Below are 55,728 nucleotides of genomic sequence, written 5' to 3'. Positions count from 1 at the left end.
GTGCCGTGCTGGAGGCCACCGCCTGGCAGACGCGTGAGATCAGCGACGCCATGACCAAGGACTCCGGCGTCGAGCTGACCGCGCTGCGGGTCGACGGCGGAATGACCTCCAACAACCTGCTGATGCAGACCCTCTCGGACTTCCTGGACGCGCCGGTGGTGCGCCCGATGGTCGCCGAGACGACCTGCCTCGGCGCCGCCTACGCGGCCGGACTGGCCGTCGGCTTCTGGTCCAGCACCGACGAACTGCGCGCCAACTGGCGCCGGGCCGCCGAGTGGACCCCGCGGATGGATGCCACCACCCGTGACCGCGAATACAAGAGCTGGCTCAAGGCCGTGGAACGCTCCATGGGCTGGCTCGATGACAGCACTGTCGAGGAGTAATCATGAGCACCCTGCAGCGCGTCCCGGCACTCGGGACGCACCCGGCCGACGGTTCGACCGCGAGCCGCGCCGAGACCCGGGAGCAGCTTTCCAAGGCGACATACGACCTCCTGGTGATCGGTGGCGGAATCCTGGGCATCTCCACTGCCTGGCACGCCGCGCAGGCCGGACTGCGGGTGGCACTGGTGGACGCCGGTGACTTCGCCGGCGCCACCTCCTCCGCCTCCTCCAAGCTGCTGCACGGCGGTCTGCGCTACCTGCAGACCGGTGCGGTGAAGCTGGTGGCGGAGAACCACTTCGAGCGTCGTGCGGTGTCCCGCCAGGTGGCACCGCACCTCGCCAACCCCCTGACCTTCTACCTGCCCGTCTACAAGGGCGGGCCGCACGGCGCGGCCAAGCTCGGCGCGGGCGTCTTCGCCTACTCCGCGCTGTCCGCGTTCGGCGACGGCGTCGGCCATGTCATATCCGCGAACAAGGCCCAGCGCGATGTTCCGGAGCTGCGGACCGAGGGCCTCAAGGCCGTCGCCGTCTACGGCGACGACCAGATGAACGACTCCCGGATGGCCCTGATGACCGTCCGTGCCGCGGTCGCGGCCGGCGCCACGGTCCTCAATCACGCCGAGGTCACCGGACTGCGCTTCACCCAGGGCCGGGTCACCGGCGCCGAGCTCAAGGACCGGATGGACGGCCAGGAGTTCGGCGTCGACGCCCGTCTGGTGCTCAACGCCACCGGCCCCTGGGTCGACCACCTGCGCAAGATGGAGGACAAGGCCGCGGCCCCCTCCATCCGGCTGTCGAAGGGCGCGCACCTGGTCCTCAAGCGGACCGCCCCCTGGAAGGCCGCGCTGGCGACCCCGATCGACAAGTACCGCATCACCTTCGCCCTCCCCTGGGAGGACATGCTGCTGCTGGGCACCACGGACGAGGAGTTCGAGGGCGACCCGGCGGATGTCGCGGTCAACGAGAAGGACACCGCCCAGATCCTGGACGAGGCCGCCTACTCCATCCGCGACCAGCAGCTGTCCCGCGACCTGATCACGTACTCCTTCGCCGGTCTGCGGGTGCTGCCCGGCGGCCCCGGCGACACCTCCAAGGCGAAGCGCGAGACGGTCGTCACCGAGGGCAGCGGCGGCATGCTGTCCGTCGCCGGCGGCAAGTGGACGACCTTCCGCCACATCGGCCGTACGGTCATGAACAAGCTCGCCGCGCTGCCCGGCCACCCGCTGGCCGAGGACATGGAGCCGATCTCCAGCCTGCCGAAGAAGCTGCCGCTGCCCGGTATCGCCAACCCGAACGCGGTCGCGCACCGGCTGCTGATCGACGGGGGCACGCCCGGCCCGCGGATGGCCCCGGAGACCGCGCGGCACCTCGCCACCCACTACGGCTCGCTGTCCTTCGACATCGCGCGGCTGGCCAACGAGAACCCTGCACTGGCCGAGCGCATCCACCCGGACGCCCCGGAGATCTGGGCGCAGGTCGCCTACGCGCGCGACCACGAGTGGGCCGAGACGGTCGACGACGTGCTGCGCCGCCGCACGACCCTGATGATCCGCGGCCTGGACACCGAGGACGTCCGGACCAAGGTCAAGGGCATGCTGGAGGGCTGACGGTGCGTGGTCTCACCGCCGGGTGAGACCCTTGCCGGGATGATGGGGCGGTCCACGGGGGGTCGCCCCATCGTCATGTCCGGGCGCCGCTGGGGGCGTTGGGTCCGGACGCGGTCCGGAGGCGTCAGCCCCGTGGCGGTGCCATGCGGCTGACATACGGCGGCAATGTGCGGCGCGCAGAGTGGGAGGGCCCGCCACGCCGCCGGCGGACGTCTGGGCACCCGATGCCGGAAGGACGCCATGAAATTCTCCGTGCTCTCCCTGATAGGCCACGCACCGCACCCGCTGACCGGTGAACTTCCCTCCCCCGCCGACCGGTTCGACGAGGTGCTCGCCACCGGCGAGGCGGCCGAGCGGCTCGGCTTCGACGCCTACGCCATCGGGGAGCGGCACGCCGGACCGTTCCTGTCGTCCAGCCCGACGGTGGTGCTGGGCGCGCTGGCCGCCCGGACCTCCCGTATCAGGCTGATGACCGGCGTCACGGTCGTGGCGGTCCTCGATCCGGTGCGCGTCGCGGAGGACTACGCCACGCTCACCCAGCTCGCGCGCGGGCGGATCGAGCTGGTCATCGGCAAGGGCGCGGAGGCCGGGCACTTCGGTCTCTTCGGTCTCGACGAGGCGCGCCAGTGGGATCTGCAGGCCGAGAAGTACGCGCTGCTGCGCCGGCTGTGGAGCGAGGAACACCTCGACTGGGAGGGGGAGTTCCGGCCGCCGCTGAAGGATGTGACGACGGTGCCCCGGCCGTACGACGGGCTGCCGCGGATCTGGCACGGCTCGGCCACCAGCCGGCACTCCCCCGAACTGGCCGCCCGGCACGGCGATCCGCTGTTCACCGCGAACGCGATCCAGCCGCGCGCCGCGTATGCCGAGCTGGTCGCGTACTACCGCGAGAGGTACGCGGCCCACGGCCACGACCCGTCCGGGGCGCGCGTCGCCGCCGGTTCCGGCGGGCTGCTGATCGCGGACTCCGAACGGCAGGCGGTGGCCCGCTACAAGCATCTCTACGAGGCCCGGGTCGCGCAGACCTTCAAGCCGCATCTGGCGGGCAGGGCCGGCTACAACACCCCGTTCCGCACCCTGGAGGACGCCATCGCCCATGGTCCGCAGCTGATCGGCAGCCCGCAGCAGATCATCGACAAGATCCTCGGCTTCCACGAGGTCTACCGGCACGATCTGCAGTCGGTCAGCGTCGACGGGTTCGGCCTCGGACATGCCGAACAGCTGGAGACGCTGCAGCGGTTCGCCGAGGAGATCGCGCCGGTCGTGCGCCGCGAGGCGCCGAGCACGCTGTGGGATCCGCCGGGTACGTGACCCGCCGGACGGTCACTGTCAGTGGTCACTGCGATGATGCTCCGGACGGTGATCGAGGAGGGCCCCGGTCGCCGACGGGGGGTGTGTGATGGCGCGACCGAAGTGGCGGCGTGCGGGGAAGTGGGCGGCCTGGTCGATGGCGCTGCTGGTCGTTCTGCCGCTGACGGTGGCGGGGACGGCGCTGCGCGCCGGTTACGCGGGAGCCGCCGCGCCGGAGGCGACCACCCGCGGGCGGGACGCGCTCTGGCTGGGTCACGCATGGGTCGACGGGCGGCGGGACGCCTCCGATGTGGCGGCGCTGCGGCGGCGCGTCGAGGGCACCGGAATACGCGATCTGTACGTCCATGCCGGGCCGTTGGAGCACGACGGCAGCCTGCCGCCGGCCCGCACCGCCCATCCGCGCGCGCGGTGGCTGATCGGCGCGATGCACCGCGCGCTGCCCGGGGTCCGGGTGCACGCCTGGCTGGGCGACCGGCTGGTGTACGACCCGGGTGAGCGGGGCGGGCTGCGGCTGTCGGACGCCGCGGCCCGCGCGGCGATCGTGCGCAGCGCCCGTCAGGTGCTGGCGGAGGGGTTCGCCGGGGTCCATCTGGACGTGGAGCCGCTGCACTCCGGCAACGCCGACTATCTGCGGCTGCTGGACCGGCTCGGCCCGGCGGTCCACGGCCGGGGCGCGATCCTCTCCGTCGCCGTGCACCAGATCGACCCGCTGCCCGGCCTGCACACCGTCACCGGCACGCTGACGGGACATCCGAAGTGGCTGTCCCAACGCTTCTTCGGTCAGGTGGCGCGCCGGGTGGACCAGATAGCGCTGATGTCGTACGACACCGGGCTGCCGACCGAGGGCCTGTACGGCGGCTATGTGGCGCAGCAGACCCGGCTGGCCCTGGAGGCGACCGGCGGGCGCACCCAGCTGCTGATGGGGCTGCCGTTCTTCCACACCGACGACATGGGCCATCACGCCTCGGCGGAGACGGTCAGGGCCGCCGTTCGGGGTATACGTCTGGGGCTGAGCCGGGAGGACCGGGACCGGAAGCGGTTCGGTATGGCGCTGTATGTCGATTTCGCGGCCACGGATGAGGACTGGTCCGCGTACCGGCGCGGCTGGGGCGGGCGCAACGGGTCATGAACAGGCCATAATGGGCCCCAGACATCGGATGTCTGCGAGGATGTCCGGGCGGGTCCGAGCGGGGAGGTCGGCCATGGCGGTCACCGACGAGGCGATCGAGAAGATCAAGGGCATGATCGTCTCCGGCGCGCTGCGGCCGGGTGACCGGCTGCCCAAGGAGAGCGAGCTGGCGTCCGAGCTCGGGCTGTCCCGCAACTCGCTGCGCGAGGCGGTGCGCGCACTCTCCCTGATCCGCATCCTCGACGTGCGCCAGGGCGACGGCACCTACGTCACCAGCCTCGATCCGCAACTCCTGCTGGAGGCCATGAGCTTCGTGGTGGACTTCCACCGCGACGACACGGTGCTGGAGTTCCTCGCGGTCCGCCGCATCCTGGAGCCGGCCGCCACCGCGATGGCGGCCGGCTCGATCGCCCCGGAGGAACTGGACGCCCTGGAGGACCAGTTGAACGCGCTGGGCCCGGAGCCCGCGGTCGAGGGCCTGGTCGCCTGCGATCTGGAATTCCACCGCCGGATCGTCTCGGCGTCCGGCAACTCCGTGCTCTGCTCCCTGCTGGACGGACTGTCCGGACCGACCACCCGGGCCCGGATCTGGCGCGGTCTGACGCAGAAGGACGCGATCACCCGCACCCTCACCGAGCACCGCGCGATCATCGCCGCGCTGCGCGACCGGGACGCGGAGGCGGCACGGTCCTGGGCGACGGTGCACATCGCCAGCGTGGAGCAGTGGCTGCGCTCGACGCTGTGAGGCGCGGCGGTCGGGCGGCCGGTCGGCGGCCGCCCGGCCGGCCCGCTCAGATGGCGAAACCGCCGTCCACCGCGATCGAGGCACCGGTGATGTAGCGGCCGCCCTCGCCCGCCAGGTGGGCCACCGTCGCCGCGACGTCCGACGCCTGCCCGTACGCGCCGAGCGCGGTCAGTCCGGCCTGCATCGGGGCGCTCTCCCCGTCGGCCGGATTCATCTCGGTGTCGATGGGGCCGGGGTGGACGAGATTGGCGGTGATTGCGCGCGGCCCCAGCTCCTTGGCCAGGGTCTTCGTCAGCCCGGTGAGCGCTGCCTTGCTGGTGGCGTACAGCGTGCCGCCGGGGAAGGCGATGTGCTCGGCCATGCAGCTGCCGATGGAGATGATCCGGCCGCCCTCGGGCAGATGCGCGGACGCGGCCTGCGCCGCCAGGAACGGTCCCCGGACGTTGGTCGACAGGACCCTGTCGATGTCCTCCAGGGTGAGTCCCTCGAAGGGGCCGAGCACACCGGCCCCCGCGTTGTTCACCAGGATGTCGAGCCGCCCGAACCGCTCGACGGTGCCCGCCACCCCGGACCACACGTCTTCGGCGTCGGCGCTGTCGGCGCGTACCGCCCAGGCCTGCCCGCCGGCCTGCTCGATCTGCTTGACCACCTGGGCCGCCCGGTCCTCACGGCTCCGGTAGGTCAGCGCGACTGCCGCGCCGTCGGCCGCGAGCCGCAGGGCGATCGCCTCGCCGATGCCGCGGCTGCCACCGGTCACCAGGGCCACCTTGCCGTGCAGCGGCCGCGCACCGGCCTCCGTCACCGCGGTCGCCGCCGTGCCCGTGGAAGCGGTCGTCATGCCCGTTGTTGCTGTCGTCGCCATGGTCGTCACCTTCGTATCGAGTCCGTATCGCGCACCGCCTGTGCTCTGCGGTACGACTCGATCCTCGGGCAGTGCGGGAGCGGGAGCTGGCGGAATCCGGACGCCGTCGCGACGCCGTCAGCGGCCGCCGGATCCCGGCCTCCGCGCGGTTCCCGCTACCCCGGAATCCCGTACACCCGCCCCGCCGTCCCCCCGAACACCGCGGAGCGTTCCGCCGCGTCGAGAGAGCCGGTGGCGGACTCCGCGAGGGCGACGACCTCGTCATAGCCGGCCGCGAGGTGGCAGACCGGCCAGTCGGAGCCGAAGAGGACCCGGTCCGGCCCGAAGACGTCCAGCACATGGCGGGCGTAGGGCAGGATCCGCTCGGGACGCCGGTCGGACCGGCCGGCCTCGGTGACCAGGCCGGAGAGTTTGCAGCTGACGTTCGGCAGCCGGCCGATCGCGGCCACCGCGTCCGCCCAGGGCTGCCACTGCCCGCGCGCGATCGCGGGCTTCGCCGCGTGGTCCAGCACGAAGGCCAGCCCCGGCAGCGCGCGTACGGCGGCGTGTGCGGCGGGCAGTTCGCGCGGGGTGACGAGCAGGTCGTAGACGAGCCCGGCGCCCTCCAGGACGCCCAGGCCGCGCAGCACGTCGGGGCGGGTGAGCCAGTCGGGATCCGGCTCGTCCTGGACCTGGTGCCGGATGCCGACGAGGCCCGCCGGCAGCGCCGCCAGGACATCCGCGAGCCCGGGATCGGTGAGGTCGGCCCAGCCGACGACGCCCCGCACCGGCCCCTGACCCGCCGCGACGGCCAGCAGTTCGGCGGTCTCCTCGGAGGAGGCCGAGGACTGCACCAGGACGGTGCCCTCGACGCCGTGCGCGGCGAGATGCGGGGCGAGGTCGGGGAGGGCGTAGCTGCGCCGGATCGGGTCGGCCCACGCGCCGTCCATCCACGGCCGGTCGCGCCGGCTCAGGTCCCACAGGTGGTGATGGGCGTCGATACGCATCAGGGTCGGGCTCCCGGGCCGGAGGTGGGCAGCGGCAGGTCCGGGTCGAGCAGCCCCCGGGCGACGAGCGCGGACCACAGCTCGTCGGGGATGTCGCGCGCGAACAGTGCGGCGTTCTCCCGGACCTCCCCTGGGGTGGCGGCGCCGACGACGGCCGCCGCGACGGCGGGGTGGCCGAACGGGAAGCGCAGCGCGGCGGCCTTCAAGGGGACGTCGAACTCGGCGCACACGACGGCCAGTTGGCGGGCGCGCGCGAGGAGCGCCGGCGGTGCGGGCGCGTAGTCGTACGGCGCGCCGGGCGACGGATCGGCCAGCAGCCCGGAGTTGTAGACGCCGCCGACGACCACCGACGTGCCCCGGCGTGCGCACACCGGCAGCAGATCGTCGTGGGCGGTGCGCTCCAGCAGGGTCCAGCGGCCCGCACAGAGCACCACGTCCACATCGAGGTCGGCGACCAGCCCGGCCAGCAGATCGCTGTGGTTCATGCCGAAACCGATGGCGCGTACGGCCTTCTCGGCGCGCAGTTCGGCGAGGGCCGGGAAGCCGGTCTCGTGGACCTCGCGCAGATGGTGCTCGACGTCGTGCAGGTAGACGATGTCGACACTGTCCACGCCGAGCCGCTCCAGGGAGGCTTCGAGGGTGGCCCGGATGCCGTCACGGCTGAAGTCCCGTACGCGGGCGCGGGCGGGGGTGTCCACGAAGCCCTCGCCGTCCGCCTCCTCCCCCGGGGCGAGCGGCCGCAGCCGGCGGCCGACCTTGGTGGACACGGTGTACGAGCTCCGCTCGCGGCCGCGCAGCGCCCGGCCGAGCCGCTCCTCGGAAAGGCCCACCCCGTAGTGGGGGGCGGTGTCGAAGTAGCCGGCGCCGGTGGCGAAGGCGGCGTTCAGCACGTCCTGCGCCCGTTCCTCGGGCAGGGCGCGGTAGAGGTTGCCCAGGGGCGCGCAGCCGAGGCCGAGGGGCGGGACGGTGACGCCGCTGCGCCCCAGCTCCCGCGGCCCGCGCGGCGGATACGGTCCGTGCGGGGCCTCGGGCCCCGTCGTGGGATCCGGCATGCCCGGCCCTCAGTCCTGCTTCTCGCCGCTGGTGAAACGGGAGATGACCAGCGCGATGATGATGATCATGCCGTTGAGGAACTGCGTCCACAGCGGTGGCACCCCGCCCAGCGTCATGACGTTGATGACGAGCTGGAGGGTCAGCACACCGGTCAGCGCCCCGAAGAGGGTGCCGCGGCCGCCCTTGAGACTGATCCCGCCGATCACCGCCGCGGCGAAGACCTGGAAGATCCATCCGTTGCCCTGGCTCGCGGAGACCGCGCCGTAGTGGCCGGTGTAGAGGATGCCCGCGAAGGCGGCGAGCACCCCGCCGACGGCCAGCACGATCCAGGTGAGGCGGTCCACCCGGACACCGGCCGCGCGGGCCGCCTCCGGATTGCCGCCGATCGCGTACAGCGCCCGGCCGTGCCGCAGATAGCCGAGGGCCGCGCCGCCGAGGGCGAAGAGCGCCAGGCAGATCCAGACCGCTGCCGGGATGCCCAGCCAGTCGGCCTTGCCGAGGTAGGCGAAGGAGGCCGGGACGTTACCGATGGACTGGCCCTCGGAGATGCCGACCTGGAGCCCGCGCAGCATGGTGAGCATGCCGAGCGTGGCGATGAAGCCGTTGACGCGCAGTTTGAGGATGAGGAAGCCGTTGGCCGCGCCGACCGCGGCGCCGACGGCCAGCGCGAGCGGGATCGCCGTCCAGGCGGGGAAGAGTTCCAGGCCTTCGAAGCGGGCGCCGTGCGCCGGCATCACCAGCCACAGCGCGATCACCGGCGCCAGCCCGATGGTCGACTCCAGCGACAGGTCCATCCGCCCGCTGATCAGGATGAGCGCCTCGCCGAGCACCAGCAGGCCCAGTTCCGTGGACTGCTGGACGACGCCGATGAGGTTGTCCTGGGTGAGGAAGGCGGGCGACACGATGAAGCCGATGACGCCCAGTACGAAGATCACCGGAACCAGCGAGAAGTCCCGCCAGCGGGCGAAGTCGAGCCGGGGCCGGCCGGGTTCGGGGGCCTTGTCCACCGCGTCGGTGGCCGGCGGCGATGCGGTCTCGGTCATGGCGCGGTCCCTTCCGTTCCGTCCGATTGGTTCGTTGCCTCCGCGGTGCCGACGCGCTTGCGGACGGGCGCGGCACCCGTCGCGCCCCGGGCCGGGCCCGTGCCCGCCCCCGCCGGCCCGTCGCCGACCCCCTCCATCGCCGCGACCAGCTCGCGGTCGCTCCAGCCGCTGCCGAATTCGGCGATCACCCGGCCGTGGAAGACGGCGAGCACCCGGTCGCAGACCCGCAGATCGTCCAGCTCGTCGGAGACGATCAGCGCGCCGCTGCCGCCGTCGGCGACCTGCCGTACGACACCCAGCAGGGCGTCCTTGGACTTGACGTCCACGCCGTTCGTGGGCCGAACGGCGACCAGCACGGCGGGCTCGCGCGCCAGCGCGCGGGCGATGACGACCTTCTGCTGATTGCCTCCGGAGAGGCCGGACACCGGCTGCCCCGGGCCGGTCGTCTTGATGTCCAGCGACGCGATCATGCGGCCGGCGAACTCCCGGGTCCTTGCGGGCAGTACGGTCCCCATCGGGCCCAGCTGGTCGGCGACGGTCAGCGTCGCGTTCTCGGCGACGCTGCGGCCGGGGATGAGCCCCTCGCGGTGCCGGTCCTCGGGGACGTAGCCGATGCCCGCGTCGATGGCGTGCGGCACGCTGCCCGTACGGACCGGCCGGCCGCGCACGGTGATCCGCCCGCCGCCCGGTGCCCGCAGACCGGCCAGGGCCTCACCGATCGCCGTGTTCCCGCTGGCGGTAGCCCCGGCGAGCCCCACCACCTCCCCCGCCCGCACGGTCAGATCCAGCGGCGCGAACTGCCCCTCCAGCGCCAGTCCTTCCGTGCGCAGCACGGGCTCACCGGGCGTCCGGGCGCTCCCCCGCACCACCCGCGCCGCCCCCGGCTCCTCCCCCGTCATCGCCGCCACCAGCTCGTTCTTCGCCAGCCCGGTGACCGGGGCGGTCAGTACGTGCCGGGCGTCACGGAAGACGGTGACGGTGTCGCACAGCTCGTAGACCTCCTGGAGGTGGTGCGAGATGAACAGGAAGGCGACGCCCTGGGCGCGCAGCGCGCGGAGCTTGCCGAAGAGCCGGTCGATGCCGCCGGCGTCCAGCCGGGCGGTCGGCTCGTCGAGGATGATCAGCCGCGCCCCGAAGGACAGCGCACGGGCGATCTCCACGAACTGCCGCTGTTCGACGCCGAGATCCTTGATGCGGGCGGCCGGGTCGACATCGACGCCGTACTCGGCGAGCAGTCCGCGGGCCTGTGCGCGCAGCGCCCGCCAGCGGATGGTGCGCTCGCCCCGGAAGCGGTTGAGATAGAGGTTCTCCGCGACGGTCAGCTCGGGCACCGTCATCGACTTCTGGTAGACGCAGGCGACCCGGCGCTGCCAGGCCGCGGTGTCGCCCCAGCCGGGGGCCGGCTCGGCACCGAAGGTGACGGTGCCGGAGTCCGGCCGCTCCATCCCGGTCAGCACGGACACCAGGGTGGATTTTCCGGCGCCGTTGCGGCCGACCAGCGCGTGCGCCTCCCCGGCGCGCACGGTCAGCCGGGCGCCGTCCAGGGCGACGGTCGGGCCGTAGCGTTTGACGATGCCCTCGGCCGCCACTGCGGGCCGGTCCTCGGCCCCCATTACTTCTTCTTCTCCAGCTGGTTGGCCCACAGCTTCGTGTCGTCGACGTTGTCCTTGGTGACCAGGGGCGCCGGAAGCTGGTCCTCCAGACCGTTGTTGATCTTCACGATGGTGGAGTCGTGGTCGGTCGGGCCCGGGGAGAACGTCTTTCCCTCCAGGCCCGCCTTGGCGTAGAACAGCGCGTACTTGGCGTACAGATCCGCCGGCTGGGAGAGCGTCGCATCGATCGTGCCGGCCCGGATCGCGGTCAGTTCGTCCGGGATGCCGTCGTTGGAGATGATGGTGATGTGGCCGCGGGACCCGGCCGGTTCGAGGAGCTTCTTCTGCTCCAGCAGGGCCAGCGTCGGCTGCAGGAAGACGCCGCCGGCCTGCAGGTAGATGCCGTCGATGTCCTTGTGCTGGGCGAGCAGGCTCTGCAGCTTGGCGGAGGCCACCTCGCCCTTCCAGTCGGTGGCCAGCTCGTGCACGGCGATCTTCGGGAACTTCTTCTTCATGCAGGACGCGAACGCCGCCGACCGGTCGCGCCCGTTGATGGAGCTGAGGTCGCCCTGGAGTTCGGCGACCCGGCCCTTGCCGCCCAGCTTCTTGCCGAGGTATTCGCAGGACTTCTCGCCGTAGGCACGGTTGTCGGCGCGTACGACCATGTAGACCTTGCCCTCGTCGGGGCGGGTGTCCACGCTCACCACCGGGATCTTCTTCTCCTCCAGGCGCTGCAGTTCGGAGGCGATGGCGCCGGTGTCCTGCGGGGCCATCACGATCGCCTTGGCGCCCTGGTCGGTCAGCGCCTGCACATTGGAGACGACCTTGGAGATGTCGTTCTGCGAATTGGACAGCGGCAGCGCGGCCGGCCCGCCGTTCTCCAGGCCCTTCTCGACGTAACTCTGGTAGGAGTTCCAGAAGTCGGTGTCCGTACGCGGCATATCGAGGCCGATCTTGCCGCCCGCGGCGTCACTGCCCCGGTTGCAGCCGGCGAGCGCGGCGCTGGCGAGCAGGACGGCGCAGGCCGCCGCGCCGGTCGTACGCAGTCTCATGGGTGGTCCCTTGGTCGTGGTGTGCGGGAGGGGTGGGGAGGGGCGGACGGAGCCCCGCTCAGGGGGCGGGCCGCAGGCGCAGGCCCTGCATTCCGCCGTCGACGGCAAGTGCGGTTCCGGTGATGGCGGAGGCGCCCGGGGACGCCAGGTGGACGATGGCGGCGGCGACCTCCTCGGGGGCGACCATCCGGCCCAGGGGCTGGCGGGCGTTGAGGGCGGCGCGTTCGGCGGCGGGGTCGTCGGCCTGGTCGAGCAGCCGGCCGACCCACGGGGTGTCGGCGGTGCCGGGGTTGACGCAGTTGACGCGGATGCCCTCCCGGACGTGGTCGGCGGCCATCGCCAGGGTGAGGGAGAGCACGGCGCCCTTGCTGGCGCTGTAGAGGGCCCGCTGCGGCAGTCCCGCGGTGGCGGCGATGGAGCAGGTGTGGGTGATGGAGACCAGGCCGGGCCGCTCGGCCGCGGCACGCCGCAGCTGCGGGAGGGCTGCGCGGGCGCAACGCACCAGACCCAGGACGTTCACGTCCAGGACCCGGCCCCACTCCGCGTCGTCGTGGTCCTCGACGGTGCCGACGGCGCCGATCCCGGCGTTGCCGACGAGCGTGTGCAGCACGCCGCCCAGTGCCGCCACCGCTTCGCCGACGGCGGCGCGGACGGCGGCGTCCGAGGTGACATCGGCGGTGACGCGGACCGCTCCCGGGGGCGCGCCCGACGGGTCGCGGTCCAGCACCGCGACCCGGGCGCCGCGGGCCAGCAACAGGGCGGCGGTGGCCGCGCCGATGCCCGAGCCGCCGCCGGTGACGAGGGCGGCCATGCCGTCGAAGTCGGCCGGCTGCCCGCCCGCCCGCTGCCCCGTCGGTGGTGCTTCCCGCTGACCTGCCTGCTGTCCGGCGCTCATGCGGAGACCTCCTGTTCGCCGTGGTGGTCCGGCCCGCGCCGCTCCGGCGGCCGGCCGCTCGGCGCAGCCCCCTCGCTCCCCGGGGCCCGTCGTTGCCGGGTCTGCCACACCGGCCCGTCGGGGAAGCGGTGGGCGGCGACGGATGCGGGCTCCATCCGCGCGGAGAACCCGGGTGCCGTGGGGGCGCGGTAGCGGCCCTGTGCGACGACGGCAGGGTGGGTGAAGTGGTCGTGGAGGTGGTCGACGTATTCGATCACCCGGTCCTCCCAACTCCCGGACACCGCGACGTAGTCGAACATCGCGAGGTGCTGCACCAGCTCGCACAGCCCTACCCCGCCGGCGTGCGGGCAGACCGGGACGCCGTGTTTCGCGGCGAGCAGCAGGATCGCGAGGTTCTCGTTGACGCCGGCGACCCGTGCCGCGTCGATCTGGACGAAGTCGACGGCGCCGGACTGCAGCAGCTGTTTGAAGACGACCCGGTTGGCGACGTGTTCACCGGTGGCGACCTTCACCGGCTGCCCGGCGCGCACCGCCGCGTGCCCCAGGATGTCGTCGGGGCTGGTGGGCTCCTCGATCCAGTGCGGCGCGTACGGTGCCAGCTCGGTCATCCAGCGGACGGCCTCGGCCACGTCCCAGCGCTGGTTGGCGTCGACGGCGATCCGTACGCCGGGGCCGACGGCGTCCCGCGCCAGCCGCATCCGCCGTCTGTCGTCGTCGAGGTCGGCGCCCACCTTCAGCTTGATCTGCCCGAAGCCGTCGGCGACCGCCTCTTTGGCGAGCCGTACGAGCTTGGCGTCGTCGTAGCCCAGCCAGCCGGGCGAGGTGGTGTAGGCCGGGTAGCCCTCGGCCCGGAGGCGGGCGGTGCGGGCGGCGCGTCCGGGTTCGGCGGCGCGCAGGATGGCCAGCGCCTCCTGCGGGGTGAGGGCGTCGGAGAGATAGCGGAAGTCGACGAGGGAGACCAGTTCCTCGGGGGTCATGGTGGCCAGGAACTCCCAGACGGGCAGGCCGACGTGGGTGGCCGCGAGGTCCCAGGCGGCGTTGATCACCGCGCCGGCGGCCATGTGCAGTACGCCCTTCTCGGGGCCGAGCCAGCGCAGTTGGGAGTCGTGGGTGAGGTCGTGGTGCAGGGCGGCGAGGGCGGCGGGGGTGGTGGGCGCGGCCCGGCCGACGAGGTACGGAGCGAGCGAGCGGATCGCGGCGGCCATGACCTCGTTGCCGCGTCCTATGGTGAAGCAGAAGCCGTGGCCCCGCGGGCCGCCGTCGGTGTGCAGGACCACGTAGGCGGCGGAGTAGTCGGGGTCCGGGTTCATGGCGTCCGAGCCGTCGAGCTGCTCCGAGGTGGGGAACCGGACGTCGTGGACCTCCAGCTTGGTGACGGTGTCGGTTACGGCCATGCGCACGCCCCCTGAGATGTTGCGGAAGAACATCGGACCTTTCACGGTCATCCGATGTATAGCCCTGCACTCAAGGCAGCGTCCAGACCCTGTACGGAAGTGGATCGAACAATCCTCGAAACAGGTCGGATGAATGGGCACTCGTTCGTGCAGAGGGGCTGCGGGTGGGCCCCTCGGACGCCGTAGTCTGGGGAACGCACGTAATGGATCTGCAGCCGGCAGCCGCCCCGAGGCGGCCCGACCGGTCGGAAGGAGGCGCTGGGTGATCGAGCTCGAGGGGGTTCCCGAGCTGATCGACCCGGTCATGGTGGCCGCGTTCGAGGGCTGGAACGACGCCGGCGACGCCGCCTCCGCCGCGGTCGCACACCTGGACCGGGAATGGAAGGGCGAGGTCTTCGCCGCGCTGGACGCCGAGGACTACTACGACTTCCAGGTGAACCGCCCGACCGTCTTCCTGGACGGCGGCGTACGCAAGATCACCTGGCCGACGACCCGGCTCTCGGTCGTCCGCGTCGCCGACTCCGACGGCAAGGGCCGGCCGCGCGACCTGGTGCTGGTGCGCGGCATAGAGCCCAGCATGCGCTGGCGCTCGTTCTGCAACGAAATCCTGGGCTTCGCCCATGAGTTGGGCGTGGAGATGCTGGTGGTGCTGGGCGCCCTGCTCGGCGACACCCCGCACACCCGGCCGGTCCCGGTCAGCGGCGTCACCTCCGATGCGGACCTGGCCGGCCGGCTGGACCTGGAGGAGTCACGCTACGAAGGCCCCACCGGCATCGTCGGCATCCTCCAGGAGGCGTGCACACACGCCGGCGTGCCCGCGGTGAGCCTGTGGGCCGCCGTCCCGCACTACGTCTCGCAGCCGCCCAACCCGAAGGCCAGCCTCGCGCTGCTCAACCGCCTGGAGGACCTGCTCGACATCCGCATCCCGCTCGGTGAACTGAGCGAGGACGCGCGGGCCTGGCAGCTGGGCGTGGACCAACTGGCCGCCGAGGACAGCGAGGTCGCCGAATACGTCCAGTCGCTGGAGGAGGCGCGGGACACCGCGGAGCTGCCGGAGGCGTCCGGCGAGGCCATCGCCCGCGAGTTCGAGCGCTATCTGCGGCGCCGTGACCCCCAGGCGGGCCCCGGCGTGGCGACCGAGGGCGGGCTCGCGGACGGCCGTGACGGCTCCTATCTGCGCGACACCACGAGCGGCCGCACCCGGCCGCCCCGCCCGGCGCCCAAGGAACCGCGCGAGCCCAAGACCGTCGAGGACGCGGGAAAGCCGTCCGGAGACCCGGCGGACACCGAGGGGCCGAAGGACGCGCCCGAATCGGCCGGCCCCCGCGACCAGGCCGACACCCCGGACGCGCCCGGCCCCACCGACGCCGGGAAGCACGACGACGGCTCCGAGGACACCGGGCCCACCGGCCCCTGATCCCCGCCTTCCGCACGGCACGCCGCACCGCACGGGCCGGGGGCGCAGGCCGGGGGCACAGGCCGGCCGGCGCCCCCGGCCCGTTGCGTGCGTCCGCGGTCCACTCACTCAGCGCCCGCCGACCGCGCTCGCCCCCTTCAGCGTCAGGGCGAAGGCCTGACCCGTCGAGCGGGACGCGGTCTTGATCCGCACGACACCGGCGCGGTCGTCCGGGTCGTAGTACCAGCCCGCGTCCGCCGCGGCGAAGGCGCTCGCGGAGCGCAGCCGCGGCAGAGAGCGGCCGGCCAGCTCCACGCCGCGCGGCGCGTCCCCGGTGTGCACCGTGAACCGGTACGGGCGGGCGGTCTGCTTGCCCTGGAACGCGCCGTGCGCGGCGCCCACACCGATCCGGACGTCCCCGGCGCCGGAGCGCGGCGCCACTACCTTGACGCGCTGGGTGGAGCTGCCGCCCTTGCGGTGGGCGCGCGTCACCCCGTCGTCCTCGTACAGCGTGAACGAGGAGCGGCCCTGCGGGTAGACGTCCCAGGCGAGCGGGGAGTCGGCATTGCGGTCCTGGTAGGAGGTGATCCCCGGCCACATCGGCACGCTGGCACCGGCCTTGACGAACAGCGGCAGGGTGTCCAGCGGAGCGTGGTAGCCGTTGACGGTGGTCGGCCCGTGGTAGGTCCGTCCGGTCCAGTAGTCGACCCAGGTGCCCTTGGGCAGGTAGATGCCGTCGCGGGTCTCGGTGTCCTGGTAGACGGGCGCGACGAGGAAGTCCTCGCCGGTCAGGAACTCGTATGTGGCGGCGTCGGTGGCGGCCTTCGGGTCGTCGGGGTACTCCAGCGACAGCGGGCGCACCGGCCCGACGCCGCTGCGGGTCGCCTCGGCCGCGTAGGAGTACATGTACGGCAGCAGCGACTCCTTGAGCTTCAGATACTTCCGGCTGATGGCGGTGTACGGCTCGCCGTACCGGTAGGGCTGCTTGTCGCTCTCGGCCCAGCCGTCCATCGTCATCATCGCGGGCAGGAAGGACTTCCACTCCAGGTCGCGGACATAGGTCTTCGGGCTGCCCTTGAAGATGCCGTCCACGTCGCCGGTCGTGTAGGCGAGCCCGGACAGGGTCGCGCCCGCGTACGTCGGGATCTGCCAGCGAATGTTCTCCCAGCTGCCGCTCTGGTCACCCGACCACTGGACGCCGCAGCGCTGCGCGCCGGCCCAGCTCTCCGGGGCCCAGGTGAAGCCGCGGGCGTCGCTGTTGTCCTCGATGCCGCGGTAGGCGTCCTTGCAGCCGTCGAGGGCGAACTTGTAGCCGTCGCCGACCCAGGCCACGTCGAGCTTCGCGATCCGCTGGCCCGCCTTGACCTGGTCGGCGAGCTTGTCGATGCCGTCCTCGGTCCAGAGCCCGAGCTTCATCTTGCGGTCGCCGAGCCCCTTGGACGTCTCGGCGAGGTTCTCGTAGCCGCAGCCGTATCCGTCGTTGACGAGCATCCAGCCGTTCGGCATGTCCTTGCGGACGTAGTCGTCGGCGATCTTCAGCGAGTCCAGGGTGTGCCGCTCGCCCCGGTTGGCGTTGTGCAGATAGCAGTCCGAGTCGCCGATCTCCAGGCCGTACAGCGGCGGCAGGAAGGGCTTGCCGGTCAGGTCGGTGTACTGGCCGATGACGTCCTTCCGGCTCGGCCCGGCGAAGTAGTAGGCGTCGAAGCGGCGTTCCTTCGCGGTCGTGGTGACCGGGTCCTGGAAGGCGTAGGTGTTCGGCGCGTACGTGTTGCGGAAGACGCCGTAGCCCGCTGACGACAGGTAGAACGGCACGGAGTTGGGGTGCCCGCCGTCGTCCCAGTGGTCGTCGACGCCCACTTCGACGGTCTTGCCGCGGTGCGAGGTGTTGCCGCGCCCGTTCTGCATGCCGGCGCCGTAGAACTGCTCCTCGCCGCCCGGCGCGAGGGTCTGGGTGGTGGTGTCCTTGTCCCAGGTGATGCCCTTCGCCTCGGACCACACCAACGAGCCGTCGGCCCGGCGCAGTTCGAAGCGCAGCGGCGCCTTGAAGGCCCGCAGCGTCACCTTGCCGGTGCTCATCTCGTAGGCGTCGCCGGCGTCCCGCCAGTGCGTGGGGGGCGGTGTGCCCTGCGGCAGCACGATGTCCTTGCCCGTCGGGTCGGTGAAGGTGCCGTCCGGGGCGAGTTCCACCCGGAAGGTCCGCTGTGACACGAAGCTGACGCGGGCCCTCGCCGCGCCCGCCTCCAGGTGGTAGACGGGCCCGTCGGCCTCGAAGCCGGTGATGTCGCCCACGGTGTGTGCGGGCTCGGGGGCGGCCGCCCGTACGGGGCCCGCCGGTCCGGCGACCACCGCCACGAGCCCGCACAGCGCGGCAACGACCGCCGCGCGCAGTCCTGTTGTCCTTCTCTTCCTCATGGCCACAGCTCTAGCGGGGGTGGCCACCGCTGTGCCATGGACTCTTGCGGCCGGCGGGTGGACTTCTGCGCACGGGCCGCGCCGGAGGACCGGGTGGGCCCGAAGAGCGCCGAAAAAAAGGGGGCGCCCGCGCCGGTCGGCGAAGGCGCCCCGAGGACGGGAGGCAGGGTCAGCGCAGGCGCGTCACAGCGCCACGCCCAGGAGCGCGTCGACCGCACGGGAGACCAGGCCGGGGGCGCCCTCTTCGGTGCCGCCGGTGGCCTGCTGCGCGTCGGCCCAGCGGTCGACGGCCGCGAGGGCGGCCGGCGCGTCCAGGTCGTCGGCCAGCGCCGTACGGATCTCCTCCAGGAGGGCGTCGGCGGACGGGCCGTCGGGGCGGGAGACGGCGGCACGCCAGCGCGCCAGCCGCTCCACGGCCTCCTGGAGCACCGCGTCGGTCCACTCCCAGTCGGCGCGGTAGTGGTGCGCGAGCAGCGCGAGCCGGATCGCGGCCGGGTCGGTGCCCTCGCGCCGCACCGTGGAGACGAAGACGAGATTGCCCTTGGACTTGGACATCTTCGCGCCGTTCAGCGCCACCATGCCGGCGTGCACATAGGCCTTGGCGAACGGGTGCTCGCCGGTGAGCGCCTGGGCGTGCGAGGCGCCCATCTCGTGGTGCGGGAAGGCGAGGTCGGAGCCGCCGCCCTGGATGTCGAAGCCCATGCCGAGGTGTTCCAGGGCGATGGCGACGCACTCGATGTGCCAGCCGGGCCGGCCGGGGCCGAGGGAGGCACCGTCCCAGCTGGGCTCGCCGTCGCGGGCGGCCATCCACAGCATCGGGTCGAGGGGGTTCTTCTTGCCTTCCCGCTCCGGGTCGCCGCCGCGCTCGGCGGACAGCAGCCGCATCGCCTCGGCGTCGAGCCCGGAGACCTCGCCGAAGTGCGGGTCGGACTCGACGGAGAAGTAGGTGTCGCCGTCGAGGTCGTAGGCGGCACCGGCCTCACGCAGCCGCTCCACCAGCGGGACGATGCCGGGTATCGCCTCGACCGCGCCGATGTACTGGCGGGGCGGCAGCATCCGCAGCGCCGTCATGTCCTCGCGGAACAGGGCGGTCTCGCGCTCGGCGAGCGCCGTCCAGTCGTCGCCGGTGGCGAGGGCCCGCTCCAGGAGCGGATCATCGACGTCGGTGACGTTCTGCACGTAGTGAACCTGGCGCTTCGTGTCGAGCCACACGCGCTGCACGAGGTCGAACGCGTTGTAGGTCGCCGCGTGCCCCATGTGGGTGGCGTCGTACGGCGTGATGCCGCAGACGTAGATACGGGCGACGGGACCGGGGTCGAGTGTTACCCGTCCGCCGGTCGCGGTGTCGTGGATCCTCAGGCCGCGGCCCTGACCAGGCAGGGCGGGGACCTCAGAAGCGGGCCATGCATGCATGCATTGAGCGTAACCGGACGCATGTTCCGCATACGAACCGGACGCCAGGTCTGGCCGAATCGGCGGTCTTGTGTTCGGGCGCGCGGCATGCAAGGAGCGCGCGGCCGGCGGGGCGCCCGCTCAGACCGGCGGCCAGGGAATGGCGGGCCACTGACCGCTCGGCTCGGGGTGGCGGCCGGTCCGCAGCAGTCCGGCCACCCGGCTCCGCAGCGCCTCGATCTCGGTATCCGTGATCAGTTCGGCCAGTCGGGCGGTGAGCGGCGCGGCGTCCCCCAGCGCCTCCTGGAGGCCCCGCAGGACCTCCAGGGCGTCCTCGGTCAGCGCCTCCCCCGCCCAGCCCCACAGGAGGGTGCGCAGCTTGTCCTCGGAGTTGAATGTCACGCCGTGGTCGATGGCGAAGAACCGCCCATCGCCGCCGGGCAGCAGATGGCCGCCCTTGCGGTCGCCGTTGTTGATCACCGCGTCGAGGACGGCGAGCTGCCGCAGCCGCGGGTGGTCGGCGTGCACCAGCAGTGCGGTGCGGCCCTCGCCGATCTCCGCGAAGCCGACCGCCTTCCAGCCGGGCGCGGGCTCCGCGCCCTCCACCAGCGCCAGCAACTCCGGGATCTCGGTGTCCTCGCCGGGCGTCTCGATCCACTCCTGGACCATGCCGGTGCCGTAGGGACCGTCCCGCAGCACCGTCGCCGGGATCAGGTCCCAGCCGCTCGCGCGGGAGATCTCGTACGCGGCGACCTCGCGCTGGGCGAGGGTGCCGTCGGGGAAGTCCCACAGCGGGCGCTCGCCGGAGACCGGCTTGTAGACGCACGCGGCGGTGCGGCCGTCGTGTTCGACCGTGCAGTAGAGCACGGCGTTGGACGCCTCTTCGATGCGGCCGCGGACGGTCAGTTCGCCGTCGGCGAGCAGAGTGTGCGGCAGGTCCGGGGCCGGCCCGCCCGCGGGCGGGCCCTGCGGCGCCGGCTCGGCGGTGGGCTCCATGGCGCTCAGGCGTCCCGCCGGTATCCGTTCTGGCGCGGGCATACGTGTCCCTCCGGGTCGAGCGGCAGGCTGCACAGCGGGCACGGCGGGCGCCCGGCGTTCACGACTTCCAGCGCCCGCTTGGCGAACGCCCTGGCCATCGTTCCCGTGAGCCGCACCCGCAGCATCGGGGGGCCGTTCTCGTCGTCCTGGAGCAGCCGCTCCTCGGCGTCGGCGAGGTCCTCGTCGCTGTCGGCCTCCAGCTCGACGAGCGCCTGTGCCTCGACGATCATCCGCTCGTCCTCGCCGTCCCAGGCCAGCGCCATGGTGCCGACCCGGAATTCCTCCTCGACCGGCGATTCCAGCGGGGCGGTGTCGGAGAGCTCGGTGGGGGAGACGGCCGGCACCGGGGCGTTGCCGCCGCTGCGCCGCACCACCTCGTCCAGCAGCTCGTCGATCCGTTCGGCAAGGGCCTCGACCTGGGTCTTCTCCAGGGCGACGCTGGTGGTGCGGCCGGCCGCTGTGGCCTGGAGGAAGAAGCTACGGCGGCCAGGCAGCCCGACCGTACCGGCCACGAACCGGTCCGGCGCGTCGTAGAAGAACACCTGACGGGACAACGTCCTGCTCCGATTGGCTCGACTGCGGGGTCACTGCGGTCGCTGCCGGTCCTGCGGCCTGCACGCGGGCTCGCAGGGGACTGGCGGGCAGCGCCGTCGCACCACCCTACTGCGCCCGCTGATCACGGTGCTCCCGCACCACCGCCGACTGCCCCGTCCCGTTCGCCGCCGGCCGTACCGCCGTCCTCCGGCGGCGCGAGGGAGCCGAAGTCCCCGGTGTCGCCGAGCCGTACGAGGTACGGGCGCAGCCGGGTGTAGCGGACGGCGGTGACCGAGCAGGGGTCGACGGAGATCCGCTGGAAGAGGTCGAGGTGCATGCCGAGGGCGTCGGCGACCAGCGCTTTGATGATGTCGCCGTGCGAGCACATGACATAGGCGGCCTCGGGGCCGTGGGCGGCCTCGATGCGGTCGTTCCAGTCGCGGACCGCGTCCACCGCGCGGGCCTGCATGGCGCGCATCGATTCCCCGCCGGGGAAGGCGGCGGCCGACGGATGCTGCTGGACGATCTCCATCAGCGGCTGGTCGCCCAGTTCGGCGAGTTTGCGGCCCGACCAGTCCCCGTAATCGCATTCGCTGATCCGGTCCTCGGTGTGCAGCGGCAGTCCGGGACGGGAGTCGAGCAGCGGCTGCACGGTCTCCTGGCAGCGCTGCAGCGGGCTGGACACGACGGCGGCGAGCGGCAGCTGCGCGAGCCGGGCGGGCAGCGCCGCGGCCTGCGCGGCGCCCCGCTCGTCGAGCGCGACGCCGGGCGTCCGGCCGGCGAGCACTCCGGAGGTGTTGGCGGTGGAGCGGCCGTGCCGCACCAGGATCAGCGTGGGCATGGCCGCCAGCCTACGTTCCCGGTACCCGTTCCTGGCAGGCGGCCGCCCGACGGGTGAGAATGCCTGGTGTGATCGTGGACTGCGCCATCTACCGGGAGGGCCGCCGCAATGAGTGCGCGGCCGACTTCTCCGACGCCCTCGACGAGGCGCGCGCCGAAGGCCACTCGTTCCTGTGGCTGGGGATGCACGAACCGACGCAGGCCGAGTTCGACCGGGTCTCCAGCGAGTTCGGGCTGCATCCGCTGGCCGTCGAGGACGCGCTCAAGGCGCATCAGCGGCCCAAGCTGGAGGTGTACGACGATTCGCTGTTCGTGGTGCTCAAACCGGTCACGTACGACGACCTGAACGACACCGTGACCGCCACCGAGCTGATGCTCTTCGTGGGCGACTCGTTCGTCGTCACGGTCCGGCACGGTGCGGCCAGTCCCCTCGCGGCGGTACGGCAGCGGCTGGAACACCAGCCGGAGATCCTCCGGCACGGCCCGACGGCGGTGCTGTACGCGGTCAGCGACACGGTGGTCGACCACTACATCGACGTGGCCGCCGAACTCCAGCAGGATCTTGAGGAGTTGGAGGCCGACGTGTTCGCGCCGGTGCGCCGGGACACCAAGAACACCGCCGCCGAGATCTACGCGTTCAAGCGCGAGGTGCTCGAATTCCGGCGCGCCACGGGGCCGTTGACGGAGCCGATGGCCCGGCTGCAGAACCCGGGGGTGCCGTTCGTGCACGACCATGCGCGGCCGTTCTTCCGTGACGTCGGCGACCACCTGACCCGGGCGACCGAGTCGGTGGACGGCCTGGACCGGCTGCTCTCGGACATCCTCTCCGCCCACCTGGCGCAGATGGGGGTGCGGCAGAACGACGACATGCGCAAGATCTCGGCCTGGGCGGCGCTGGCCGCCGTGCCCACCCTGATCGCCGGTGTCTACGGCATGAACTTCGACTACATGCCGCTGCTGCGGTGGCACCTGGGCTATCCGACCATCCTGGTGGCGATGGCGGTCATCGAGGTGTCGCTGCACCGGCTGTTCAAACGGCGCGGCTGGCTGTGAGCGGACGCGGCCGGGCGGGGGGGCGGGCGGCCCGGCCGGTCAGGCGAATTCCGGGGCCGAGGAGGCCGGACCGCCCAGCGCGTCCCGCCGCTCGGGCATCCGCAGGCTGACCATCCGGCGCCAGCCGCCCAGCCGCTCATAGCCGCTCATCGCCCGGATCCCCGCGGCGAGCACCCCGGCCTTCGCGGCGGGCCATTCCAGGATGCGGCCCATGTGGTCCATGACGGCGAGGCTGACATCGCGGTAGACGCCGGTCTCGGCGAGCGCGCAGTCGCGCAGGATCCGCTGGATGGTCCGGCCGTGCCCGGCGCGGGCCAGCCGCAGCAGCTCTTCGTGGCAGTAGGCGAGGTGGTTGTCCTCGTCGTGCGAGATCATCCGGACCGCCTTGCCGACCTCCGGGTGGTCGCCGAAGTACGCCTTCAGCATCTCCATCTGGTCGGCGGCGCGCTGCTCGGTGACCCTGCTGTGCGCGAGGTAGGTGATGATGTCGAGCTCGGTGAGGGGTTCGTCGCGGCGCAGCTTGTCGTGCGCCAGACCGATGCCGCGCCGCTCCAGCAGCATGGTGTAGTCGGTCTCCTCGGGGACGTCGGCGGGCGTCAGGCCGCGCTTGCGCAGCAGGGCGTTGAAGATCCGGCCGTGCTTGTCCTCGTCGGCGCCGTGCCGCGTCACCTTGGGCGCCAGCGCGCGCTGGGACGCGGGGAGCAGCGCGGCGATCCGGCCGTTCTCCCAGCCGCCCTGGGACTCGCCGCTGGCCGCGATGGAGCAGAAGAGACGGTACGACTCGTCGTTGTCGACGATCTCCTGGAACAGGCTTCTTGCCGAGAACATCTGCACCACCTCCGAACGGACACGCCCGCAAAGGAAAAGTAAAGTGCGGTGGTCCGCGGGCGGCAACCGGAGAGCCGGTTCCTTCCCCCGTTCGAACGACGGTACGCCGGCACCGCGGGCGTAACCCACGTGAGCGCCGGACCGTTGTCCCGGCTGACGGCCGTGGCGGGGAAGACCCCCCGAGCCCCCACCACGGCCGCAGAGCGCAAAAAGCCCGGTGTCCCGAGGACACCGGGCTTTCTGCTGCGCCGTCGTGCCTGCCTGTCGCGCCGTTATGCCAGCCCGGCGCGCTCCAGGGCCTCGGTGCCCGCCCGCAGCGACGCGAGCCGGTCCTCCAGGGTGAAGCCCGCGGGGGCCAGCGTCAGCGTGGTGACCCCGGCCGCCGCGTACGCCTGCATCCGCTCGGCGATCCGCTCGACCGGGCCGAGCAGCGTGGTCTGGTCGATCAGCCGCTCCGGGATGGCCGCGGCCGCGCCGTCCTTGTCGCCGGACAGGTACTTGTCCTGGATCTCGGCGGCTTCCTTCTCGTAGCCCATGCGCTGGGCCAGCTTGTTGTAGAAGTTCTGCTTCCGGCTGCCCATGCCGCCGACGTACAGGGCGGTGTACGGGCGGAACATGTCGGCCAGCGCGCTGACGTCCGTGCCGAGGGCCAGCGGCAGCGTCGGACAGACGTCGAAGCCGTCCATCGTCTTGCCGGCCTTCTCACGGCCGGCCCGCAGGGGGGCGATCGCGGTTTCCGCGAGATGGTCGGCGGAGGGGAAGATCAGCAGCGCGCCGTCGGCGATCTCACCGGTCTGTTCGAGGTTCTTGGGGCCGATCGCGGCGATGTAGAGCGGGATGTGCTCACGCTGCGGGTGCACGGTGAGCTTCAGCGGCTTGCCGGGGCCGCCGGGCAGCGGCAGCGTCCAGTGCTCGCCCTCGTAGGAGAGCCGCTCGCGCGACATGGCCTTGCGGACGATCTCGACGTACTCGCGGGTGCGGGCCAGCGGCTTGTCGAACTTCACGCCGTACCAGCCCTCGGACACCTGCGGGCCCGAGACGCCGAGGCCGAGCCGGAAACGCCCTCCGGAGAGGGAGTCGAGGGTCGCGGCGGTCATCGCGGTCATCGCGGGCGCACGGGCCGGGATCTGGAAGATCGCCGAGCCGATGTCGATGCGCTCGGTCTGGGCGGCGACCCAGGAGAGCACCGAGGGAACGTCGGAGCCATAGGCCTCGGCGGCCCAGCAGACCGAGTAGCCGAGGCGGTCGGCCTCCTGCGCGACCGCGAGATTGTCGGAGTCCATCCCGGCACCCCAGTAGCCGAGGTTGATGCCAAGCCTCATGCCGCTCCCCTTACTGATCAGTAACGTCGCTGTTCCGGGGACTCTAGCCGCTCCCCGCGCCCGCCGTCATCGGTGGGTTGTCCACAGGTCCCCTGATCCTGCCTCGCGGCCAGTAATCTCAAGGCCCATGGAGCAAAGGCACCTCGGCTGTACGGGCCTTCGCGTGTCCCGCCTCGGGCTCGGCACTCTCAACTGGGCACGCGATACGGACGAGCAGGAAGCCGCCGACCAGCTCAAGACATTCTGGGAGGCCGGCGGCACCCTCGTCGACACCGCTGACATCTATGCCGACGGCGGTGCCGAATATCTCCTGGGCAGGCTGTCCGAGGCGCTGGTCCCCCGCCGCGACCTCGTGATCGCCACCAAGGCCGGCAGCGTCATGGAGGCGGACCGCCGCGTCGACGGCTCCCGGCGCCACCTCCTGGCCGCCCTGGACGCCTCGCTCCAGCGGCTGGGCACCGACTACGTCGACCTGTGGCAGCTGCACGCCTTCGACCCGCACACCCCGCTGGAGGAGAGCCTCCAGGCCCTCGACATCGCCGTCACGAGCGGCCGGGCGCGCTATGTGGGCCTGGCGAACTTCTCCGGCTGGCAGCTCGCCAAGGCCGCCACCTGGCAGCTCGCCGCCCCCGGCGTGCGCCACCGGCCGGCCGGCACCCAGATGGAGTACTCCCTGCTGCAGCGCGGCGTCGAACGCGAGGTGCTGCCCGCCGCCATCGATCTGGGCGTCGGACTGCTGCCCTCCTCCCCGCTCGGCCGCGGTGTCCTCACCGGCAAGTACCGGCACGGCACCCCCGCCGACTCCCGCGGCGCCTCGGACCACCTCGCGCCGTTCGTCGCCCCCTACCTCGACGAGGCGGCGGGCCGGATCGTCGAGGCGGTCAGCACCGCCGCCGACGGTCTCGCCGTCACCCCGCTCCAGGTCGCGCTCGCCTGGGTGCGCGACCGACCCGGCGTCACCGCCCCGATCGTGGGCGCCCGCACCGCGGAGCAGCTCAGGGCCGCGTTGTCAGTGGAGCCCCTTAGTCTTCCTGACGAGATCCGCCGGGCGCTGGACGATGTCTCAGCTCCGGTGCACCACTATCCCGATCACGACTGGAGCACGCTGTGAGTACCGACCGCCTCGCCGGCGAGACCCCGCCCGAGCAGGAGGCCGCGCCCGGCACCGCGGATGATGCCCAGTCGCCCGAAGGGTCCGCCGAGGCGCCGGAGCGTGACGGGTCCGCCGGGCGCGAGGAGTCCGCGGGCACACCGGGCGACGCGGCGGCGCCGGGCGGCGGACAGGCGACGGAAGCGGGCAGCGAGGGCGACGCCCCCGCGAGCGCCGCCCCCACCGGTTCGGCCGCAGCCACGGCGGCGGCATTGGCCGCCGCGGTGCGGGCCGTGGAGAGCGGCGAGCGCTCGGCCGCCTCGTTCTTCGCACAGAGCCCGCGCGCCGCCAGGCCGGCCGCGGCGACGCCCCCGGCCGCTCCGGGGGGCTCCCCCGCAGGCCCGGCGGGCGCAGGCGGGAGCACTCCGCAGGGCGGACCCGGGAGCCCGGCAGGCGACGGCGCCGCCGGCCCGGCCGCAGGCGGGCCCACCGGCCCGTCCCGCCCTCGGGGCCCCGAGGGCGGCGAGCCCGACCCCGGCCGCGCCCCCGCGCCGGCGTCGGCCCCGCCCGCGCCGGCGTCGGCCCCGCCCGCACCGGCCCAGGTCCCGCCGCCGGCCCCCGGCATCGAGGGCGTACGCCAGGTCCTCGCGGCGGGTGGCGCTCCGCAGACGCTGGCCGAGAAGGCCGCGGAGACGCTCGGCGAGCGGGCCGCCGCGGCGCTCGCCGCCGACCCGTGGCAGCTGCTGGCCGTGCCCGGGGTGCGCCCCGAGCAGGCCGACGGCTTCGCCCGTGCGCTGCTCGGCGCGGCCTGCGGGCCGGAGGACGAGCGGCGCGCCCAGGCACTGCTCCTGTGGCTGCTGGAGCAGGCCGCCGTCGCCGGGCACTCCGCCCTGGAGGCGTCGGCGCTGCGCGCGGCGCTCGCCCAGCGCTCCGTTCCCGACCCCGACGAGGCGCTCCAGTCGGCCATCGCCGACGGCGCCGTGCTGGTCTTCCAGGACGCCATCGACACCCCGGGGCGGCCCCGGCCCGCCGCGGAGGACGAGGAGGCGGAGCAGCCGGTGCAGATCCTGCTCGGCCTGGACCGCTTCGCGATGGCCGAGGAGAGCGTCGCGGACGGCCTGGCACGCCTGCTGAACACCTTCGAGCCGGTGCCCGAAGCAGACAGCGAAGCCGGGACGGCGGACGAGGCTGCCGACGCCGGGGACCCGGAGTCGGCCGGCCTGTCCGCGGAGGCGGACCACGCCCCGGACGAGGACGAGAGCGCCCCTTCGGACATCGGATCCTCCGAGGCGGAGGCCGGGGCCGTGGCCGTGGCCCCGCGGGCCCGGACGTCCGCTGCCGGCTGGGAGGCCGCGGCGGCCGCCGCGCCCACCCCGTCCGCCGCCGAACTCATCCGCGCCGCCGCGCACAACGGCCTGGTGGCGCACACCGGCGCGGAGGCGTCCCGCGCCGAGCCCGCCGCCCTGATCGCGGCGGCCCGCGCGCTGGGCCTGCGCGCCTTCGGCGCCACCCACAGCGAGAACGGCCGCCGCCGGCTGGCCGCCCACCTCGCCGACGCGGCACCCGGCACCGCAGCCGGGGGCTCCCCCGACCCGGATACAGCAGCGGTGACCGTCGCCGGTCTGCTCTCCGGGCAGCAGGGGCCGGGCCGGGACGCGGACGGCGCCCTCGCACTCGATCTGCTGGTGGTGCTGGATGCGCCGCAGCTGGATCTGGAGACCGCGGCGATGCTCGTCGAGTCGCTGACCGACGGCACCCGCCTGGTGCTCAGCGGCGACCCCGGCGTCCTGTGGTCCGCCGGCCCCGGCCGGCTGTTCACCGACCTCCTCGGCTCCCGGTTCTGCCCCCAGGTCGCCTCCCGCACCCCGGACTTCGGCCCGATCGGCGAGCTGGTGTCGGGCATCGGCATCGGCGAGTTGAGTCAGGTCGAGGCGCCCGGCAAGGAGGTGGTGATCGTCCCGGCGCGGGACGCCGGCGAGGCGGTGCACCGCACCGTCCAGCTGGTCGCCGACTCGGTGCCCCGTGCCCTGGGCGTCCCCGCGGACCGGACCCAGGTCATCACGGTCGGCCACGGCGGCGCGGCCGGCACCCGCGCCCTGAACTCCGCCCTCAAGGAGCGGCTCAATCCCGGACCCGGCAAGTTCGGCGGCTTCGACCCCGGCGACCGCGTGGCCTACACCCCCGCGCCCGGCCGTACGGTCCCCGGCACGGTCACCGGCGCCGATGCCGCAGGTCTCCATCTGGAGTGCTACGACACCCCCGTCGTGGTGCCCCGTGAGCAGGTCGGCGCCGGAGCGGTGCGCCACGGCTGGGCCCTCACCGCTCATCAGGCGGCCGGGCTGCGCTGGCCTGCGGTGGTCGTGGTGCTCCCCGGTGACGCGGCCGGCGGCCTGACCCGCGCCTGGGTCTACACCGCCTTCAGCCGCGGTGAGCAGCATCTGTCCGTCGTCCAGGGCGTCGATCAGGCGCTGGCGCGCGCGATCGCCGAGGTTCCCGTCAAGGAGCGCACCACCCGGCTGCGCACCCTGCTGCAGACGCAGAGCGTGCAGGCCGCGGCGGACGCGGGCGCGGCAGGCTGATCCGCTGCCCGGCCGTCCTCAGCGGCGGCCGGGCAGCACTGTGCGCTCAGCGCTCCCCGTCGAGCGCTTCCAGCAGATCGTCGTCGTCCTCGCCCAGTTCCTCGTCGAAGACGGAGCTGACGTCGAAGCGGCACACCACCCGCTGGGGGTCGGCCTGCTCGAACGGCGCGGACAGCCACTCCCCCGGTTCCGCGGGGTCGTCGGCGGCCGCCACCCAGAGCGTGGAGTCGCCCTCCTCCAGGCCGAATTCCTTGTGCCGGGAGGCGATTTCGTCCGGTTCGAACTCCCCGAAGAGCACGCCCAGCGCGGCATGCACGCTGGTGCCCACCACCCCTGCCGCGCTCGCCACCGAGTCGTCGACGGAGTCCGCATCGAGGTCGGCGATGCGCTGCGCTTGATGCAGCAGCCGCTGCGACTCGACAACGGTGTAGTCGCGCCGGATGAGCACGCTCAGCGCGCTCGGCTCCTCCGGCCCGTTGTAGGCGGGCAGTGTGTCGCTGCCGGGGATCTCGAAGGGGGTGACCTCGTCGTAGGTGTCGTAGAGCAGCTCGTCGTAGACCTCAGCCGCCGCGGCGAGCTCGTCGAACGCGGCGTAGACAGCTGGATCATCCTGCCCCGAGCGGCGTTCGACCGCGTCGAGGTGACGGTCCAGCGCGGCTTTGACCGCCTCGGCGGCGGCACGTACCTCGGCAGCGGAAGGCTGCGCAGCATCAGACATAGTGCAGACGCTATCCGTACCTGGGCCGGTCCCGCACAATAGATGCGATGCCGGAATACGAATTCTGCGATGTGTATGTGCCCCGGGGGGTCTCCCGGAAGGCTGCCACACGCCTGCTGACCGACCATGCCGAGTACGGACACTGGGAGTTGGACCGACTTCGCCTCAACCCCGACGGGAGCCGCAGAGTGCGGCTGCGCCGCCGGATCATCCGACAGCTGCGCGCCACGTGGTGAGCGCCGGAGCTGCGGGATCCGCAGCACGGCAGTGGTGTGCGGACAGCAGAGCGGGCCCCGTGATCACGGGGCCCGCTCTGTTGTGCCGGGTGGTGCGGACCGGCGCGTGAGGCCCGGTCCGGTTGGCCGAAATCAGACGGCCGCCATCTGTCTGCCGGTGTCAGGCGGCCGCCTTCGGACTTCCTGGATCACCTGCGCGCGGTGCGCGCCCGGCGGTAGAGCACGGCTCCGCCGAGCAGCAGCCCGGCGGCGGCCGGTACGGCGTAGCCGATCGAGCCCGCTCCGGTCCGGGCGAGCTGCTCGCCGGACCGGGGAGTCGACACGATCTGCGTGTGCGGCTCGTTGCCGGTCTGCGAGTGCGTTCCCGGGGTACCGGGAGTCTCCGGCGTGCCCGGTCCCGGCGGCTGCTCCGACGGCGGGGTGGGCTTGCCCGGGTGTCCCGGGTTTCCGGGGTGACCCGGGTGACCCGGGTGTCCGGGGTGACCCGGGTGTCCGGGGTGACCCGGGTGTCCGGGGTGACCCGGGTGTCCGGGGTGACCCGGGTGTCCGGGGTGACCCGGGTGCTCCGGGTAGTCGGGTCCGGTCGGCGGCGTGGTCTGCGTGTCGTTTCCGCAGTCGTTGCCGCCGGCCGGGTTGAGCAGACCGACCACCGAGACGCTGTTGCCGCAGACGTTGACCGGTACGTCGACCGGCACCTGGACGTTGTTGCCCGAGCCGACGCCAGGAGAGTTCTCGGTCTTGCCCTGGGCACCGGATCCGTGGTGCTTGCCACCCTGGTTGCCGTGGTGGCCGCTCTTCGCGCCGGAGCCGTTGGCGCAGTGGTTGCCGAACGCCGGATTGAGCAACCCGACGACATTGACGGTGTTTCCGCACACGTTGACGGGTACGTGTACCGGAACCTGGATCGAGTTGCCGGACCCGACACCGGGCGACTTCGCCGCGTGTCCCTGGGCTCCCGAATCCGCCTGTGCATAGCCGCCCGCGGCGGCCAGGAGGCCACCCGCGGCCGCCATCGTGATCAGGCCCTTTCTTGCGACCTGCCTCATAGCTTGGTTCCCCTGCCTTGTGCCTTACCGGAATACGAGCGCGCAGGATCCGCGCGCCCGCCCAAACACCCAGCGGCTCCGGAACGCTTGACAAGCATTCCGGAGCCGGACTGGATCAGACCCTCACGGGGTCAGATGCAACGTCGGTGAACGTCAGCTGTTGAAGCAGTGGTTGCCGAAGGCAGGGTTCAGCAGCCCGATCACGGAGACCGTGTTGCCGCAGGCGTTCACCGGCACGTGGACCGGAACCTGCACCAGGTTGCCGGACAGCACACCCGGGGACTTCAGGGCAGCACCCTGGGCACCCGAGTCGGCAGCGGCCAGACCGGCACCGGCGAGCACGAGACCACTGGCGACTGCCGCAGCAGCGACGACCTTCTTGATCATTTTTCCTCCTCATAGGCAATGCGATCCCAGCCGCGGACCGCACACACTGCAACGAGGAGAAAGCCGTTGAAGCTACGAACACATCGCGGTATTCACTCTTTTCAGCTAAACAGGCATGGACGGCAGGTAATCCAGGCCGGTTTCCGCTTCCGCTCAGCTCTGGTCGATGAACCGGTCGAGTACCCGCACGCCGAACTTCAGTCCGTCCACCGGCACCCGCTCGTCCACGCCGTGGAACATTCCGGCGAAGTCCAGCTCGGGCGGCAGTTTCAGCGGCGCGAACCCGAAACCACGGATACCGAGATCGTCGAACGACTTGGCGTCCGTACCGGCGGAGAGCATGTACGGCACGGCGCGCGCGATCGGGTCCTCGGCCCGCAGTGCGGACTGCATCGCGTCGACCAGGGCGCCGTCGAAGGTGGTCTCCAGCGCCTTGTCCGCGTGGACGTCCTCGCGCTTGACGCGCGGGCCCAGGATGCGGTCCAGGTCGGCGAGGAACTCGTCCTCGTAGCCGGGCAGGAAACGGCCGTCGACGTGCGCGGTGGCCTGGCCCGGGATGACGTTGACCTTGTAGCCGGCGCCCAGTTGGGTCGGGTTCGCGGTGTTCTTGAGCGAGGCGCCGATGAGCTTGGCGATGCCGCCCAGCTTGGCCAGCGTCGCGTCCATGTTCTCCGGGTCGAGCTCGGTGCCCAGCGCGTCCCCGAGTTCGTCGAGGAAGGCGCGCAGCGTCTTGGTGACCCGGACCGGGAACTCGTGCCGGCCCAACCGGCCGACGGCCTCGGACAGTTCGGTGATGGCGTTGTCCCGGTGGATCATCGAACCGTGGCCGGCGTTGCCGTCCACGGTCAGCTTCATCCAGTGCATGCCCTTCTGCGCCGTCTCGATGAGATAGAGCCGCAGATTCTCGTTGACGGTGAAGGAGAAGCCGCCGACCTCGCTGATCGCCTCCGTCACCCCCTCGAAGAGCCCGGGGTGCTTGTCGACGAGGTACCGCGCGCCGTAGGTGCCGCCCGCCTCCTCGTCGGCGAGGAACGCCAGCACGATGTCGCGCGGCGGCTTACGGCCGGTGCGCATCCGGTCGCGGATGACGGCCAGCGTCATCGCGTCCATGTCCTTCATGTCGACGGCGCCGCGGCCCCAGAGGCAGCCGTCGGCGATCTCGCCGGAGAACGGGTGGTGCGTCCAGTCGTCGGCGTTGGCCGGTACGACGTCGGTGTGGCCGTGGATCAGCAGCGCGGGCCGGGACCGGTCCTCGCCCTCGATCCTCGCGACGGTCGAGGCCCGGCCGCGGTGCGATTCGAAGATCTGCGGTTCCAGTCCGACCTCGGCGAGCTTCTCCGCGACGTACTCGGCGGCCGCCCGCTCACCCGGGCCCGAGTGGTCGCCGTAGTTGCTGGTGTCGATCCGGATCAGATCCCGGCACAGGTCGACGACCTCGGCCTCGCCGGTGACCGGAGGGATCGGCTGCGGCGCGCTCATGCCGAAACCTCGCTTCGCCCGGCGCCGCATGCGCGGGGCCCGCACCTCTCCATGGCTCGCTCGCAAAGCTGGCTCACACTGCCTCCTCGTGGTTCACGGCCGCGTCGCGCTCGCGCGGAGCGCGGGTCCGCGGCGGGGGTCCACCGCCATCCTCCACCTCAGGGCCGCTGCGCCCAAGGCCGCAATGCTCCCGACATGCCCTGGTCACAGCCCCGGGCCCGGCCAAACATGCGGGTGATCGACCACCCCGGAAGGTTTGCTATTGTTTTCCACGTCGGAACGGCGCAGCCGGAACGGCAGACACCTTGTCCGGGTGGCGGAATGGCAGACGCGCTAGCTTGAGGTGCTAGTGCCCTTTATCGGGCGTGGGGGTTCAAGTCCCCCCTCGGACACCAGCACAGACCCCTGTTGATCAGGGGTCTTTTGCGTTTCCGGACCATGTGCGGGCGCCCGAAAACCGTTGTCGCCGACAGGCGGGCCGATCGTAGGGTTCCCTCGTCGGTTTGCGGGGCGAGAGGGGTCACGGGTGCTGATCTTCGATGCGGACGACACGTTGTGGGAGAACAACGTGATCTTCGAGCGGGTCATCGACGAATTCCTGGAGTGGATGGCCCATCCGGGGCTGGACCGCGCGGGGGTGCGGGCCGTGCTGGACGGGATCGAGGCGGCGAATGCCGTGACCCACGGCTACGGCAGCAAGGTCTTCCTGCAGAGCCTCGGGGAGTGCGTGGCGCGGCTGCGCGGGCGGGCGGCGACGGCCGAGGAGTCGGCGCGGATCTCGGCGTGGGCGGCGGCCTTCGCCCTCGATCATGTGGAGCTGATCCCCGGGGTGGCCGACACGCTCGCCGAGCTGGCCCGGCGGCACGAACTGCTGTTGCTGACCAAGGGCGATGCCCAGGAGCAGCAGCGGAAGGTGACGGCGTCGGGGCTGGCCGGGCTCTTCAAGGGCGTGCACATCGTGGCGGAGAAGAACGTCGCGACGTATGAGGAGTTGAAGCGGGCCTACGCGCTGGTGCCGGACACCGCGTGGATGATCGGCAACTCCCCGAAGTCGGACATCCTGCCCGCGCGGTCCGCCGGGCTGAATGCGGTGTTCATCCCGCACGCCCACACCTGGGTGCTGGAGCACGACGAGCTGGACCCGGATGACCCGAAGGTGCTGCACCTGCCGGCGTTCGGTGAGCTGCTGAGGCACTTCTGAGGTGGGGGATACGAGGTGGGGGACGTGACGGTGAGCGGAGCGGCGCCGCGGGTGTCGTGTGTGTTCGTGTGCCATGACGGGGCCGGGCGGGTGCTGCTGGCGCGGCGCGGCCGGGGCGCCAGGGACGAACCGGGGACGTGGGACTGCGGCGCCGGGGCGCTGGAGTTCGGTGAGACCTTCGAGGCGGCCGTGACGCGCGAGGTGGGCGAGGAGTACGGCGCCCGGCCGCTGGCCATCGAGCGGATCGGGGTGCGCAATGTGCTGCGCGGCGATCCGGTCGTGACGCACTGGGTCGCGGTGGTCTTCGCCGTCCGGGTGTTGCCGGGCGAGGTGGCGATCGGGGAGCCGGAGAAGTTCGATGCGCTGGAGTGGTTCGCGCCCGACGCGCTGCCGGCGCCGCTGCATTCGCAGTGCGTGAGGAGTCTGGAGCTGTTCGCGGCCGCGGCCGGGCGGGCGGGGACGGGAGAGTGAGCGCGGGCACCCCGGCCGGAGGGAGGGCCGGGGTGCGGGGAGGCGCCGGGTGCCGGCGCGTCCCCTGCCGTCCCTCGGCTACAGCGGTTCGATGTCGGTCAGTTCACCGTCCTCCAGGGCGAGCCAGCGGGTGATGCCGAGGTCGCGCAGGAACGCCGGGTCGTGGCTGACGACGACGAGCGCGCCCTCGTAGGACTCCAGTGCGGTGACGAGGCGGCGGACGGACGCCATGTCGAGGTTGTTCGTCGGCTCGTCGAGCATCAGGAGCTGCGGCGCCGGTTCGGCCAGCATCAGTGCGGCGAGGGAGGCCCGGAAGCGCTCCCCGCCGGAGAGGGTGCCCGCCTGCTGGTCGGCGCGGGCGCCCTTGAACAGGAAGCGGGCGAGCCGGGCCCGGATGCGGTTGTTGGTCGCGTCCGGGGCGAAGCGGGCGACGTTCTCGGCGACGGTGAGGCTGTCGTCGAGGACCTCCAGGCGCTGCGGGAGGAATCGGAAGGGGACGTGGGTCTCCGCGGTGCCCGCCGCGGGCGGGATCTCGCCGGCGAGGGTACGCAGCAGGGTGGTTTTGCCGGAGCCGTTGCGGCCGGTGAGGGCGATGCGTTCGGCGCCGCGTACCTCCAGTTCGGCGTGGGCGCCGTAGCGGACCCGGAGGTCGCGCAGGGTCAGGACGGTCCGGCCGGGCGGCACCGCGGTGTGCGGGAGGTCGACACGGATCTCGGCGTCGTCCCGGACTGCTTCGGCGGCTTCGTCGAGTCGGTCCCTGGCGTCCTGGAGGCGCTCGGTGTGCAGGGACCGGTGTTTGCCCGCCGCGACCTGGGCCTGCCGCTTGCGTTCGTTCATGACGATCTTGGGTTCGCGCTTGTTGGCGTTCATTTTGTTGCCGTAGCGGACCCGCCGCGCCAACTTCACCTGGGCGTCGGCCAGTTCGCGCTTCTGCCGCTGCACGTCGGCCTCGGCGACCCGGACCATCCGCTCGGCCGCCTCCTGTTCGACGGCCAGGGCCTCTTCGTACGCGCTGAAGTTGCCTCCGTACCAGTGGATCTCACCGGCACGGAGGTCGGCGATCCGGTCGACGAGTTCGAGGAGTTCGCGGTCGTGGCTGACGACGACGAGCACGCCGGGCCAGCCGGCGACCGCGGTGTGCAGCCGCTGCCGTGCGGCGTGGTCGAGGTTGTTGGTCGGTTCGTCCAGCAGCAGGACGTCCGGTCGGCGCAGCAGCAGCGCGGCGAGCCGCAGCAGGACGGACTCGCCGCCGGACACCTCGCCGATGGTCCGGTCGAGGTCGACGGCGTGGAGTCCGAGCTGGTCGAGGGTGGCACGGGCGCGCTCCTCGACGTCCCAGTCGTCGCCGATGGCGGTGAAGTGTTCCTCGCTCGCGTCGCCGCCCTCCAGGGCGTGCAGGGCGGCGCGGGTCCCGGCGATGCCGAGCGCCTCGTCGACCCGCAGGCCGGTGTCGAGCGGGGCGTGCTGCGGGAGGTATCCGACCTCGCCGACGGCCTTGACGCTGCCGGCGGTCGGGGTCAGCTCGCCCGCGATGAGCTTCAACAGGGTGGATTTTCCCGAGCCGTTGAGGCCGATGAGGCCCGTACGGCCGGGGCCGACGGCGAGCTGGAAGTCCTCCAGGACGGGGGTGCCGTCGGGCCAGGCGAAGCCGAGTCCGGTGCAGACGATGGAGGCGGGGCCGCCGGAGAAGGCGGCGGACGAGGAGGCGGGGGAAGGCGATGACATGGACAAGCGGGTCTCCTGAAGCGCTGTGGGGCGGGGGTGAACTGCGCAGGGAGACACCGCGGAGGGGAGCTTCGCTCTCGCGCGGGAGGTCCGGGCCGTGCCCATGGGCACCCGGCTCCCGCCGAGGGCGGTCGGGCGCCGAAGAGGCGGTGGCTGACGCCGAGGTCACGGACCGGCCGTGCGAGGGGTGGGCACCGGCACAGACATCGCGTCGCCGGCGTGTGCCGGTGCGGGTGCTGTGCGGTGCCGCGTCCCGGATCGCGGGCGCGGTGTCTCAAGACCTCAGACGAGCAACGGCCTTCTCCTATCGGCGGCAATGGGACGTCTTCGACAGTACGGTGCGCACCATCAAAACGCAAACGCTATTTCTGTTGCGTTAGATCGGAGGCGGGGGCGCGGCGGGCCGGGCGCCGCACGTAGCATGGCCGGATGATCACCAAGCGTTCCGGCCGGGCGGCCGGCGAAGCACCCTGCCGGGTCACCGTCTGCCGCGGCTGCTGCTGTGGCGACGCGGCCAAGATTCCGGGCGTCGACCACGCCGGGCAGATACCCCGGCTGCGGGCCGCGCTCGCGGACGCCGCTCCGGTGCGGGCCTCCGAGTGCCTGGACGTCTGCGACCAGGCGAACGTGGTCGTCGTCCAGCCGTCGGCCGCGGGCCGGGCGGCGGGCGGGCGGCCCGTGTGGCTGGGGCTGGTCAATGACGATGACGCGCTGGCGGACATCGCGTCCTGGATCCGGGCCGGCGGCCCCGGCCTCGCGGAACCGCCCGGGGTGCTGGACCTGTACGCGATCACGGTGTCGCGGCGGGTACGGGAGGGCCTGGAGAGTTGAGGACGGGGCCGGGCGCCGCGGACGGTCCCCTGCCGATTACCGGAGTCTTACGGGACCGGCCGGCGACGCCCGCCGCGGCGCCCGCCGGTGTTGGCTGGGGGCATGACCCCGTTCGCCGCCCCGCACGCCCGCCGGCCGGAAATGGCACGCTGACCCCGTGCACCGAGCCCCGCCGCCCCCGCCCTCCCCGCGCGTCCCCCCGCACGGTCCCCCGCGCCGCGTCCTGGTCGTCGAGGACGATCCGACCGTCGCCGAGGTGGTCACCGGCTATCTCTCCCGTGCCGGTTACGCCACGGAGCACGCCGCCGACGGCTTCGCCGCCCTCGACCGCGCGGCGTCCTTCCGCCCCCATCTCGTCGTCCTCGACCTGATGCTGCCGGGCATCGACGGCCTGGAGGTGTGCCGGCGGCTGCGCCGGGCCGAGGAGGGTCCCGCGATCCCGGTGGTGATGCTGACGGCGCGCGGCGAGGAGGCGGACCGCATCCTGGGGCTGGAACTGGGCGCCGACGACTACGTGACCAAGCCCTTCAGCCCCCGTGAACTGGTGCTGCGGATCGGGTCGGTGCTGCGGCGGGCCGAGTCCGCGCCGCCGGCCGCGGCGCAAGCGCCCGTGCTGCGGGCCGGCGACCTGGCCGCCGACCCCGGCGGCCGGCGGGCCGAGCGGGGCGGTCGCGAACTGTCCCTCACCTCACGGGAGTTCGATCTGCTGGTCTTCCTGATGCGGAATCCGGGACGGGTCTTCTCGCGGGAGGAACTGCTGCACCGCGTGTGGGGGTGGGAGTTCGGCGATCTGTCGACGGTGACGGTGCATGTGCGGCGGCTGCGGGAGAAGATCGAGGACGATCCGGCGGCACCACGGCTGGTGACCACCGTCTGGGGCGCCGGCTATCGCTTCGACCCGATGGACGCCGATCGCGCGGAGCGTGCGGAGGTGGCGATGGACGGTGGCCCGTTGGCGGAGGGACTGTTCGGCGTACGGCATCAGGCACCTGGTCCCGCCCCCGGCCCGCTCCCCGCCCCCGGCTCGCCGGATGACGACGACGCGACGGACGGCGGGCCGCGGCCATGACGGATTTCCTGGTGATCGTGGCCCTGGCGGCGCTCGGCGCGGCGGTGGTGGGGCTGCTCGCCGCACCCGCCGTCAGGGTCCTGCGGCGGCGGTCCGTCGTTCTCTCGCTGTTCGCGGTGGCGGCGCTGGCGGTGGCCGCGATGGCGGCGGGCACGGTCGCGGTCGCCCAGGCGATGTTCCTGTCCGGGCACGACCTGGGGGTGGTGATGGCCGTGGTCGGCGTGTCCGGTGTGGTGTCGCTGGCCGCGGCGCTGCTGTTCGGGCGGCGGATCTCGGCGGGCAGCCGGGAGCTGGCGCGGTCGGCCCGTACGGTCGGCAGCGAGGGCGGCTTCGTGGCGCCCGCCGAGTCACCGACCGCTGAACTGGCCGCACTGTCAAGGGCGTTGGAGGAGACGAGCGGGCGGCTCGCCGGGGCGCGGGAGCGGGAGCGGGCGCTGGACGCCTCGCGGCGCGATCTGATCGCCGGGATCTCACACGATCTGCGGACCCCGCTCGCCGGGCTGCGGGCGATGGCCGAGGCGCTGGAGGACGGGGTCGCCGAGGACGCCGCGCGCTACCACTCCCGGATGCGCGTCGAGGTGGAGCGGCTGGCCGCGATGGTCGACGATCTCTTCGAACTCGCCCGCATCCAGGCCGGTGCGCTGGCGCTGACGCTCTCGCGGGTATCGGTGTACGACCTGGTGGACGACGCCCTCACCGGGGCGCAGCCGCTGGCGCGGGCGAGCGGAGTGCGGCTGGTGGACGGCGGTGTGGTGCCCCTGCCGGTCCGGGTGGATGCGCAGCAGATCACCCGTGTACTGGGAAATCTGCTGGTCAACGCGATCCGGGCGACGCCGGCCGACGGGACCGTCGCGGTCAGCGCACGGCACGAGGCGGGGCGGGTGGTGCTGGCGGTCGAGGACGGCTGCGGCGGTATTCCCCAGGGGGATCTGGACCGGGTCTTCGACACCGGCTGGCGCGGGGCCCCGGCGCGTACGCCGCGTGCGGACGGCGAGAGCGGTGCGGGGCTCGGGCTGGCGATCGTCCGCGGGATCGTGGAGGCCCATGAGGGCCGGGCCTCGGTGCGCAATGCGGGCGCGGGCTGCCGCTTCGAGGTCGAACTGCCCGAGGCGGGGGCGTCGTCGGCACCGTCGGCGGCCGGGTGAGCGGCCCGGCCGGGAGGGGCCTCACCGCCCGCCCGGCCCGTCAACTCCCCGGCAGCGGCGAGGCGTCGGTACGTCCCCCGGATGCGGTGTGCCCTCCTCCCTCGCTGCGGGTGAGCGGCAGATCGCGGACCTTCCTGACCGGGGAGAAGACGAGGATCAGGGCGGCGAGCGGCACACCGGCGGTCATGATCCACATGGTGGTGCGCAGGCCCAGGGCCGAGCCGAGCGCGCCGCCGAGCAGCGCGCCGAGCGGCAGCGTCCCGTAGTTCACAAAAGAGGTGCTGGCGGTGAGGCGGCCGAGCAGCGCCGGCGGGCAGTACCGCTGCTGGAAGCCCGCCTTGACGGTGTTGCCCGCGACGACGCCGGCCGAGACGCAGAAGCTGCCCGCGACGAAGAGCAGCATCCCGGCGCCGTCGGTGCTGAGCGGTATGAGCAACGCCGAGGCGGGCAGCACCAGTTCGCACAGCAGGGTGGCGCGGGCGGTGCCGAAGCGCGCGGCGATCCGGCGGCCCGCGAAGGCGCCCGCCACACCGCCGGTCCCGGCCACTGCCAGCAGCCCGCCCACGGCGCCCGGCGACAGGCCCACCTCGCGGACCAGGAAGACGGTCACGAGGGACTGGTATCCCATGAGGGCCAGGTTGGAGGCCGCCCCGAAGAGCGTCAGCGTACGGAGCCAGGTGTCGCCGGAGACCAGCCGGAGCCCCTCGGCGATCTCCGCGAAGAGGCTCCTCGGGACGCGGATCTCCGGCGGGCCGTCCACGGGCCCACGGCCCTGCCCCGTCTCCCGCACCTTCGCCGACCGATGCGGTTCGCGGTGCCGGATGCCGAGCAGGCAGAGCAGGGAGAGAAGGAACGTCGCGGCGTTGACGGACAGTCCGTTGGCCGCGCCGGCCCATTGGACGGCCAGGCCGCCCGCGCCCCGGCCGGCGATCTGCGCGGCGGACGCGCTGCCGTGCAGCTTGGCGTTGCCCTCGGGCTGGTCGGGTGGCGTGAGGAGGGTCGGGAGGTAGGCGCTGTAGGCGGTCTGGAAGAGCACCGCGGCGGCACCCGCCAGCAGGGCCACGGCGAGCAGCGGGCCGAGTCCGAGGCCGCCGGAGCGGGCCAGGAGGGGTACGCCGGCGAACAGCAGCAGCGACAGCGACGCCGCGGCCAGCATCAGGGGGCGGCGGCGCACCCGGTCCACCCAGACGCCGACCGGGAGGCCGATCAGCAGCCAGGGGAGCCAGGTGCAGGCGCCGAGGAGGCCGACCGCGAAGGCGTCGGCATGCAGGGTGGTGACGGCGACCAGCGGCAACGCCACCCCGCTGACGGCGGCGCCGAACTTGCCGGCGACCTCGCCGCACCACAGCAGGCGGAAGTCAGGGTGGCGGCGCAGCAGACCGCTCACCGCTCTCCCCGTTCCTTGCGGGGGAAGGACTGCAGCTGGATGATGACGGGCCGCGCGGCGGCGTCCCCGTCGCGCCCCTCGTACGACTCCTCCGACTCCGCGTCCCGGCCCGCCCCTGACGCTGCCCGGTGGCGGTCGACGACATCGGCCAACTCGGCGTTCAGCGACGCGAGTTGGTCACTCGTCAGGCGCAGGTCGTGCCACTGTGTGACGGTGCCGGCGTCCCGCCATGCGGTGTCCCAGTCCTCGGCGAGATAGCCGGCGACCTGGTGGAAGTGCTGCTGGACGAGTTCGTGTACATAGACCGAGAGAGCGCCCCGGCTGTCCGGGTCGTCGCGGAATTCGGTGGTGTCGAGCCGACGGGAGACCGCGACGGCCCGCCACCAGCGCTCGCGCCGGGTGCCGCGGCCGGTCTCCTCCTCGATGAAGCCGTGGTCGGCGAGGTGGCGCAGATGCCAGCTCACCGTGCCGGTGTTCTCGCCGAGCCGGCGGCACAGGCCGGTGGCGGTGTCCGGGCCGTCGAGGGTCAGCAGTTCGAGGACCCGCATCCGCAGGGGGTGCGCCAGCGCCCGCAGGCTGCGGGCATCGAGACGGCGGACGGGCGGCGGGCCGGACGGCTCGTGAGCGGGCGCCGGGGCATCGGTCATGGGCGCCAGAATAGCGATGCAGAGAACTCTCTGCAGAGAGTTCTCTGCATCTCATTCCTGCTCTTCGCCCCGCCGCTCCCCCGGCCTCCACAGCGGGTGGTGCCGCCTGGCCCAGTGGGCGTCGACGGAGCCGGTGCGCAGCCCGCGGCGTGACTCGGGGTCCTGGTACGCCATCCCGACATGGCCGGCGATCACCAGGACCACGGCGAGTGCGAGCCAGTCGTGGACGAAGGTGGCGCCGGTGCGCCACACCAGCGGCGCGAGGTCGGTGAACCACATCAGCAGGCCGGTGCAGACCATGACGAGGACGGCGCCGGCGATCCAGGCGGCGTAGAGCTTCTGTCCCGCGTTGAACTTGCCGGCCGGGCGGCCGCCGCGCCGCCGCAGTGCGGCGCGCAGCCAGCGGCGGTCGTGCGGGCCGTAGCGGTTGAGCCGGGTCAGGTCGGCGCGCAGCGCCCGGGAGGCGAGGCCGAGCAGGAGCGGGACGGGCAGCAGGATGCCGGACCATTCGTGGACGGTGACCATCAGGGCGCGGCGGCCGACGAGTTCGGCGAGGAAGGGGAGGTAGAGGCAGCCCGCCGTGAGCACGCAGACGGCCATCAGGGTGGCGGTGGCGCGGTGCACCCGGTGTTCGGCGCGGGTGAAGCGGGCGATACGGGAGCCGCCGGCCGGGCGGTCAGGTGGTGGAGGCATCGTCGCGTCCGTTCGACCGGCCGACCCAGGCGTCGATGTCGTATCCACGTTCCTCCCAATATCCGGGGTGGACGCTGTCGGTAAGGGTGATCCCGGAGAGCCACTTCGCCGATTTGTAGAAGTACATGGGGGCGGCGTAGAGGCGTACGGGTCCGCCGTGCGCGTGGGTCAGGGGTTTGTCCTGCATCCGCAGGGCCACCAGGACGTCGCTGCGGCGGGCCTGTTCGAGGGTGAGGGACTCGCTGTAGGAGCCGTCGAAGCAGGTGAAGCGGACGGCTTTGGCCTGGGGGCGGACGTCAGCGGCGTCGAGGAGGGTGGCGAGCCGTACCCCTTCGAAGGGGGTGTGGGGCACCCGCCAGCCGGTGACGCACTGGACGTCCCGCACGAGCCGGGTCTGCGGGAGGGCGCGCAGGTCGGCGAGGCGGTAGCTGGTGCGGTTGCGGACCAGGCCGTCGATCGTGAGGCGGTAGGTGCGGTCGTCCTTGGGCGGGACGGAGCCGGTCACGGAGTAGTAGCGGAAGCCGCCGCCCGCGGGGAGCAGCCCGGTCAGTCCGGTGGGGTCGTTCCGGGCGGCGGCGCCCAGGGTGTCGTCGTAGGCGCGCTGGAGGAAGGGGGCCGCGGCGACGCCGGCGGCCCCCGCGGCGAGCATGCCGAGCACGACGCGGCGGCCTACGGGGGCGCCGCGCCCGTCGTCGCTGTCGTCGTCCGCCCGGCGGGCCGGATTCGCGTCCTTGGTCACCCTCTGATTCGAGCACCGGGCGGCCGCCGGGGCCAGTGTCGTGGCTCCGGCGTCAGACTTTCGTCATCAGGCCGCTCACGCCCCCGGGGCGGGCCGGCCGGGCCCGGGGGTCAGGGCGCGGTGTGGCAGTGGCCGCCGCCGCTCTCCCGTGGCAGGTCGAGGGCGGGGTTGCGGTCGAAGAAGCCGGTCGGGCGGAGGGTGAAACCGCAGCGGTCGACGGGCATGACGGGCCAGTCCTCCAGGCGCGGGAGGTGGGTGGGGCCGAAGGTGTGCCAGAGGGTGAGGTCGGTGGCGACGAGCGATTCGCCGGGCTGTGACCACTGGACGACGCCGGCGCCTCCGGGGTGCTGGTTGGGGTAATCGCCGTCGGGGAAGCGGCGGTCGGGCCGGCCGCGGGTGACCCAGAGGTGCCGGGTGGCGTAGGCGACGCGGCGGGCGACCGGGGAGCCGGGCCGGGCCAGGAGGGTGGGGCCCGGCTGCGGGGTCAGGGTGTAGGCGACGGGCCGGCCCATGCGGTTGCGGGCGGCGGGGTTGCTGATCTGCCAGCGGCGGCCGACGGCGGTGTCGGCGAGCCGGCCGGCTTCGGCCGAGTCGGCGATGGGGGTGGCACGGGTGGTGAAGGCGTTGCCGTTGGGGTTGTCCGGGCCCATCGGGAGGGGGACGACGTCGATCTCCTCGACGGTGTTGGCGAGGCCGTCGACCGCCGGGTCCAGCCGGGCGCAGAAGAGGTGCTGGTGGAAGGGCGCCTGGAGGCCGGGGGCGACCTCGGTGGCGTGCGGCGTGCGCTCCCCGGGCTCGGAGGCCGACGTCTGCACCAGGCCGGTGGACTTGGCCTCGAATTCGATGGTGCCGTCCTGGTAGAGGTACCAGTAGAAGCCGTAGTCGTAGTTGCCGAGGGTCGCGATGAAGGAGATGACCAGTCGGCGGGAGCGGCGGCTCTCGGCGGCGAAGTCGTCGAACATGTTGGTGTGCTTCCACAGGAGGCCGTGGTCCTCCTCGTGGATGCAGATCGCGTTCGGCAGGGTCTGCGGAGCGCCGAGGTCGTCGGCCACGACCGCGTCCACGTACCGGATCTCGCCCAGGCAGTCGCAGCCCAGGCGCAGCGCGTTGGCGTTGCGGCCGAGGGTGTATTCGCCGACGTCGAGGTAGCAGACCCAGTTGCGGGCGGGGTCCGGTTCGGCGTACGGGACGGCCATTTCGGCCAGCGAGGCGCGGTGCAGCACGGAGCGCATCCGGTCGCCGTCGCGGTGGGCGAGCTGGTGCAGGACGACGCCTTCGCGGCTGTTGAAGTCCAGCCGCAGCCGCCAGTTGAGCCAGGTCAGGACGGGGCCGTCGAGGCGGAAGGAGGGGCCGTCGGGCTGGCTGATCTCCAGCGGGGCGAGGTCCGTGCGCGGCGGGCCGTTGAAAGGGGCTTCGTAGCGGCCGCATTCGGCGGGCACCGGGACGGGGCCGGTGTCGATGAGGCGGATGACCCGGCCCTCGGTGAGGTCGACGTCGGCGACCAGCCCGCCCACCGGGTGGGCGAAGGGGTTGTCGGTGGCGTCGCAGCGCAGGAAGGTCAGCGAGCGCAGCATCCGCCGGCCGCGCTCCTCCTCGATGCCGAAGTGGCCGGCGGCGAGCGGTGCGCAGATGGCGAGGGCGGTGTCGGTGAGGCCGCGTTCGGCCATGGCCTTGCGCCAGCCGGGGTCGGCCTTGACGATCGCGTCGCAGCGGTCGTTCTCCTCGAAGAGGATCGGCGGCTGCCCGTCGGTCTCCGGGTCGAGCGGGCGGTAGGCGAGCAGGGTGCGGGCCGTGACGTCGACGACGGCTTCGTGGCCGGTGCCGGTGGCGGGTTCGAGGAGGGTGAGGCGCAGCCGGCGGACGACGGGGTCGCCGTCGCGGTGCGCGGTGACGGTGTGCCGGTCCGGTTCGTCGAGGAGGACGAGCGGGAAGCGGGTGGTCCCGGTCGCCCGGCCGGCCTCGGTCAGTACGGCGCGGGCGGTGGCGATCTCGTCGCCGGTCAGCGGGTCGAGGGGGTGCGGGGCCATCGTCAGCCCTCCTTGCGCGCGGGCTGGGAGGAGGGATCCGCGGCGCCCGGCGCCGGGGTGCCGTCCGCCCCTGAGGCGCGGGCGGCCTTCTCCAGCTGGAACGCCTCGTTGCCCAGGCCGATCCTGGCGTGGACGGCGGGGCGGGTGGCGCGCAGCACCCGGCCGTGGACGAGGCCGATGACGGCTGCCAGGCCGATGAGGGCGGGCAGCAGCCAGCTCAGGGCGGAGCCCTTCTCGGCGGCCACCAGGACGTCGAAGTCCGTGACGGCGTAGCCGAGCACGACCAGCAGGGCGAGCGCGGCGAGCCCGGAGGCGATCAGCCGGCCGGCCTGGGCGCGGGCCGCGCCGCGGCGGACGAAGAAGGCGATGACGGCGACGGAGGCGGTGGCCATCAGCGCGATCACGCCGAGCGCGCCGACGTTGCCGCCCCAGGTGAAGAGCTTGAGGACGGGGGTGGTGGGGTCGCCGGCCGGTCCGGTGTCGCCGAGGGTGAAGCCGACGACGACGAGCAGCGAGATGACGGTCTGCAGCAGGGAGCCCAGGGCGGGCGCGCCGCTGGACTTGGCGGTCCGGCCGAGCGCCGCGGGCAGCAGTCCCTCGCGGCCCATCGCGAAGGCGTAGCGCGCCACGACGTTGTGGAAGCTCAGCATCGAGGCGAAGATCCCGGTCACGAAGAAGAGGTGCAGGATGTCGGTGAAGGTGGTGCCCAGGCGCGGGTCGGTGAGGGCGAAGATCAGCCCGGGGCCCGCGTCCCCGGCCGCGGCGACGACCTTGCCGGGGCCGGTGGCGACGCCGATCAGCCAGGAGCTGAGGGCGAAGAAGACCGCGACGAAGCCGACGGCGAGGAACATCACCCGGGCCACGACGGTCTGCGGGCGGCTGGTCTCCTCGGCGTAGACGGGGGCCTGTTCGAAGCCGACGAAGGCGGCGACGGCGAAGCACAGCGCGGTGCCCAGGCCCGCGCCGCCGAGAGTGGCGGGGTCGAAGGCGTGCAGGGACAGTCCCTGGGGCCCGGGTGCGGCGGCGAAGGCGATGTCGAAGACGACGATCAGCGCGACCTCGATGACGAGCAGGACGCCGAGCACCTTGGCGTTGAGGTCGATCTTGAGGGCGCCGAGGGCGCCGGTGAGCAGGACGCCGAGCAGGGCCGGGACCCACCAGGCGAGGTGCAGGGACAGATGCCGGTCCAGGAGCGAGGCGACCTCGAAGCCGAAGATGCCGTAGATGCCGACCTGGAGGGCGCTGTAGGCGGCGAGCGCGACGAAGGAGGCGCCGGCGCCGACCGTACCGCCCAGGCCGCGGGCGATGTAGGCGTAGAAGGCGCCGGCGTTGTGGACGTGCCGGCTCATCTCGGCGTAGCCGACGCTGAACAGCGCCATGACGATGCCCAGGATGACGAACAGCAGCGGCTGTCCGACGATCCCCATGACCTGGTAGGTGGTGACCATGACGCCGGCCACGACCATCAGCGGCGCGCTGGCCGCGAGGACGGACAGCAGCAGGCCGGGAGTGCCGATGCGGCCGGCCCGCAGCGCGCGTTCCTGGCCCTTGAAGGTGCTGATCCCGCCGCCGGGGCCGGCTGCCCGGCCTGCGCCACCGGGGCGTGTCGCACTGCTCGTTCTTCCCGAACTGCCCGTCGCCATGGCGGGGTTGTCCTTTCCGTGGGGGTGGAGGGAACTGTGCCGGCCCGGTCGCCGCGCGGTCAGGTGGAGCGGAACGCGGCGTCGCGTGCGGCCTTGAACGCCTTCTTCGCGTCGCGGCTGGGGTATGCCCATGGGGCGGGTGTGACATGCGGGCCGATGCGGTGGAAGAGCGCGGCCGCCTCGACCATCCTTCCCTCGTGGAATTTCGCGTGGGCAAGGAAGTTGAGGTCGATCTTGCCGCGCGGGTGGTCCTCGCCCTCCCACTCCAGCCACCAGTCGAACGCGGCCTTCATGGCCTGGCGGGCGCGGCGGGTGGACCAGTGGCCGGAGGCGGCCGGGTCGGACGGTTCGATGCCGGCGGCGGCGAGGACGCGGTAGCGCTCGGCGTGCGCGATGACCGGGAGGACGGCCAACGGGGAGTCGGCGGGGGCCTGTTCGGCGGCCCAGGCGGCGAAGTCGTAGACCTGGTGCAGCGGGTCGTCCGCGTCGCCCTGCTGGTGTTCGGCGAGGCAGGCCGTCATGAGGTGGTGGGCGTGGTGGTGGTCGGGGTGGCGGGCCCGTATCTGGTCGAAGGCGTGCTCGCGTTCGTCGACGGTGCCGGAGTGCCGGGCGAGGAGCAGGACCCCGAGCCAGGGGGTGGGGTCGTCGGGCAGCATCCGGGCGGCGGCCCGGCAGGCCTCGTCCGCGGCCTCGGCACTGCCCTTGCCGCGTACGGCGCTGTGCACGTGCGCGCAGGCCAGGAGAGTGGCGGCGTCGCCGCTGTCCGGTTCGGCGAGCTGCCAGTCGCTCGCCCAGGCGGCGCACGCGGGGTTTCGGCCGAGGACGGTCAGCCGGTGGCCGCGGCGGTCCCAGTCCTCGCCGGTCTCGGCGAGGAGGGTCCGCACCCGGGTCCATCTGCCCTGTGCCAACGCGTCGACGGCGACGGCGAGTTCGGTGTCGTCCAGCACCGGGGAGAGCACCGGCGCGTCCTTGCGGCGGGGTCTGCCCAGTGGGGGTGGGGGTGGGGGTGGAGTCATGGGCCAGGGGACTCCATGACGCGCTGCACCGATCGTTCCCCTCACTGTGTCGCCGAAGTGGCGCGTGGACCGCACCTCGCGCGCCGGCCGTGGCCCGGGGCGCGCCCTGAGGGCACGTCACGTCCGGCCCCTGTGAGCCCTGCGCTGATGTGGTGGTCTGGTCCACACCACATCATCACGCACAGCAAAGCGGTACGCAGTGCTCCACGTCAAGGCGGTCAGGGGAATGGCCGGATCCGCCAACTCCCCTTCCGTTCGGCGCCCTTCGGCGACCGCCGGCCGGAAGCCGCAAGGGTCAGGTCAGGCCGCCGGGCGCACCGGCGGCGCCCCCTCAGGCCACCGCGCCGGCCGCCGCACGGCCCGCCGCGCGCCCTGAGAAGAGACAGCCGCCGAGGAACGTTCCCTCCAGCGAACGGTATCCGTGCACGCCACCGCCGCCGAAGCCCGCCGCCTCGCCCGCCGCGTACACACCGGGCAGCGGCTCGCCGTCCTCCGCCAGCACCCGCGACGAGAGGTCGGTCTCCAGGCCGCCGAGCGTCTTGCGGGTCAGGATGTTCAGCCGTACGGCGATCAGCGGGCCCGCCTTCGGGTCCAGCAGGCGGTGCGGCGCTGCGGTCCTGATCAGCCGGTCGCCGATGTACTTGCGCGCCCCGCGCATCGCCGTCACCTGGAGGTCCTTGGTGTAGGAGTTGGCGATCTCCCGGTCCCGCGCCACGATCTCGCGGCGCAGCGCGGCCTCGTCGATCAGCGGCCGGTCGGTGAGCCCGTTCATCCTCCGCACCAGATCGGTCAGCGAGCGCTCGACGATGAAGTCCGCGCCGTGGTCCATGAAGGCCTGCACCGGCCCCGGCGCGCCGCCCCGGGCGCGTCCCAGCACGTCCCGGACGCTCTTGCCGGTCAGGTCCGGATTCTGCTCGGAGCCGGAGAGGGTGAACTCCTTCTCGATGATCTTTTGGGTGAGCACGAACCAGGTGTGGTCGTGCCCGGTCCGCATGATGTGTTCCAGGGTGCCGAGGGTGTCGAACCCGGGGAACAGCGGCACCGGCAGCCGCTTGCCGGTCGCGTCCAGCCACAGCGGCGAGGGCCCGGACAGGATCCGGATGCCGTGCTGCGGCCAGATGGGGTTCCAGTTGTCGATGCCCTCGGTGTAGTGCCACATCCGGTCGCGGTTGATGATCCGGCCGCCGGCCTCCTCGGCGATGCCCAGCATCTTGCCGTCGACATGCGCGGGCACCCCGGACAGCATCCGCCGCGGGGGCGTGCCCAGGCGTTCGGGCCAGTTGGCGCGCACCAGGTCGTGGTTGCCGCCGATACCGCCGGACGTGACGATCACGGCCTGCGCCCGGAGCTCGAAGGCACCGGCCGTCTCCCGGCTGCTGGCGGTGCCGCGCTCGGCGCCGGAGGGCTCCAGGATCTCGCCGCTGACCGTGTCGATGCTGCCCGCGCTGCGGCTCAGGCCGGTGACGCGGTGCCGGAAGCGCAGCTCCACGAGGCCGCGGGCGACACCCGCCCGCACCCGGCGCTCGAAGGGGGCGACCAGGCCGGGGCCGGTGCCCCAGGTGATGTGGAAGCGGGGGACGGAGTTGCCGTGCCCGGTCGCGTCGTAACCGCCGCGCTCGGCCCAGCCGACGACCGGGAAGAACCGTACGCCCTGCCGGTGCAGCCAGGAGCGCTTCTCCCCCGCGGCGAAGTCGACGTACGCCTCGGCCCATTTGCGCGGCCAGTGGTCCTCGGGCCGGTCGAATCCGGCGGTGCCCTGCCAGTCCTGCCAGGCCAGCTCGTGGCTGTCCCGGATCCGCAGCCTGCGCTGTTCGGGGGAGTTCACCAGGAAGAGGCCGCCGAAGGACCAGTGGGCCTGGCCGCCGATGGACTGTTCGGGTTCCTGGTCGAGAAGGATCACCTTGCGGCCGGCGTCGACCAGCTCCGCGGTGGCGGCGAGCCCGGAGAGGCCCGCTCCGATCACGATCACATCAGCGTCGTACGCCATCTCAGCTCTCCTCACCGGGGCGCCCCGGACACCCCGGCGGCCGTGGTGCATTGATCCTCGGCGCAGAGGCGTGCGGGCGTCAACCAGTAGTTACCCAGCGGTAAGGAATTCCGCGCGCAAGAATGGGGAGTGACGAGGGCCACTCCACGCCAGCGGCCGGATGGCTATCCTCAGGCGCATCCCCCACCCCGCGCGATACGAGGTGTGCGACGTGACGGTGATCCTGCTCGCCCTTGGAGCGGCGTGCTGTCTGGGACTCGGTTTCGTGTTCCAGCAGGCCGCGGCGCAGCATGCCCCCAAGCAGGACTTCCTCTCGCTGCGCCTGCTGCTCGACCTGGTGAAGATGCCGCGCTGGGTGGCCGGCATCGGCTTCATGGTCATCGGCATGGCGCTGGGGGCGGTGGCGCTCGGCATGGGCGACATCACCCTCGTCGAGCCACTGCTGGCGACGAACCTGCTGTTCGCGATGGCGCTCTCCCGGCGGTTGACCCGGCAGCGGCTCGGCCGCAGCGGCTGGGCCGGGCTGTGGCTGCTGGCCGGCGGGGTGACGGCCTTCATCGTGGCCGGGCAGCCCCGCGGCGGGCAGAGCGACGGCGATCCCGTCCGGCACTGGCTGATCATGGGCGTGGTGCTGGGCACCGCGCTGCTGCTGGCGGCGATCGCCAAGCGGGAGCGGGTGCGGATGAGCCTGGAGGCGGCGCTGCTGGGCATCGCGGCCGGGCTGCTCTACGGCCTTCAGGACGCGCTGACCCGGATCAGCGGCGACCGCTACGAGGCCGGGGGCTGGGCCACCCTGCTCACCGGCTGGCATCCGTACGCCATCGTCGTCCTGGGGGTGCTGGCCCTGGTTTTCGTGCAGAGCGCCTTCGAGACGGCGCCGCTGCGGATGTCGCTGCCCGCGCTGACCGCCGCCCAGCCGCTGGCCGGGATCGCCTGCGGGGTGGGTTTCCTCGGCGACCGCCTTGAGGTCACGCCCGCCGCGCTGGCCTGGGAGGCGGCCGGGATAGCCGCCATCGTCGTGGGCATCGCGCTGATCGGCAACCATCCGGCGATGCCGCCGGGGGCCGGGCACGAGCACAGTGTGCGGGAACTCCAGCCGCACTGAGGATCCGCGCTCCATCCCACCGGACCCGCCATGACCTGCGCGGGAGCCGCACCCCTGGTCTTTTAATAATGCCCAGCATTACAGTGCCTCCATGGCCAGAACATCAGGACCCGGGACCCGGGAGAAACTGCTGCGCGCCGCCGAGGAGATCTTCGCGGCGCAGGGCGTGGACGGCGCGCAGACCCGCGACATCGTCCGGCAGGCAGGCCAGAGCAACCCCTCGGCCGTGCAGTACCACTTCGGCTCCCGCGCCGGGCTGCTCGACGCCGTGATGGCCGGCCGGCTGGCCCGTACGGAAGCGGCACTGGCGCCGCTCCTCGGATCGCTCGCGGACCCCGGGGCGGCGGACGCCGGCGCGCCGGGCCTCACCGCGCTGATCGGCGCCCTGATCACCGCCGAGGCCACCGAGCTGCGCGACGACCGCGGCCGGCGCTGTCTGCGGATCTCCGCCCAGCTCAGCCACGAGAGCGGGGTACGCACCCGGATCCCGCACCCGACGCTCGCCGGCACCGCCTACTGGCGGCTGATCGGCCGCGTCGAGGACGTGCTCGGCGCGGCCGGGCTGCCCGAGGCGCTCCGCCTGGAGCGGCTGGACCTCGCGCTGACCCTGATCGGTGCGGCCATGGCCGACCGGGCACGGCACTACCTGGACGGCGCCGCCCCGCTCACCGGCGAGGAGCTGTTCCTGGCCGATCTCACCGGGACGACGGTGGCGTTCCTGCTCGCCGCCGCCCCCGGATCCCCCTGACCCCGCCCCCCCGCACCGAAGGAGTTCCCCATGACCGCAGCCACCTCCGCCGAAGCTTCCGCCCCCGCCGTCAGCCTGGCCGGCCGGACCGTCGTGATCACCGGTGGCGCCCGCGGCCTGGGCGCCGCGGCCGCCGAGCAGGCCGTCGCCGCCGGGGCCCGGGTGGTGCTCACCGACGTGCTGGCCGAGGAGGGCGCGGCCACCGCGGACCGGCTCGGCGACCGGGCCCGCTTCCTCCCCCACGACGTCACGTCACAGGAGGACTGGCAGCGGGTCGCGGACTTCGCGGTGAGCGAGTTCGGCGGCATCGACGGGCTGGTCAACAACGCCGGGATCTCCACCGGCGCGCCCCTGGAATCGGTGTCCGTGGACTTCTTCCGCAAGGTCCTCGACGTCAACCTCACCGGCGTCTTCATCGGGATGAAGACCGTGATACCCGCCATGCGGGAGCGCGGCGCCGGCTCGATCGTGAACATCTCCTCGGCGGCCGGGTTGATGGGTCTCGCGCTGACCGGCGGCTACGGCGCCTCCAAGTGGGGCGTCCGCGGGCTGACCAAGATCGGCGCGGTGGAGCTGGGCACCGACCGGATCCGGGTGAACTCCGTCCACCCCGGGATGACGTACACCCCGATGACCGCCGAGGTCGGCATCCGGCAGGGCGAGGGCAACTACCCCAACACCCCGATGGGCCGGGTGGGCGAGGCGCACGAGATCGCCGGCAGCGTGGTCTTCCTGCTCTCCGACGCCGCGTCGTACGTGACCGGCGCGGAGCTGGCGGTGGACGGCGGCTGGACCACCGGCCCGACGGTGAAGTACGTGATGGGCCAGTGAGCGGCGGGGGGCGGCGCCGCAGCAGGCCCGTCCCTCCCCGAGGGCACCCGTCCCCCGGGTGATTGCATGGCCCCATGACCGATCAGCAACCGCTCAACGCGGACGAAGTCCTCGATGTCGTCGACGAGCACGATCAGGTCGTGGGGCAGGCCCCGCGCGGTGAGGCCTACGCCCGCAGACTGCGCACCCGCTGCGCCTTCGTCCTCGCCCGGGACGCCGAGGACCGGATCTTCGTGCACCGCCGCACCCCGCAGAAGCTGGTGTTCCCCTCGCACTACGACATGTTCGTGGGCGGGGTGGTCGGCGCGGGCGAGACCTATGACCAGGCGGCGCTGCGCGAGGCCGAGGAGGAGCTGGGCGTGCGGGGACTGGCGCAGCCCCGGCCGCTGTTCTCGTTCCTCTACGAGACGCCTGAGCACACCTGGTGGTCGGCGGTCTACGAGGTGCGCTGCACGACGCCGGTCGACCCGCAGGCCTCGGAGATCGACTGGCACGCCTTCCTGCCCGAGGAGGAGCTGGTGCGGCGGCTCGACGAGTGGCCGTGGACACCGGACGGCCTCGCCGCGTACCGGCGGCTGACGGCCCTGCGGCAGTCCGGGGACCTGTGATGGCACGGTCGGCGGCCCCCGCGCCACCACGGTCGGCGCCGGTGAGACGGGTAGGGTTTCGGCCATGATCCTCACCGACGGACTGCGGTCGATCGGCGCGGGTGTGCGGCTGTGGTTCTCCCCCGCACGGATCCGCGAGGAGGGTGCCACCCCCGACTACCGTTTCTCGCTCGCCAATGAGCGCACCTTTCTCGCCTGGCTGCGCACCGGTCTGGCGCTGGTCGGCGGCGGCTTCGCGGTGGACCAGTTCCTGCCCCGTCTGCACGAGGGACTGCGGGTGACGTTCACCGTCGTCCTGCTGGTGGGCGGTGCGCTGTGCGCGCTGCGCGCCGTCAACCACTGGGTGCGGTGCGAGCGCGCGATGCGGCGCGGCGAGGACCTGCCGGCCTCCCGCTTCCCCTCGGCCCTGGCGCTCGGCGTCGGCGTCCTGGCGGCAGCGATGGTCGTGCTGGTGCTGCTGGGCCGGACCGGCTAGCCGGTGGGGGACACGCAGGGCGCCGGCGCACCGCGTCCGGCGGCGGACCGCGATCCGGGGCTGCAGCCGGAGCGGACCCGGCTGGCCTGGCGGCGTACCACGCTGTCCGCCACGGCCGTCGCGGTGCTGGCGGGCCGGCAGCTGGTGCAGAGCGCGGCGCCGGGTGCGGTGGAGGTGCTGCTGGTGGCGCTGACCGTGCTGGTGTGGGTCGCGTTCGTGGGGATCGCCCATCACCGCATGCGGGCGATGGCCGAGGGGCGCCCGGCGGGCCTGCCCCCGCGTACCGCCCTGCTGCTGGTCGGCTGCACGGTGGCGCTGGCGGTGTGCGGCGGGGCGATCCTGCTGCCGTGAGGGCGGCGCGGGGACGGCGCCGTAGCCGGGCGCGGCCCGGCGGGCCGGGACCCGCGGGGCCGGAGGTACGGTGACGATCCCCGTTGGTGCCGGCCCGGCACGACCCGCGTCGCGGGCGCGGGGACTGACCTGCCATCACCCGAGGGGACCGCATGACCAGCGTGGCACCGAAGACCGCCGACCCGTACGCCGCCCAGGGCACGACGCCCGACGCGGGCCCGGACGCCGAGCCGTATCTCACCGAACTGGCCGCCGGTGTCCATGCGTTCATCCAGCCGGACGGCGGCTGGTGCCTGAACAACGCGGGGTTCGTCACGGACGGCGAGAGCACCCTCCTGGTGGACACCGCCGCCACCGAGCGCCGGGCGCTGCTGCTGCGCCGGCGGATCGCCGAGAGCGGCGCGCCGGCGCCCCGCACCGTGGTCAACACCCACCACCACGGCGACCACACCTACGGCAACGCCGTGTTCGCGCCGGAGGCGACGATCATCGGGCATGCCGCCTGCCGCCGCGAACTGCTGGCCGCCGGGCACCAGCTGCACGCGATGTGGCCGCAGGTGGACTACGGGGACATCCGGCTGACCCCGCCGGACCTCACGTACACCGGCGAACTGACCCTGTACGTCGGCGACATCGAGGTGCGTCTGATCCATCCGGGCGTCGCGCACACGCCCGGGGACACCCTCGTCTGGCTGCCGCAGCAGCGCATCGTCTTCACCGGTGACCTGGTCTTCCACGGCGGCACCCCGTTCGTCTTCATGGGGTCGCTGACCGGGTCGCTGCGCGCGCTGGAGGTGCTGCGGTCGCTGGACGCGGTCACGGTGGTCCCCGGACACGGTCCGGTGACCGGCCCGGAGGTGTACGACGGGATCGAGCGCTATCTGCGGTTCGTCGACGGGCTGGCGCGGGAGGGGCGGGCGGCGGGACGCACGCCGCTGGAGGTCGCCCGGGAAGCGGACCTCGGGCCGTTCGCGGAGCTGGCCGAGAGCGAGCGCCTGGTGGCGAATCTGCACCGGGCGTACGCGGAGCTGTCGGGCGCCGAGCCGGGTGCGCCGCTCGACGCGGTGGCCGGCTTCGGGGACATGACGGTCATGAACGGCGGGATCCCGATGGCCTGTCACGCCTGAGCGGGGCACCCCACAGCAGTCTCATCACCGCAGGTCAACGGCGGTTCGCGGAGCAGTCGGTACGGGCCGGGCGACGGCGCGTGACCGACGCCCCACGCGCGACCACTGGACGCCATACCGACTAGTCGGCATGATCGTGCCAGTGACCGATCGACCGACGTCCACTCCCCACGGAGGAGCACGATGAGCAAGGGCACCCCTCCCCCGCAGGACGAGGCCCAGGACACACCTCCCGGCCTCGACCTGGAGCGATTGCGCGCGCATCTGGACCGGGAACGGCCCGGCCTGACAGGCGGGCCGCTGCGCGCACAGCTGATCGAGGGCGGGCGGTCCAACCTCACCTACCGCGTCACCGACGGCGCCTCCTCCTGGGTCGTGCGGCGGCCGCCGCTGGGCCATGTCCTGGCGACCGCGCACGACATGCGGCGCGAGCACCGGGTGATCAGCGCACTGCACGAGACGCCGGTACCGGTGCCGCAGACCCTGCTGCTGTGCGAGGACGAGTCGGTCGTCGGCGCGCCGTTCTACGTGATGGAGCTGGTGGAGGGGACGCCGTACCGGACGGCGGGTCAGCTGCGGCCGCTGGGCGCGGACCGCACCCGCGCGGTGGTCCTCTCGCTGGTCGACACGCTCGTGGACCTGCACGCCGTCGACCCGGAGGCCGTCGGGCTGGGCGACTTCGGCCGCCCGGACGGCTTCCTGGAGCGCCAACTGCGGCGCTGGGGCAAGCAGCTGAGCGCCTCCAAGAACCGCGAGCTGCCGGGGATCGACGAGCTGCACGAGTCCCTGGGCCGGGCGCTGCCCGCCTCGCCCGCGCCGACCGTCGTCCACGGCGACTACCGCCTCGACAACGTCCTGGTCGGCTCCGACGACACCATCCGGGCCGTACTGGACTGGGAGATGTCCACGCTCGGCGACCCGCTGACGGACCTCGGCCTGCTGGTGATGTACAGCTCGGACCTGGGGCTGCCCGAGTCGCCGGTGAGCACCACCAGCGGGGCCCCGGGCCACCCCTCCCCCGCCGAACTGATCGAGCGCTACGCCGCACGCTCCGGCCGGGACGTCTCCGCCCTCGCGTGGTACACGGCCTTCGCCTGGTTCAAGCTCGCGGTGATCCTCGAAGGCATCCACTACCGCTACACGCTCGGCCAGACCGTCGGCGCCGGGTTCGACCAGATCGGCGAGCTCGTCCCCGTCTTCATCGACCACGGACTCACCACCCTCAAGGAAGGCTGAGCACCTCATGGACTTCGCATTCGACGCCCGGACGGAAGAACTCCGCGAGAAGCTGCTGGCGTTCATGGACGAACACGTCCTGCCGGCCGAGGAAACCGTGCACGCGCAGCGCGAGGAGCTCGCCTCCCCGTGGGACACCCCCGCGATCGTCGAGGACCTCAAGGCCGAGGCGCGCCGCCAGGGCCTGTGGAACCTCTTCCTGCCGGACGCGGAGCACGGCGCGGGGCTGACGAACCTGCAGTACGCGCCGCTGGCGGAAATCAC

Annotated in this window: 52 protein-coding genes and 1 tRNA gene (2 of these 53 cut by a window edge); 25 read left to right on the top strand and 28 right to left on the bottom strand. The window is 72.8% G+C overall.

Features of this window, described 5'->3' with window-relative positions:
- From glpK to ACIRQ7_RS23225, 5 genes are all read left to right on the top strand, one after another.
- A protein-coding gene (gene glpK / locus ACIRQ7_RS23245) for a glycerol kinase GlpK (protein WP_404264732.1) crosses the window boundary here: on the top strand, positions 1-383 show its 3' portion. 1,174 nt of this gene lie to the left of the window's left edge; the window shows 383 of its 1,557 coding nt (coding positions 1,175-1,557); the start codon falls outside the window, past its left edge; its stop codon occupies positions 381-383.
- A gap of 2 nt (positions 384-385) precedes the next feature.
- Entirely contained in the window at positions 386-1,990 is a 1,605-nt protein-coding gene (locus ACIRQ7_RS23240) for an FAD-dependent oxidoreductase (RefSeq protein ID WP_404264731.1), read from the top strand.
- Positions 1,991-2,230: 240 nt separating this feature from the next.
- A complete protein-coding gene (locus ACIRQ7_RS23235) occupies positions 2,231-3,301 on the top strand; it encodes an LLM class flavin-dependent oxidoreductase (protein ID WP_404264730.1) in 1,071 nt (356 codons plus the stop codon).
- Positions 3,302-3,389: 88 nt separating this feature from the next.
- Complete coding sequence (locus tag ACIRQ7_RS23230) at positions 3,390-4,430, top strand: hypothetical protein (RefSeq protein ID WP_404264729.1); 1,041 nt, start codon at positions 3,390-3,392, stop codon at positions 4,428-4,430.
- 73 nt (positions 4,431-4,503) lie between these two features.
- Entirely contained in the window at positions 4,504-5,175 is a 672-nt protein-coding gene (locus ACIRQ7_RS23225; protein ID WP_404264728.1) for a FadR/GntR family transcriptional regulator, read from the top strand.
- A gap of 46 nt (positions 5,176-5,221) precedes the next feature.
- Here the strand turns inward: ACIRQ7_RS23225 and ACIRQ7_RS23220 are convergent, their stop codons facing one another.
- The 8 genes from ACIRQ7_RS23220 to ACIRQ7_RS23185 all read right to left on the bottom strand — a co-directional run bounded on the left by ACIRQ7_RS23220 (position 5,222) and on the right by ACIRQ7_RS23185 (position 14,052).
- Entirely contained in the window at positions 5,222-6,013 is a 792-nt protein-coding gene (locus ACIRQ7_RS23220) for a 3-oxoacyl-ACP reductase family protein (RefSeq protein ID WP_404264952.1), read from the bottom strand.
- 179 nt (positions 6,014-6,192) lie between these two features.
- Positions 6,193-7,023, bottom strand: a complete 831-nt coding sequence (locus ACIRQ7_RS23215; protein WP_404264727.1) for an amidohydrolase family protein — start codon at positions 7,021-7,023, stop codon at positions 6,193-6,195.
- Positions 7,023-8,075, bottom strand: coding sequence for an aldo/keto reductase (locus ACIRQ7_RS23210; RefSeq protein WP_404264726.1), 1,053 nt, complete (start codon positions 8,073-8,075; stop codon positions 7,023-7,025). Before ACIRQ7_RS23210 ends, ACIRQ7_RS23215 begins: the two co-directional genes overlap by 1 nt.
- Before the next feature lie 9 nt (positions 8,076-8,084).
- Positions 8,085-9,119 carry an ABC transporter permease gene (locus ACIRQ7_RS23205; protein ID WP_404264725.1) on the bottom strand — a complete coding sequence of 345 codons (1,035 nt, stop codon included), beginning with the start codon at positions 9,117-9,119 and terminating at the stop codon, positions 8,085-8,087.
- Positions 9,116-10,732, bottom strand: a complete 1,617-nt coding sequence (locus tag ACIRQ7_RS23200) for a sugar ABC transporter ATP-binding protein (RefSeq protein WP_404264724.1) — start codon at positions 10,730-10,732, stop codon at positions 9,116-9,118. The genes ACIRQ7_RS23205 and ACIRQ7_RS23200 overlap by 4 nt, the downstream gene beginning before the upstream one ends.
- Positions 10,732-11,763, bottom strand: a complete 1,032-nt coding sequence (locus tag ACIRQ7_RS23195) for a sugar ABC transporter substrate-binding protein (RefSeq protein ID WP_404264723.1) — start codon at positions 11,761-11,763, stop codon at positions 10,732-10,734. The genes ACIRQ7_RS23200 and ACIRQ7_RS23195 overlap by 1 nt, the downstream gene beginning before the upstream one ends.
- A gap of 58 nt (positions 11,764-11,821) precedes the next feature.
- Entirely contained in the window at positions 11,822-12,574 is a 753-nt protein-coding gene (locus ACIRQ7_RS23190; protein ID WP_401474034.1) for an SDR family NAD(P)-dependent oxidoreductase, read from the bottom strand.
- An 80-nt stretch (positions 12,575-12,654) separates the two neighbouring features.
- On the bottom strand, positions 12,655-14,052 hold the full coding sequence (locus tag ACIRQ7_RS23185; protein ID WP_404264722.1) for an enolase C-terminal domain-like protein: 1,398 nt from the start codon (positions 14,050-14,052) through the stop codon (positions 12,655-12,657).
- 262 nt (positions 14,053-14,314) lie between these two features.
- Between ACIRQ7_RS23185 and ACIRQ7_RS23180 the strand changes: the two genes are divergently transcribed.
- Positions 14,315-15,469, top strand: a complete 1,155-nt coding sequence (locus ACIRQ7_RS23180) for a PAC2 family protein (protein ID WP_404264721.1) — start codon at positions 14,315-14,317, stop codon at positions 15,467-15,469.
- 108 nt (positions 15,470-15,577) lie between these two features.
- Here ACIRQ7_RS23180 and ACIRQ7_RS23175 read toward each other — a convergent pair whose 3' ends face one another.
- From ACIRQ7_RS23175 to ACIRQ7_RS23155, 5 genes are all read right to left on the bottom strand, one after another.
- Positions 15,578-17,860: a TIM-barrel domain-containing protein gene (locus tag ACIRQ7_RS23175; RefSeq protein ID WP_404264720.1), complete on the bottom strand. Its 2,283-nt coding sequence runs from the start codon at positions 17,858-17,860 to the stop codon at positions 15,578-15,580.
- A gap of 183 nt (positions 17,861-18,043) precedes the next feature.
- Positions 18,044-19,273: a cysteine--1-D-myo-inosityl 2-amino-2-deoxy-alpha-D-glucopyranoside ligase gene (mshC, locus tag ACIRQ7_RS23170; RefSeq protein ID WP_401473540.1), complete on the bottom strand. Its 1,230-nt coding sequence runs from the start codon at positions 19,271-19,273 to the stop codon at positions 18,044-18,046.
- 120 nt (positions 19,274-19,393) lie between these two features.
- Positions 19,394-20,290, bottom strand: coding sequence for an SCO1664 family protein (locus ACIRQ7_RS23165; RefSeq protein WP_404264719.1), 897 nt, complete (start codon positions 20,288-20,290; stop codon positions 19,394-19,396).
- Complete coding sequence (locus ACIRQ7_RS23160; protein WP_401473546.1) at positions 20,254-20,844, bottom strand: DUF3090 domain-containing protein; 591 nt, start codon at positions 20,842-20,844, stop codon at positions 20,254-20,256. The genes ACIRQ7_RS23165 and ACIRQ7_RS23160 overlap by 37 nt, the downstream gene beginning before the upstream one ends.
- Positions 20,845-20,966: 122 nt before the next feature.
- Positions 20,967-21,665 carry a histidine phosphatase family protein gene (locus ACIRQ7_RS23155; RefSeq protein WP_401473549.1) on the bottom strand — a complete coding sequence of 233 codons (699 nt, stop codon included), beginning with the start codon at positions 21,663-21,665 and terminating at the stop codon, positions 20,967-20,969.
- A gap of 59 nt (positions 21,666-21,724) precedes the next feature.
- On the opposite strand from ACIRQ7_RS23155, the gene corA reads away from it, so the two are divergent.
- A complete protein-coding gene (corA, locus tag ACIRQ7_RS23150; protein WP_404264718.1) occupies positions 21,725-22,717 on the top strand; it encodes a magnesium/cobalt transporter CorA in 993 nt (330 codons plus the stop codon).
- Positions 22,718-22,756: 39 nt separating this feature from the next.
- On the opposite strand, the gene ACIRQ7_RS23145 is transcribed toward corA, so the two are convergent.
- The gene (locus ACIRQ7_RS23145; RefSeq protein WP_403673511.1) at positions 22,757-23,545 is read right to left on the bottom strand and encodes a ferritin-like domain-containing protein; all 789 of its coding nucleotides are present in this window, start codon (positions 23,543-23,545) and stop codon (positions 22,757-22,759) included.
- Positions 23,546-23,817: 272 nt separating this feature from the next.
- Positions 23,818-24,867: an LLM class F420-dependent oxidoreductase gene (locus ACIRQ7_RS23140; RefSeq protein ID WP_403673510.1), complete on the bottom strand. Its 1,050-nt coding sequence runs from the start codon at positions 24,865-24,867 to the stop codon at positions 23,818-23,820.
- 127 nt (positions 24,868-24,994) lie between these two features.
- Here ACIRQ7_RS23140 and ACIRQ7_RS23135 point away from each other — a divergent pair, with 127 nt between their 5' ends.
- Together ACIRQ7_RS23135 and ACIRQ7_RS23130 are read left to right on the top strand one after the other, a co-directional pair.
- A complete protein-coding gene (locus ACIRQ7_RS23135) occupies positions 24,995-25,978 on the top strand; it encodes an aldo/keto reductase (protein ID WP_404264717.1) in 984 nt (327 codons plus the stop codon).
- A complete protein-coding gene (locus tag ACIRQ7_RS23130) occupies positions 25,975-28,536 on the top strand; it encodes a helix-hairpin-helix domain-containing protein (protein WP_404264716.1) in 2,562 nt (853 codons plus the stop codon). The genes ACIRQ7_RS23135 and ACIRQ7_RS23130 overlap by 4 nt, the downstream gene beginning before the upstream one ends.
- A gap of 46 nt (positions 28,537-28,582) precedes the next feature.
- Here ACIRQ7_RS23130 and ACIRQ7_RS23125 read toward each other — a convergent pair whose 3' ends face one another.
- Positions 28,583-29,254 (bottom strand): hypothetical protein, encoded by a 672-nt coding sequence (locus ACIRQ7_RS23125; protein ID WP_404264715.1) that lies wholly within the window; start codon positions 29,252-29,254, stop codon positions 28,583-28,585.
- A gap of 47 nt (positions 29,255-29,301) precedes the next feature.
- On the opposite strand from ACIRQ7_RS23125, the gene ACIRQ7_RS23120 reads away from it, so the two are divergent.
- The gene (locus tag ACIRQ7_RS23120; protein WP_018537156.1) at positions 29,302-29,490 is read left to right on the top strand and encodes a DUF5703 family protein; all 189 of its coding nucleotides are present in this window, start codon (positions 29,302-29,304) and stop codon (positions 29,488-29,490) included.
- Between the two features lie 188 nt (positions 29,491-29,678).
- Here the strand turns inward: ACIRQ7_RS23120 and ACIRQ7_RS23115 are convergent, their stop codons facing one another.
- From ACIRQ7_RS23115 to ACIRQ7_RS23105, 3 genes are all read right to left on the bottom strand, one after another.
- Positions 29,679-30,536, bottom strand: a complete 858-nt coding sequence (locus tag ACIRQ7_RS23115; protein ID WP_404264714.1) for a chaplin — start codon at positions 30,534-30,536, stop codon at positions 29,679-29,681.
- 153 nt (positions 30,537-30,689) lie between these two features.
- On the bottom strand, positions 30,690-30,923 hold the full coding sequence (locus ACIRQ7_RS23110) for a chaplin (protein ID WP_401473574.1): 234 nt from the start codon (positions 30,921-30,923) through the stop codon (positions 30,690-30,692).
- A gap of 153 nt (positions 30,924-31,076) precedes the next feature.
- A complete protein-coding gene (locus ACIRQ7_RS23105; RefSeq protein ID WP_404264713.1) occupies positions 31,077-32,402 on the bottom strand; it encodes a M20/M25/M40 family metallo-hydrolase in 1,326 nt (441 codons plus the stop codon).
- 307 nt (positions 32,403-32,709) lie between these two features.
- Between ACIRQ7_RS23105 and ACIRQ7_RS23100 the strand changes: the two genes are divergently transcribed.
- The 3 genes from ACIRQ7_RS23100 to ACIRQ7_RS23090 all read left to right on the top strand — a co-directional run bounded on the left by ACIRQ7_RS23100 (position 32,710) and on the right by ACIRQ7_RS23090 (position 34,074).
- Positions 32,710-32,797 (top strand) — tRNA-Leu (locus tag ACIRQ7_RS23100).
- A gap of 131 nt (positions 32,798-32,928) precedes the next feature.
- Entirely contained in the window at positions 32,929-33,603 is a 675-nt protein-coding gene (locus tag ACIRQ7_RS23095) for an HAD family hydrolase (protein WP_401473580.1), read from the top strand.
- A gap of 24 nt (positions 33,604-33,627) precedes the next feature.
- Positions 33,628-34,074, top strand: a complete 447-nt coding sequence (locus ACIRQ7_RS23090) for an NUDIX domain-containing protein (protein ID WP_404264712.1) — start codon at positions 33,628-33,630, stop codon at positions 34,072-34,074.
- A 78-nt stretch (positions 34,075-34,152) separates the two neighbouring features.
- On the opposite strand, the gene ACIRQ7_RS23085 is transcribed toward ACIRQ7_RS23090, so the two are convergent.
- On the bottom strand, positions 34,153-35,799 hold the full coding sequence (locus ACIRQ7_RS23085) for an ABC-F family ATP-binding cassette domain-containing protein (RefSeq protein ID WP_404264711.1): 1,647 nt from the start codon (positions 35,797-35,799) through the stop codon (positions 34,153-34,155).
- A 429-nt stretch (positions 35,800-36,228) separates the two neighbouring features.
- On the opposite strand from ACIRQ7_RS23085, the gene ACIRQ7_RS23080 reads away from it, so the two are divergent.
- The 3 genes from ACIRQ7_RS23080 to ACIRQ7_RS23070 all read left to right on the top strand — a co-directional run bounded on the left by ACIRQ7_RS23080 (position 36,229) and on the right by ACIRQ7_RS23070 (position 38,844).
- Positions 36,229-36,630 carry a (2Fe-2S) ferredoxin domain-containing protein gene (locus ACIRQ7_RS23080; RefSeq protein ID WP_401473589.1) on the top strand — a complete coding sequence of 134 codons (402 nt, stop codon included), beginning with the start codon at positions 36,229-36,231 and terminating at the stop codon, positions 36,628-36,630.
- Between the two features lie 157 nt (positions 36,631-36,787).
- Positions 36,788-37,699, top strand: coding sequence for a response regulator transcription factor (locus tag ACIRQ7_RS23075; RefSeq protein ID WP_404264710.1), 912 nt, complete (start codon positions 36,788-36,790; stop codon positions 37,697-37,699).
- Entirely contained in the window at positions 37,696-38,844 is a 1,149-nt protein-coding gene (locus tag ACIRQ7_RS23070; RefSeq protein ID WP_404264709.1) for a sensor histidine kinase, read from the top strand. The genes ACIRQ7_RS23075 and ACIRQ7_RS23070 overlap by 4 nt, the downstream gene beginning before the upstream one ends.
- 40 nt (positions 38,845-38,884) lie before the next feature.
- Here ACIRQ7_RS23070 and ACIRQ7_RS23065 read toward each other — a convergent pair whose 3' ends face one another.
- From ACIRQ7_RS23065 to ACIRQ7_RS23030, 8 genes are all read right to left on the bottom strand, one after another.
- Positions 38,885-40,231 (bottom strand): MFS transporter, encoded by a 1,347-nt coding sequence (locus ACIRQ7_RS23065; protein WP_404264708.1) that lies wholly within the window; start codon positions 40,229-40,231, stop codon positions 38,885-38,887.
- The gene (locus ACIRQ7_RS23060) at positions 40,228-40,878 is read right to left on the bottom strand and encodes a helix-turn-helix domain-containing protein (RefSeq protein WP_404264707.1); all 651 of its coding nucleotides are present in this window, start codon (positions 40,876-40,878) and stop codon (positions 40,228-40,230) included. Before ACIRQ7_RS23060 ends, ACIRQ7_RS23065 begins: the two co-directional genes overlap by 4 nt.
- A gap of 51 nt (positions 40,879-40,929) precedes the next feature.
- Positions 40,930-41,571 (bottom strand): cytochrome b/b6 domain-containing protein, encoded by a 642-nt coding sequence (locus tag ACIRQ7_RS23055; RefSeq protein WP_404264706.1) that lies wholly within the window; start codon positions 41,569-41,571, stop codon positions 40,930-40,932.
- Positions 41,555-42,310 carry a molybdopterin-dependent oxidoreductase gene (locus tag ACIRQ7_RS23050; protein ID WP_404264705.1) on the bottom strand — a complete coding sequence of 252 codons (756 nt, stop codon included), beginning with the start codon at positions 42,308-42,310 and terminating at the stop codon, positions 41,555-41,557. The genes ACIRQ7_RS23055 and ACIRQ7_RS23050 overlap by 17 nt, the downstream gene beginning before the upstream one ends.
- Before the next feature lie 110 nt (positions 42,311-42,420).
- Entirely contained in the window at positions 42,421-44,337 is a 1,917-nt protein-coding gene (locus ACIRQ7_RS23045; protein WP_404264704.1) for a primary-amine oxidase, read from the bottom strand.
- A gap of 2 nt (positions 44,338-44,339) precedes the next feature.
- On the bottom strand, positions 44,340-45,980 hold the full coding sequence (locus ACIRQ7_RS23040; RefSeq protein ID WP_404264703.1) for an APC family permease: 1,641 nt from the start codon (positions 45,978-45,980) through the stop codon (positions 44,340-44,342).
- A 59-nt stretch (positions 45,981-46,039) separates the two neighbouring features.
- A complete protein-coding gene (locus ACIRQ7_RS23035; protein WP_404264702.1) occupies positions 46,040-46,996 on the bottom strand; it encodes a hypothetical protein in 957 nt (318 codons plus the stop codon).
- Positions 46,997-47,327: 331 nt separating this feature from the next.
- The gene (locus ACIRQ7_RS23030) at positions 47,328-48,983 is read right to left on the bottom strand and encodes an FAD-binding dehydrogenase (protein ID WP_404264701.1); all 1,656 of its coding nucleotides are present in this window, start codon (positions 48,981-48,983) and stop codon (positions 47,328-47,330) included.
- A gap of 211 nt (positions 48,984-49,194) precedes the next feature.
- On the opposite strand from ACIRQ7_RS23030, the gene ACIRQ7_RS23025 reads away from it, so the two are divergent.
- The 9 genes from ACIRQ7_RS23025 to ACIRQ7_RS22985 form a co-directional block, all read left to right on the top strand.
- Positions 49,195-50,088 (top strand): DMT family transporter, encoded by an 894-nt coding sequence (locus ACIRQ7_RS23025; RefSeq protein WP_401473621.1) that lies wholly within the window; start codon positions 49,195-49,197, stop codon positions 50,086-50,088.
- A gap of 91 nt (positions 50,089-50,179) precedes the next feature.
- Positions 50,180-50,836 carry a TetR family transcriptional regulator gene (locus ACIRQ7_RS23020; protein WP_404264700.1) on the top strand — a complete coding sequence of 219 codons (657 nt, stop codon included), beginning with the start codon at positions 50,180-50,182 and terminating at the stop codon, positions 50,834-50,836.
- Between the two features lie 30 nt (positions 50,837-50,866).
- Complete coding sequence (locus ACIRQ7_RS23015) at positions 50,867-51,667, top strand: glucose 1-dehydrogenase (protein ID WP_404264699.1); 801 nt, start codon at positions 50,867-50,869, stop codon at positions 51,665-51,667.
- 74 nt (positions 51,668-51,741) lie between these two features.
- Positions 51,742-52,275, top strand: coding sequence for an NUDIX hydrolase (locus ACIRQ7_RS23010; RefSeq protein ID WP_404264698.1), 534 nt, complete (start codon positions 51,742-51,744; stop codon positions 52,273-52,275).
- Positions 52,276-52,339: 64 nt separating this feature from the next.
- A complete protein-coding gene (locus ACIRQ7_RS23005) occupies positions 52,340-52,750 on the top strand; it encodes a YidH family protein (RefSeq protein ID WP_404264697.1) in 411 nt (136 codons plus the stop codon).
- Positions 52,751-52,753: 3 nt separating this feature from the next.
- Entirely contained in the window at positions 52,754-53,101 is a 348-nt protein-coding gene (locus tag ACIRQ7_RS23000) for a DUF202 domain-containing protein (protein ID WP_401473630.1), read from the top strand.
- A gap of 152 nt (positions 53,102-53,253) precedes the next feature.
- Positions 53,254-54,228, top strand: coding sequence for an MBL fold metallo-hydrolase (locus tag ACIRQ7_RS22995; protein ID WP_404264696.1), 975 nt, complete (start codon positions 53,254-53,256; stop codon positions 54,226-54,228).
- Between the two features lie 183 nt (positions 54,229-54,411).
- A complete protein-coding gene (locus ACIRQ7_RS22990) occupies positions 54,412-55,464 on the top strand; it encodes a phosphotransferase family protein (protein WP_404264695.1) in 1,053 nt (350 codons plus the stop codon).
- A 7-nt stretch (positions 55,465-55,471) separates the two neighbouring features.
- Positions 55,472-55,728 carry the 5' end (the start) of an acyl-CoA dehydrogenase family protein gene (locus ACIRQ7_RS22985; RefSeq protein ID WP_401473639.1) on the top strand. The gene runs 958 nt beyond the window's last position, so 257 of the gene's 1,215 nt are visible here — the first part of the coding sequence; the start codon lies at positions 55,472-55,474; its stop codon lies beyond the right edge, outside the window.

The sequence above is a fragment of the Streptomyces sp. NPDC101393 genome, from assembly GCF_044767385.1.
Classification (GTDB): domain Bacteria; phylum Actinomycetota; class Actinomycetes; order Streptomycetales; family Streptomycetaceae; genus Streptomyces.
This window is presented reverse-complemented; position numbering and strand designations above follow the sequence as displayed.

Coding starts and splice junctions, on each gene's coding strand:
- ACIRQ7_RS23185 (WP_404264722.1), bottom strand. CDS start 14,052: ATGGCCGTAACCGACACCGTCACCAAGCTGGAGGTCCACGACGTCCGG.
- ACIRQ7_RS22990 (WP_404264695.1), top strand. CDS start 54,412: ATGAGCAAGGGCACCCCTCCCCCGCAGGACGAGGCCCAGGACACACCT.
- corA (WP_404264718.1), top strand. CDS start 21,725: ATGCCTGGTGTGATCGTGGACTGCGCCATCTACCGGGAGGGCCGCCGC.
- ACIRQ7_RS23140 (WP_403673510.1), bottom strand. CDS start 24,867: ATGAGGCTTGGCATCAACCTCGGCTACTGGGGTGCCGGGATGGACTCC.
- ACIRQ7_RS23030 (WP_404264701.1), bottom strand. CDS start 48,983: ATGGCGTACGACGCTGATGTGATCGTGATCGGAGCGGGCCTCTCCGGG.
- ACIRQ7_RS23060 (WP_404264707.1), bottom strand. CDS start 40,878: ATGACCGATGCCCCGGCGCCCGCTCACGAGCCGTCCGGCCCGCCGCCC.
- ACIRQ7_RS23040 (WP_404264703.1), bottom strand. CDS start 45,980: ATGGCGACGGGCAGTTCGGGAAGAACGAGCAGTGCGACACGCCCCGGT.
- ACIRQ7_RS23145 (WP_403673511.1), bottom strand. CDS start 23,545: ATGTTCTCGGCAAGAAGCCTGTTCCAGGAGATCGTCGACAACGACGAG.
- ACIRQ7_RS23195 (WP_404264723.1), bottom strand. CDS start 11,763: ATGAGACTGCGTACGACCGGCGCGGCGGCCTGCGCCGTCCTGCTCGCC.
- ACIRQ7_RS23005 (WP_404264697.1), top strand. CDS start 52,340: ATGATCCTCACCGACGGACTGCGGTCGATCGGCGCGGGTGTGCGGCTG.
- ACIRQ7_RS23190 (WP_401474034.1), bottom strand. CDS start 12,574: ATGGCCGCCCTCGTCACCGGCGGCGGCTCGGGCATCGGCGCGGCCACC.
- ACIRQ7_RS23010 (WP_404264698.1), top strand. CDS start 51,742: ATGACCGATCAGCAACCGCTCAACGCGGACGAAGTCCTCGATGTCGTC.
- ACIRQ7_RS23070 (WP_404264709.1), top strand. CDS start 37,696: ATGACGGATTTCCTGGTGATCGTGGCCCTGGCGGCGCTCGGCGCGGCG.
- ACIRQ7_RS23225 (WP_404264728.1), top strand. CDS start 4,504: ATGGCGGTCACCGACGAGGCGATCGAGAAGATCAAGGGCATGATCGTC.
- ACIRQ7_RS23015 (WP_404264699.1), top strand. CDS start 50,867: ATGACCGCAGCCACCTCCGCCGAAGCTTCCGCCCCCGCCGTCAGCCTG.
- ACIRQ7_RS23125 (WP_404264715.1), bottom strand. CDS start 29,254: ATGTCTGATGCTGCGCAGCCTTCCGCTGCCGAGGTACGTGCCGCCGCC.
- ACIRQ7_RS23155 (WP_401473549.1), bottom strand. CDS start 21,665: ATGCCCACGCTGATCCTGGTGCGGCACGGCCGCTCCACCGCCAACACC.
- ACIRQ7_RS23080 (WP_401473589.1), top strand. CDS start 36,229: ATGATCACCAAGCGTTCCGGCCGGGCGGCCGGCGAAGCACCCTGCCGG.
- ACIRQ7_RS23105 (WP_404264713.1), bottom strand. CDS start 32,402: ATGAGCGCGCCGCAGCCGATCCCTCCGGTCACCGGCGAGGCCGAGGTC.
- ACIRQ7_RS22995 (WP_404264696.1), top strand. CDS start 53,254: ATGACCAGCGTGGCACCGAAGACCGCCGACCCGTACGCCGCCCAGGGC.
- ACIRQ7_RS23035 (WP_404264702.1), bottom strand. CDS start 46,996: ATGACTCCACCCCCACCCCCACCCCCACTGGGCAGACCCCGCCGCAAG.
- ACIRQ7_RS23210 (WP_404264726.1), bottom strand. CDS start 8,075: ATGCCGGATCCCACGACGGGGCCCGAGGCCCCGCACGGACCGTATCCG.
- ACIRQ7_RS23055 (WP_404264706.1), bottom strand. CDS start 41,571: ATGCCTCCACCACCTGACCGCCCGGCCGGCGGCTCCCGTATCGCCCGC.
- ACIRQ7_RS23020 (WP_404264700.1), top strand. CDS start 50,180: ATGGCCAGAACATCAGGACCCGGGACCCGGGAGAAACTGCTGCGCGCC.
- ACIRQ7_RS23115 (WP_404264714.1), bottom strand. CDS start 30,536: ATGAGGCAGGTCGCAAGAAAGGGCCTGATCACGATGGCGGCCGCGGGT.
- ACIRQ7_RS23240 (WP_404264731.1), top strand. CDS start 386: ATGAGCACCCTGCAGCGCGTCCCGGCACTCGGGACGCACCCGGCCGAC.
- ACIRQ7_RS23165 (WP_404264719.1), bottom strand. CDS start 20,290: ATGCCCGCGCCAGAACGGATACCGGCGGGACGCCTGAGCGCCATGGAG.
- ACIRQ7_RS23205 (WP_404264725.1), bottom strand. CDS start 9,119: ATGACCGAGACCGCATCGCCGCCGGCCACCGACGCGGTGGACAAGGCC.
- ACIRQ7_RS23215 (WP_404264727.1), bottom strand. CDS start 7,023: ATGCGTATCGACGCCCATCACCACCTGTGGGACCTGAGCCGGCGCGAC.
- ACIRQ7_RS23220 (WP_404264952.1), bottom strand. CDS start 6,013: ATGACGACCGCTTCCACGGGCACGGCGGCGACCGCGGTGACGGAGGCC.
- ACIRQ7_RS23230 (WP_404264729.1), top strand. CDS start 3,390: ATGGCGCGACCGAAGTGGCGGCGTGCGGGGAAGTGGGCGGCCTGGTCG.
- ACIRQ7_RS23235 (WP_404264730.1), top strand. CDS start 2,231: ATGAAATTCTCCGTGCTCTCCCTGATAGGCCACGCACCGCACCCGCTG.
- ACIRQ7_RS23135 (WP_404264717.1), top strand. CDS start 24,995: ATGGAGCAAAGGCACCTCGGCTGTACGGGCCTTCGCGTGTCCCGCCTC.
- ACIRQ7_RS23120 (WP_018537156.1), top strand. CDS start 29,302: ATGCCGGAATACGAATTCTGCGATGTGTATGTGCCCCGGGGGGTCTCC.
- ACIRQ7_RS23175 (WP_404264720.1), bottom strand. CDS start 17,860: ATGAGGAAGAGAAGGACAACAGGACTGCGCGCGGCGGTCGTTGCCGCG.
- ACIRQ7_RS23110 (WP_401473574.1), bottom strand. CDS start 30,923: ATGATCAAGAAGGTCGTCGCTGCTGCGGCAGTCGCCAGTGGTCTCGTG.
- ACIRQ7_RS23045 (WP_404264704.1), bottom strand. CDS start 44,337: ATGGCCCCGCACCCCCTCGACCCGCTGACCGGCGACGAGATCGCCACC.
- mshC (WP_401473540.1), bottom strand. CDS start 19,273: ATGCATGCATGGCCCGCTTCTGAGGTCCCCGCCCTGCCTGGTCAGGGC.
- ACIRQ7_RS23085 (WP_404264711.1), bottom strand. CDS start 35,799: ATGTCATCGCCTTCCCCCGCCTCCTCGTCCGCCGCCTTCTCCGGCGGC.
- ACIRQ7_RS23200 (WP_404264724.1), bottom strand. CDS start 10,732: ATGGGGGCCGAGGACCGGCCCGCAGTGGCGGCCGAGGGCATCGTCAAA.